Origin of the sequence: Microbacterium sp. IO18 (assembly GCF_049099505.1) — a bacterium.
GTDB classification, from domain to species: Bacteria; Actinomycetota; Actinomycetes; order Actinomycetales; family Microbacteriaceae; genus Microbacterium; species Microbacterium aurugineum.
This window is the reverse complement of sequence record NZ_JBMJAF010000001.1, coordinates 620495-678165: the sequence shown is the minus strand read 5'-3', so window position 1 is coordinate 678165 and position 57671 is coordinate 620495. Positions and strand designations below refer to the sequence as shown.

General features: G+C 68.2%; 49 protein-coding genes, 2 tRNA genes and 1 pseudogene (1 of these 52 cut by a window edge). 38 read left to right on the top strand and 14 right to left on the bottom strand.

The features are described 5' to 3' along the window. The 5 genes from ilvD to ACLF6J_RS03335 form a co-directional block, all read left to right on the top strand. Positions 1-1706: the 3' portion of a dihydroxy-acid dehydratase gene (ilvD, locus tag ACLF6J_RS03355; protein WP_134353604.1), read on the top strand. Its footprint begins 13 nt before the window's first position; 1706 of the gene's 1719 nt are visible here — the last part of the coding sequence; its start codon lies beyond the left edge, outside the window; its stop codon occupies positions 1704-1706. 51 nt (positions 1707-1757) lie between these two features. Continuing rightward, on the top strand, positions 1758-3560 hold the full coding sequence (locus ACLF6J_RS03350; protein WP_047519234.1) for an acetolactate synthase large subunit: 1803 nt from the start codon (positions 1758-1760) through the stop codon (positions 3558-3560). Between the two features lie 3 nt (positions 3561-3563). Next, positions 3564-4073, top strand: a complete 510-nt coding sequence (gene ilvN, locus ACLF6J_RS03345) for an acetolactate synthase small subunit (RefSeq protein WP_017830816.1) — start codon at positions 3564-3566, stop codon at positions 4071-4073. Between the two features lie 76 nt (positions 4074-4149). Further along, a complete protein-coding gene (gene ilvC, locus ACLF6J_RS03340) occupies positions 4150-5178 on the top strand; it encodes a ketol-acid reductoisomerase (RefSeq protein WP_134353605.1) in 1029 nt (342 codons plus the stop codon). A 94-nt stretch (positions 5179-5272) separates the two neighbouring features. Further along, positions 5273-6547 carry an alpha-L-fucosidase gene (locus ACLF6J_RS03335; protein WP_421076826.1) on the top strand — a complete coding sequence of 425 codons (1275 nt, stop codon included), beginning with the start codon at positions 5273-5275 and terminating at the stop codon, positions 6545-6547. Positions 6548-6566: 19 nt separating this feature from the next. Here ACLF6J_RS03335 and ACLF6J_RS03330 read toward each other — a convergent pair whose 3' ends face one another. After that, the gene (locus ACLF6J_RS03330; RefSeq protein WP_134353607.1) at positions 6567-7718 is read right to left on the bottom strand and encodes an ROK family transcriptional regulator; all 1152 of its coding nucleotides are present in this window, start codon (positions 7716-7718) and stop codon (positions 6567-6569) included. 202 nt (positions 7719-7920) lie between these two features. Between ACLF6J_RS03330 and ACLF6J_RS03325 the strand changes: the two genes are divergently transcribed. From ACLF6J_RS03325 to ACLF6J_RS03300, 6 genes are all read left to right on the top strand, one after another. Next, positions 7921-9180 (top strand): ABC transporter substrate-binding protein, encoded by a 1260-nt coding sequence (locus tag ACLF6J_RS03325; RefSeq protein WP_131490890.1) that lies wholly within the window; start codon positions 7921-7923, stop codon positions 9178-9180. 42 nt (positions 9181-9222) lie between these two features. Then, the gene (locus ACLF6J_RS03320; RefSeq protein WP_047519224.1) at positions 9223-10128 is read left to right on the top strand and encodes a carbohydrate ABC transporter permease; all 906 of its coding nucleotides are present in this window, start codon (positions 9223-9225) and stop codon (positions 10126-10128) included. Further along, a complete protein-coding gene (locus ACLF6J_RS03315; RefSeq protein ID WP_134353608.1) occupies positions 10118-11026 on the top strand; it encodes a carbohydrate ABC transporter permease in 909 nt (302 codons plus the stop codon). Before ACLF6J_RS03320 ends, ACLF6J_RS03315 begins: the two co-directional genes overlap by 11 nt. Before the next feature lie 29 nt (positions 11027-11055). Beyond that, entirely contained in the window at positions 11056-12003 is a 948-nt protein-coding gene (locus ACLF6J_RS03310) for an ROK family protein (RefSeq protein ID WP_244093652.1), read from the top strand. Positions 12004-12070: 67 nt separating this feature from the next. After that, positions 12071-13615 (top strand): M81 family metallopeptidase, encoded by a 1545-nt coding sequence (locus tag ACLF6J_RS03305; protein WP_347876905.1) that lies wholly within the window; start codon positions 12071-12073, stop codon positions 13613-13615. Further along, positions 13612-14952, top strand: a complete 1341-nt coding sequence (locus ACLF6J_RS03300) for an alpha-L-fucosidase (protein WP_134353611.1) — start codon at positions 13612-13614, stop codon at positions 14950-14952. The genes ACLF6J_RS03305 and ACLF6J_RS03300 overlap by 4 nt, the downstream gene beginning before the upstream one ends. A gap of 75 nt (positions 14953-15027) precedes the next feature. Here the strand turns inward: ACLF6J_RS03300 and ACLF6J_RS03295 are convergent, their stop codons facing one another. Then, positions 15028-17862: an FAD-binding and (Fe-S)-binding domain-containing protein gene (locus tag ACLF6J_RS03295; protein ID WP_134353612.1), complete on the bottom strand. Its 2835-nt coding sequence runs from the start codon at positions 17860-17862 to the stop codon at positions 15028-15030. A 74-nt stretch (positions 17863-17936) separates the two neighbouring features. Here ACLF6J_RS03295 and ACLF6J_RS03290 point away from each other — a divergent pair, with 74 nt between their 5' ends. Then, on the top strand, positions 17937-18599 hold the full coding sequence (locus tag ACLF6J_RS03290; protein ID WP_047523918.1) for a GntR family transcriptional regulator: 663 nt from the start codon (positions 17937-17939) through the stop codon (positions 18597-18599). A 14-nt stretch (positions 18600-18613) separates the two neighbouring features. Here the strand turns inward: ACLF6J_RS03290 and ACLF6J_RS03285 are convergent, their stop codons facing one another. After that, a complete protein-coding gene (locus ACLF6J_RS03285; RefSeq protein ID WP_134353613.1) occupies positions 18614-19552 on the bottom strand; it encodes a hypothetical protein in 939 nt (312 codons plus the stop codon). A gap of 85 nt (positions 19553-19637) precedes the next feature. Here ACLF6J_RS03285 and ACLF6J_RS03280 point away from each other — a divergent pair, with 85 nt between their 5' ends. The 3 genes from ACLF6J_RS03280 to serA all read left to right on the top strand — a co-directional run bounded on the left by ACLF6J_RS03280 (position 19638) and on the right by serA (position 22161). After that, the gene (locus ACLF6J_RS03280) at positions 19638-20102 is read left to right on the top strand and encodes a hypothetical protein (RefSeq protein ID WP_134353614.1); all 465 of its coding nucleotides are present in this window, start codon (positions 19638-19640) and stop codon (positions 20100-20102) included. After that, a complete protein-coding gene (locus tag ACLF6J_RS03275; RefSeq protein WP_047523921.1) occupies positions 20099-20434 on the top strand; it encodes a hypothetical protein in 336 nt (111 codons plus the stop codon). The genes ACLF6J_RS03280 and ACLF6J_RS03275 overlap by 4 nt, the downstream gene beginning before the upstream one ends. 122 nt (positions 20435-20556) lie before the next feature. Continuing rightward, a complete protein-coding gene (serA, locus tag ACLF6J_RS03270) occupies positions 20557-22161 on the top strand; it encodes a phosphoglycerate dehydrogenase (protein WP_131490899.1) in 1605 nt (534 codons plus the stop codon). Between the two features lie 68 nt (positions 22162-22229). Here the strand turns inward: serA and ACLF6J_RS03265 are convergent, their stop codons facing one another. Further along, on the bottom strand, positions 22230-22772 hold the full coding sequence (locus ACLF6J_RS03265; RefSeq protein ID WP_131490900.1) for a TetR/AcrR family transcriptional regulator: 543 nt from the start codon (positions 22770-22772) through the stop codon (positions 22230-22232). A 95-nt stretch (positions 22773-22867) separates the two neighbouring features. Between ACLF6J_RS03265 and ACLF6J_RS03260 the strand changes: the two genes are divergently transcribed. The 13 genes from ACLF6J_RS03260 to pepN all read left to right on the top strand — a co-directional run bounded on the left by ACLF6J_RS03260 (position 22868) and on the right by pepN (position 40380). Next, positions 22868-24403, top strand: a complete 1536-nt coding sequence (locus ACLF6J_RS03260; protein ID WP_047523924.1) for an MFS transporter — start codon at positions 22868-22870, stop codon at positions 24401-24403. A gap of 82 nt (positions 24404-24485) precedes the next feature. Then, positions 24486-25529 (top strand): 3-isopropylmalate dehydrogenase, encoded by a 1044-nt coding sequence (locus ACLF6J_RS03255; RefSeq protein ID WP_134353615.1) that lies wholly within the window; start codon positions 24486-24488, stop codon positions 25527-25529. A 60-nt stretch (positions 25530-25589) separates the two neighbouring features. Then, positions 25590-26690 carry a branched-chain amino acid aminotransferase gene (locus ACLF6J_RS03250; protein WP_134353616.1) on the top strand — a complete coding sequence of 367 codons (1101 nt, stop codon included), beginning with the start codon at positions 25590-25592 and terminating at the stop codon, positions 26688-26690. Positions 26691-26818: 128 nt separating this feature from the next. Beyond that, positions 26819-27595 (top strand): fumarylacetoacetate hydrolase family protein, encoded by a 777-nt coding sequence (locus tag ACLF6J_RS03245; protein ID WP_134353617.1) that lies wholly within the window; start codon positions 26819-26821, stop codon positions 27593-27595. Further along, positions 27592-28851: an MFS transporter gene (locus ACLF6J_RS03240; RefSeq protein ID WP_134353618.1), complete on the top strand. Its 1260-nt coding sequence runs from the start codon at positions 27592-27594 to the stop codon at positions 28849-28851. The genes ACLF6J_RS03245 and ACLF6J_RS03240 overlap by 4 nt, the downstream gene beginning before the upstream one ends. Before the next feature lie 131 nt (positions 28852-28982). Next, on the top strand, positions 28983-30488 hold the full coding sequence (gene gltX, locus ACLF6J_RS03235) for a glutamate--tRNA ligase (RefSeq protein WP_134353619.1): 1506 nt from the start codon (positions 28983-28985) through the stop codon (positions 30486-30488). 99 nt (positions 30489-30587) lie between these two features. Further along, a tRNA-Gln gene (locus ACLF6J_RS03230) sits at positions 30588-30659 on the top strand. 130 nt (positions 30660-30789) lie between these two features. Next, positions 30790-32253: a DUF3375 domain-containing protein gene (locus tag ACLF6J_RS03225; RefSeq protein ID WP_134353620.1), complete on the top strand. Its 1464-nt coding sequence runs from the start codon at positions 30790-30792 to the stop codon at positions 32251-32253. Continuing rightward, entirely contained in the window at positions 32246-32908 is a 663-nt protein-coding gene (locus ACLF6J_RS03220; protein ID WP_047523930.1) for a DUF4194 domain-containing protein, read from the top strand. Before ACLF6J_RS03225 ends, ACLF6J_RS03220 begins: the two co-directional genes overlap by 8 nt. After that, positions 32905-36276 (top strand): ATP-binding protein, encoded by a 3372-nt coding sequence (locus ACLF6J_RS03215; protein WP_134353621.1) that lies wholly within the window; start codon positions 32905-32907, stop codon positions 36274-36276. Before ACLF6J_RS03220 ends, ACLF6J_RS03215 begins: the two co-directional genes overlap by 4 nt. A 9-nt stretch (positions 36277-36285) precedes the next feature. After that, positions 36286-36780 (top strand): hypothetical protein, encoded by a 495-nt coding sequence (locus tag ACLF6J_RS03210; RefSeq protein ID WP_047523932.1) that lies wholly within the window; start codon positions 36286-36288, stop codon positions 36778-36780. 90 nt (positions 36781-36870) lie between these two features. Then, the gene (locus ACLF6J_RS03205; protein ID WP_134353622.1) at positions 36871-37869 is read left to right on the top strand and encodes a DNA topoisomerase IB; all 999 of its coding nucleotides are present in this window, start codon (positions 36871-36873) and stop codon (positions 37867-37869) included. Between the two features lie 12 nt (positions 37870-37881). Then, complete coding sequence (gene pepN, locus ACLF6J_RS03200; RefSeq protein WP_134353623.1) at positions 37882-40380, top strand: aminopeptidase N; 2499 nt, start codon at positions 37882-37884, stop codon at positions 40378-40380. Here pepN and ACLF6J_RS03195 read toward each other — a convergent pair. Next, positions 40377-40907, bottom strand: a complete 531-nt coding sequence (locus ACLF6J_RS03195; RefSeq protein WP_279586701.1) for a GNAT family N-acetyltransferase — start codon at positions 40905-40907, stop codon at positions 40377-40379. The genes pepN and ACLF6J_RS03195 overlap by 4 nt on opposite strands. Continuing rightward, positions 40904-41542 (bottom strand): MBL fold metallo-hydrolase, encoded by a 639-nt coding sequence (locus ACLF6J_RS03190; RefSeq protein ID WP_134353625.1) that lies wholly within the window; start codon positions 41540-41542, stop codon positions 40904-40906. Before ACLF6J_RS03190 ends, ACLF6J_RS03195 begins: the two co-directional genes overlap by 4 nt. Positions 41543-41692: 150 nt before the next feature. Here ACLF6J_RS03190 and ACLF6J_RS03185 point away from each other — a divergent pair. Continuing rightward, a tRNA-Glu gene (locus ACLF6J_RS03185) sits at positions 41693-41765 on the top strand. 55 nt (positions 41766-41820) lie between these two features. Here the strand turns inward: ACLF6J_RS03185 and ACLF6J_RS03180 are convergent. The 4 genes from ACLF6J_RS03180 to ACLF6J_RS03165 are packed head-to-tail and all read right to left on the bottom strand — an operon-like array spanning position 41821 to position 45364. Beyond that, the gene (locus ACLF6J_RS03180) at positions 41821-43068 is read right to left on the bottom strand and encodes an MFS transporter (protein WP_134353626.1); all 1248 of its coding nucleotides are present in this window, start codon (positions 43066-43068) and stop codon (positions 41821-41823) included. Then, the gene (locus ACLF6J_RS03175; RefSeq protein ID WP_134353627.1) at positions 43068-43616 is read right to left on the bottom strand and encodes a winged helix-turn-helix domain-containing protein; all 549 of its coding nucleotides are present in this window, start codon (positions 43614-43616) and stop codon (positions 43068-43070) included. Before ACLF6J_RS03175 ends, ACLF6J_RS03180 begins: the two co-directional genes overlap by 1 nt. 60 nt (positions 43617-43676) lie before the next feature. Next, positions 43677-44807 carry a DUF4349 domain-containing protein gene (locus ACLF6J_RS03170; protein ID WP_134353628.1) on the bottom strand — a complete coding sequence of 377 codons (1131 nt, stop codon included), beginning with the start codon at positions 44805-44807 and terminating at the stop codon, positions 43677-43679. Then, positions 44804-45364 carry an RNA polymerase sigma factor gene (locus tag ACLF6J_RS03165; protein ID WP_134353629.1) on the bottom strand — a complete coding sequence of 187 codons (561 nt, stop codon included), beginning with the start codon at positions 45362-45364 and terminating at the stop codon, positions 44804-44806. Before ACLF6J_RS03165 ends, ACLF6J_RS03170 begins: the two co-directional genes overlap by 4 nt. 267 nt (positions 45365-45631) lie before the next feature. On the opposite strand from ACLF6J_RS03165, the gene ACLF6J_RS03160 reads away from it, so the two are divergent. Further along, the gene (locus ACLF6J_RS03160) at positions 45632-46636 is read left to right on the top strand and encodes a TerC/Alx family metal homeostasis membrane protein (RefSeq protein WP_134353630.1); all 1005 of its coding nucleotides are present in this window, start codon (positions 45632-45634) and stop codon (positions 46634-46636) included. Between the two features lie 23 nt (positions 46637-46659). Here ACLF6J_RS03160 and ACLF6J_RS03155 read toward each other — a convergent pair whose 3' ends face one another. Beyond that, positions 46660-47256, bottom strand: coding sequence for an LON peptidase substrate-binding domain-containing protein (locus ACLF6J_RS03155; protein ID WP_134353631.1), 597 nt, complete (start codon positions 47254-47256; stop codon positions 46660-46662). 36 nt (positions 47257-47292) lie between these two features. Here ACLF6J_RS03155 and ACLF6J_RS03150 point away from each other — a divergent pair, with 36 nt between their 5' ends. After that, positions 47293-47790: a DUF427 domain-containing protein gene (locus ACLF6J_RS03150; protein ID WP_134353632.1), complete on the top strand. Its 498-nt coding sequence runs from the start codon at positions 47293-47295 to the stop codon at positions 47788-47790. An 18-nt stretch (positions 47791-47808) separates the two neighbouring features. Here ACLF6J_RS03150 and ACLF6J_RS03145 read toward each other — a convergent pair whose 3' ends face one another. Together ACLF6J_RS03145 and ACLF6J_RS03140 are read right to left on the bottom strand one after the other, a co-directional pair. After that, the gene (locus ACLF6J_RS03145; protein WP_134353633.1) at positions 47809-49122 is read right to left on the bottom strand and encodes an LLM class flavin-dependent oxidoreductase; all 1314 of its coding nucleotides are present in this window, start codon (positions 49120-49122) and stop codon (positions 47809-47811) included. Next, positions 49119-50414 carry an O-acetylhomoserine aminocarboxypropyltransferase/cysteine synthase family protein gene (locus tag ACLF6J_RS03140; protein WP_421076825.1) on the bottom strand — a complete coding sequence of 432 codons (1296 nt, stop codon included), beginning with the start codon at positions 50412-50414 and terminating at the stop codon, positions 49119-49121. The genes ACLF6J_RS03145 and ACLF6J_RS03140 overlap by 4 nt, the downstream gene beginning before the upstream one ends. 190 nt (positions 50415-50604) lie before the next feature. Here ACLF6J_RS03140 and leuC point away from each other — a divergent pair, with 190 nt between their 5' ends. The 6 genes from leuC (at position 50605) to ACLF6J_RS03110 (ending at position 56955) form a co-directional block, all read left to right on the top strand. Beyond that, entirely contained in the window at positions 50605-52050 is a 1446-nt protein-coding gene (gene leuC, locus ACLF6J_RS03135) for a 3-isopropylmalate dehydratase large subunit (RefSeq protein WP_047523945.1), read from the top strand. A gap of 3 nt (positions 52051-52053) precedes the next feature. Next, positions 52054-52650, top strand: coding sequence for a 3-isopropylmalate dehydratase small subunit (gene leuD / locus ACLF6J_RS03130; RefSeq protein ID WP_047523946.1), 597 nt, complete (start codon positions 52054-52056; stop codon positions 52648-52650). A gap of 65 nt (positions 52651-52715) precedes the next feature. After that, positions 52716-54083: a UDP-N-acetylglucosamine 1-carboxyvinyltransferase gene (gene murA, locus ACLF6J_RS03125; protein ID WP_131490919.1), complete on the top strand. Its 1368-nt coding sequence runs from the start codon at positions 52716-52718 to the stop codon at positions 54081-54083. After that, a complete protein-coding gene (locus ACLF6J_RS03120; protein WP_047523948.1) occupies positions 54080-54844 on the top strand; it encodes a lysophospholipid acyltransferase family protein in 765 nt (254 codons plus the stop codon). The genes murA and ACLF6J_RS03120 overlap by 4 nt, the downstream gene beginning before the upstream one ends. Further along, a complete protein-coding gene (locus ACLF6J_RS03115; RefSeq protein WP_047523949.1) occupies positions 54834-55967 on the top strand; it encodes an NAD(P)H-dependent glycerol-3-phosphate dehydrogenase in 1134 nt (377 codons plus the stop codon). Before ACLF6J_RS03120 ends, ACLF6J_RS03115 begins: the two co-directional genes overlap by 11 nt. Beyond that, the gene (locus ACLF6J_RS03110; protein ID WP_134353635.1) at positions 55873-56955 is read left to right on the top strand and encodes a D-alanine--D-alanine ligase family protein; all 1083 of its coding nucleotides are present in this window, start codon (positions 55873-55875) and stop codon (positions 56953-56955) included. The genes ACLF6J_RS03115 and ACLF6J_RS03110 overlap by 95 nt, the downstream gene beginning before the upstream one ends. 21 nt (positions 56956-56976) lie before the next feature. Here the strand turns inward: ACLF6J_RS03110 and ACLF6J_RS03105 are convergent, their stop codons facing one another. Beyond that, a complete protein-coding gene (locus tag ACLF6J_RS03105; protein ID WP_134353636.1) occupies positions 56977-57462 on the bottom strand; it encodes a DUF3515 family protein in 486 nt (161 codons plus the stop codon). Between the two features lie 23 nt (positions 57463-57485). On the opposite strand from ACLF6J_RS03105, the pseudogene ACLF6J_RS03100 reads away from it, so the two are divergent. Continuing rightward, positions 57486-57671 (top strand): annotated as a pseudogene (locus tag ACLF6J_RS03100) (thiamine-phosphate kinase); the annotation flags it as partial.

The following is a 57671-nucleotide window of genomic DNA, read 5'->3' as shown; positions in this document are numbered from 1 at the left end:
ATCCTGCCAGCAGCGCGCCCATCGACATCAAGCCCCGCAGCCGCGTCGTCACCGACGGCATCGAGGCCACGACCTCCCGCGGTATGCTCCGTGCCGTCGGCATGGGGGACGCGGACTGGGACAAGCCGCAGATCGGCATCGCCTCGAGCTGGAACGAGATCACGCCCTGCAACCTGAGCCTCGACAGGCTCGCTCAGGGAGCGAAGGAAGGCGTGCACTCCGGCGGCGGGTACCCGCTGCAGTTCGGCACGATCTCCGTCTCGGACGGCATCTCGATGGGCCACGAGGGCATGCACTTCTCGCTCGTGTCCCGCGAGGTCATCGCCGACTCGGTCGAGACGGTCATGATGGCCGAGCGTCTGGACGGCTCCGTCCTGCTCGCCGGCTGCGACAAGTCGATCCCGGGCATGCTCATGGCCAGTGCACGCCTCGACCTCTCCAGTGTCTTCCTCTACGCCGGTTCGATCGCCCCGGGGTGGGTCAAGCTCTCCGACGGCACCGAGAAGGACGTCACGATCATCGACTCGTTCGAAGCGGTCGGTGCGTGCCGCGCCGGTCTCATGAGCGAAGAGGACCTCAAGCGCATCGAGTGCGCGATCGCTCCCGGTGAAGGAGCCTGCGGTGGCATGTACACCGCGAACACGATGGCCTCGGTCGCCGAAGCCCTCGGTCTCAGCCTGCCCGGATCCGCCGCGCCGCCCGCCGCGGACCGTCGTCGTGACTACTTCGCGCACCGCTCGGGCGAGGCCGTCGTCAACCTGCTCCGCCAGGGCATCACGACCCGCGACATCCTGACCAAGGAGTCGTTCGAGAACGCGATCGCGCTGGCTATGGCTCTCGGCGGCTCCACCAACGTCGTGCTCCACCTGCTCGCGATCGCCCGCGAGGCCGAGGTCGAGCTGAGCCTGCACGACTTCAACCGCATCGGGGACAAGGTCCCGCACGTCGCCGACATGAAGCCGTTCGGCAAGTACGTCATGAACGACGTCGACCGTCACGGCGGCATTCCGGTGATCATGAAGGCGATGCTCGATGAGGGGCTGCTGCACGGCGACGCTCTCACCGTCACCGGCAAGACGCTGGCCGAGAACCTTGCGGACCTCGACCCCATGCCGATCGACGGCGAGGTCATCCACACGTTCGACAACCCGATCCACGCGACCGGCGGCCTGACGATCCTGCACGGCTCACTCGCACCGGAGGGCGCTGTCGTGAAGACCGCGGGCTTCGACGCCGCGGTGTTCGAGGGGCCCGCCCGCGTGTTCGAGCGCGAGCGCGCCGCCATGGATGCGGTCGCCGACGGGGAGATCGAGCCCGGCACCGTCATCGTCATCCGCTACGAAGGCCCCAAGGGTGGACCGGGTATGCGGGAGATGCTCGCCATCACCGCGGCCATCAAGGGCGCGGGGCTCGGAAAAGATGTACTACTCTTGACGGACGGACGATTCTCAGGCGGCACAACCGGCCTGTGCATCGGCCACATAGCACCCGAAGCGGTGGACGCAGGTCCTATCGCCTTCGTGCGCGATGGTGATCTGATACGGGTCGATATCGCAGCTCGCACTCTCGATCTACTCGTCGATGACGCAGAGCTCGCCTCCCGCCGTTCCGGCTGGGAGCCGCTTCCCCCGCGCTACACCCGAGGCGTTCTTGCCAAGTACTCGCGCCTCGTGCGGTCCGCCGCCGAGGGAGCGACCACCGGCTGACCCGGACGCTCCGGCATCCGGCGTCCTCCAGAGATCATCAGAAGGAAACTCATGACTGCTGATTCCGCCCCGGCCGTGCCGAGGCCGCCCGCTCGTCCGACGTCTGCGCCGGAGATCACCGGCGCCGAGGCCGTGGTGCGCTCGCTCGAGCTGCTCGGTGTCACCGACGTGTTCGGGCTTCCGGGAGGAGCGATCCTGCCGGTGTACGACCCGCTCATGGACGCCTCCGAGCTCCGCCACATCCTGGTGCGGCACGAGCAGGGCGCCGGTCACGCCGCCGAGGGCTATGCCTCGGCCTCCGGGAAGGTGGGCGTGTGCATCGCGACGTCCGGTCCCGGAGCGACGAACCTGGTCACGGCGATCGCCGACGCCTACATGGACTCGGTGCCGCTGCTGGCCATCACCGGTCAGGTGTTCTCGACGTTGATGGGAACCGACGCGTTCCAGGAGGCCGACATCGTGGGCATCACGATGCCGATCACGAAGCACTCCTTCCTGGTGAAGGACGCCGCCGACATCCCGGGTGCGATCGCCGCGGCCTACGAGATCGCGGGCACCGGTCGTCCCGGACCCGTCCTCGTCGACATCACGAAGGATGCGCAGCAGGCCACGGCACCGTTCGTGTGGCCGCCCAAGATCGACCTCCCCGGCTATCGCCCGGTCACCAAGGCGCACGGGAAGCAGATCCAAGCGGCTGCGAGCCTCCTCGCCGAGGCCAAGAAGCCCGTCCTGTACGTCGGCGGCGGCGTGATCCGCGGCCGGGCGGCAGCCGAGCTGCTCGAACTCGCGGAGTCCACGGGCGCTCCGGTCGTCACCACGCTGATGGCGCGCGGTGCGTTCCCCGACTCGCACCCGCAGCACCTCGGGATGCCGGGCATGCACGGCACGGTTCCCGCTGTGCTGGCGCTGCAGGAGGCCGATCTCCTGGTGTCCCTCGGTGCACGGTTCGACGATCGCGTGACGGGCAAGGCTGCGCTCTTCGCCCCCAACGCCAAGGTCGTGCACGTCGACATCGATCCCGCGGAGATCTCCAAGATCCGAACCGCCGACGTGCCGATCGTCGGTGATGTGCGCGATGTGCTCACCGATCTCGACACGGCTTTCCGCGGAGCGACCGCGGGTGTGAAACCTGACATCGCGGAGTGGTGGTCATACCTCGACGGCCTGCGCACCGAGTTCCCGCTCGGCTACGCTCCGACGACCGACGGGCTCCTGGCCCCGCAGCACATCATCCAGCGGATCGGTGAGCTCACGGGACCTGAGGGCATCTACGCGTCCGGCGTCGGACAGCACCAGATGTGGGCCGCGCAGTTCATCAAGTACGAGCGCCCGAACGCCTGGCTGAATTCCGGCGGTGCCGGGACGATGGGCTACTCGGTCCCCGCGGCGATGGGCGCGAAGGTCGCCGAACCCGACCGCGCCGTCTGGGCGATCGACGGTGACGGCTGCTTCCAGATGACCAACCAGGAACTCGCGACCTGCGCGATCAACAACATCCCGATCAAGGTCGCGATCATCAACAACTCCTCGCTGGGCATGGTCCGCCAGTGGCAGACGCTGTTCTACGACGGTCGCCACTCCAACACCGACCTCAACACCGGGCACGGCACGATCCGCATCCCCGACTTCGTGAAGCTCGCCGAGGCCTACGGCTGCCTCGCGATCCGCGTGGAGAAGGAAGAAGAGGTGGATGCCGCCATCCAGCTCGCACTCGAGACGAACGACCGCCCCGTGGTGATCGACTTCGTCGTGAGCGCCGACTCGATGGTGTGGCCGATGGTCCCCCAGGGAGTCAGCAACAGCTATGTCCAGTACGCCCGCGAGCACGCGCCCGCATTCGACGAGGAGGACTGAGCCATGTCGACCCACGTGCTGAGCCTGCTGGTGGAGAACACCCCCGGTCTTCTCACCCGTGTCGCGGGGCTCTTCGCCCGCCGCGGCTTCAACATCGACTCCCTCGCCGTCGGCGTGACCGAGGTCCCCGGGATCTCGCGCATCACGGTGGTCGTCGACGTCGATGAGCTCCCGCTCGAACAGGTCACGAAGCAGCTCAACAAGCTGATCAACGTGATCAAGATCGTCGAGCTCGACTTCGCCACGTCGGTGCAGCGCGAGCACATGCTCGTGAAGGTGCGCACCGACAACGCCACCCGGTCGAACGTGATCGAGGTCGTGAACCTCTTCCGTGCGTCCGTCGTCGACTACGCTTCCGATGCCCTCGTGATCGAGGTCACCGGCGACAAGGGCAAGGTCGACGCGATGCTTCGCGCGCTCGAGCCCTTCGGGATCAAGGAGATCGCCCAGTCCGGTCTTCTCGCCATCGGCCGAGGCGGCAAGAGCATCACCGAACGCGTCCTGCGCGGCTGACCTTCCAGACCATCACACCTACCTGCCCCGCCGTCCTCGGACGTGCACCACTGTCACGAACAAGGAGAAACACAAAGTGAGCACCGAGATCTTCTACGACGCCGACGCCGACCTGTCCCTGATCCAGGGCAAGAAGGTCGCCATCGTCGGCTATGGCTCGCAGGGCCACGCGCATGCGCAGAACCTGCGCGACTCGGGCGTCGAGGTCGCCATCGCTCTCAAGGAGGGCTCCAAGTCCGCTGCGAAGGCTGAAGAGGCGGGCTTCCCGGTCAAGACCGTCGCGGAGGCCACCGACTGGGCCGACGTCATCATGATCCTCGCGCCGGACCAGCACCAGCGCATCATCTACAGCGAGTCGATCGCGCCGAACCTCACCGCCGGCAAGACGCTCGCCTTCGCCCACGGCTTCAACATCCGCTTCGGCTACATCGACGCGCCCGAGGGCGTCGACGTGATCCTCGTGGCGCCGAAGGCTCCGGGCCACACGGTTCGTCGCGAGTTCGTCGCCGGCCGGGGCATCCCGGACATCATCGCGGTCGAGCGCGACGCATCGGGTCACGCCTGGGACCTCGCCCTCTCCTACGCGAAGGCCATCGGCGGCACCCGCGCCGGCGTCATCAAGACGACCTTCACCGAAGAGACCGAGACCGACCTGTTCGGCGAGCAGGCCGTGCTCTGCGGTGGCGTGAGCCACCTCGTGCAGGCGGGCTTCGAAACGCTCACCGAGGCGGGCTACCAGCCGCAGATCGCGTACTTCGAGGTGCTGCACGAGCTCAAGCTCATCGTGGACCTGATGTGGGAGGGCGGCATCGCCAAGCAGCGCTGGTCGATCTCCGACACCGCCGAGTTCGGCGACTACGTCTCGGGTCCGCGTGTGATCGACGAGCGCGTCAAGGAGAGCATGAAGGGCGTCCTCGCGGACATCCAGTCCGGCGCCTTCGCGAAGCGCTTCATCGATGACCAGGACAACGGGGCGGAGGAGTTCCTGGCACTGCGTGCCAAGGAGGAGCAGCACCCGATCGAGGTCACCGGCAAGGAACTGCGTTCGCTCTTCGCCTGGAAGCAGCAGGACGAGGACTACGTCGACGGCAGCGCGGCACGCTGATTCGATTCTCGAAAGAACGGGCGTCCCTCCGGGGGCGCCCGTTCTTCGTGTGGTCTGCGCCAAATCACGCCAGACATCGGATGTCTGTGTCAGGATGGGAGCCATGCGACAGGAATGGTTTGACCGGGCCCGGTTCGGGATGTTCGTCCACTTCGGCCTCTACAGCGGGGCTGCCCGTCATGAATGGGTGCAGAACTACGAGCGTCTGACGGATGAGGACTACCGTCCGTACTTCGAGCACTTCAATCCGGATCTCTTCGACGCCGCAGCCCTCGCACGCACCGCGAAGGAGACGGGCATGGGCTATGTCGTCCTCACGACGAAACACCATGACGGCTTCTGCCTGTGGGATTCGAAGCTCACCGACTTCACTTCCGTGGCGAACGTCGGACGCGACCTCGTGCGCGAGTACGTCGAGGCGTTGCGCGCGGAGGGGATCAAGGTCGGCCTGTACCACTCGGTCATCGACTGGCATCACCCCGACTTCACCGTCGACTGGAACCACCCGCGCCGCGACGACGAGAACGCCCACGAGCTCAACGTCGGGCGCGACATGGCCCGATACCGCGCGTACCTCCACGGTCAGGTGCGGGAGCTCCTGACGGAGTACGGGGAGATCGATTACCTCTTCTTCGACTTCACCTACCCCGAGAGCAAGGAGGGGTGGGCGGGCAAGGGGCCCGAGGACTGGGATGCGACCACCCTGCTCGCGCTGTGCCGTGAGCTCCAGCCCGACATGCTGGTCAACGATCGGCTCGGGATCCCCGCCGACTTCGTCACGCCGGAGCAGTATCAGCCCACCGCACCGATCGTGCGCGACGGCGTACCGCTGACCTGGGAGGCATGCCAGACGCTCAACGGCTCCTGGGGTTATCACCGGGACAACATGGACCAGAAGTCCGCCACGCTGCTCGTGCAGATGCTCGTCGACTCGGTGTCGATGGGCGGGAACATGCTGCTCAACATCGGCCCTGACGGTCGTGGTGCGATCGCGCCCCGGGATGCCCGCACCCTGACGGAGATCGGCGAGTGGATGCGTCTGCACCGTGATGCCGTGATCGGGGCCGGGCATGCGCCGCTCACCCCGCCACGCGAGGGCGTCTACACCCGGCGCGGGAACAAGCTCTACCTGAGCCTGTTCAGCTGGCCGATGGGCTTCGTGCACCTTCCGGAGCTCGCCGGAAAGGTCTCCTACGCGCGGCTGCTGAACGATGGATCCTGGCTGCAGACCAGTGTGTCCGACCCGGACCGTCAGGCTGATCTGATGACGCCCGCTGCGGAGGCGGAGGGGACGCTCACCGTGCATCTGCCGGTGCGTCGTCCCGAGGTGCTGGTGCCGGTCGTCGAGCTGACGCTCATCGACGAATGATCCACACGGTGGCGACGGCTCAGGCCGTCGTCACCGGTATCTCCATGCCTTCGAGCGCAAGGCGTGCGGCGCCGTGGAGGATCGCGTCGGCGCCGGTCGTCGCCGCTTCGATGCGCAGTCGCTGGGTCGCGAGGGGGTGGCATGCCTCGTAGACGCGGCTGCGGACGGCGGCGATGAACGGTTCCGAGGCGCTCATGCTGCCGGTCAGGAACACCGCGTGCGGGTTGAAGAAGTTCACCACGCCTGACAGCGCCTGGCCGAGATGGGTTCCCGCCGTGCGGACCAGGGTGGTCGCGAGGGGATCGGCGTCGCGCGCCAGGCTCAGCACGTCGGTCGTGGTGCGGACGACCTCGTTGCCGCGCTCGCGCATCTGGCGCACGAGGCTCGCGCCACTGGCCACTGTCTCGAGGCAGCCGGTGTTGCCGCAGGAGCACGGGATGTCACCGCTGCCGTCGATCCGCGTGTGGGTGATGTCTCCTGCCGCGGCCGTCGCCCCGCGGTGCACGTGTCCATCGACGATGATGCCGCTTCCGATGGCGGTGCCGGCCTTCACCGTGATGCTGTGCCCGGTGTGCCCGAAGCGCTCGCGATGCTCGCCGAGCGCGGCGAGGTTGGCGTCGTTGTCGACCGCGACCGGCACGCCGTAGCGCGTCGCGAGATGGGTGCCGACACGGAAGCCCGGCCATCCCGGCATGCGCGACGGCTGGTCGACCGTGCCGGTGGCGATGTCGACGGGACCGGGCAGGCTGATGCCGATCGCGTGGACCCGCGACTCGGAGGCGAGTCGGTCGAAGACCTCGCCGATGCGGTCGAGCGTGGCTTCCGGCCCCTCGGTCACATCGACTGTGATCGAGCGACTGTCCAGGAGAGCACCGCTGAGGGAGTGCCTGCCGATACGCGCGTGGCCGCCGCCGAGGTCGGCGGTGAGCACGACACCGTCCGCGGAGATCTGCAGCACGCGCGGGCGGCGTCCACCACGTGACGTGCCGTCGCCGGCCTCGCGCAGCACGCCGGCGTCGAGCAGGGACTGCACGCGGAGGCCCACGGTCGAGGCGGCCACGCCGAGTGCGGCGGCGAGCTCGGTGCGGGAGCGGGCCTCGCCGCGGGCGACGAGGTCGAGGATGCGGCGGGTGTGCGGGTCGTCGACGGCGGTGTCAGCGGGGTTTGGCATGGGAGCACTTTCCTGGTCGGAGCATTCGTCAGCGTAGTAGGGGATGGTCATGTTTCCCGGGAGTTACGAATTATCAAGCTCCGATAAACATCGGATGTTCAGCTTGCGGCCTCTTGCGAAGTGTGAAACGGTAACTTCATACGAAATCCTACTAGGTTGTTTCGACCCGCGAAGCAACTAGTTCCCTTCCAGGAGGCATTCAATGAAGAAGTTGCGTGTAGGGGCTGTCGTCGCCGTCACCGGCGTCGCAGTCGCGATGACCGGCTGCGCGAGCAGCAGCGGCAACGGTGGTTCCGCCGACGGCGACACGATCGTCGTCGATATGTGGGCAGGCAGCGAGTCCGACGTGGATGCCCTCGAGGCGCAGGTCGCATTCGCCCAGGAGCAGAACCCCGACATCAAGATCAAGCTGCAGACGTCGCCGTGGAGCGACTTCTTCACGAAGCTGACCACGAACATGGCCAGCGGCAACATGGCCTGCGTCACCGGTATGAGCGGCGCGCAGCTCGGTGGTTACACCGGTGCCTTCCGTGAGCTGAGCGACGCGGACCTCAAGACGGCCGGCATCGATTGGGCGGACTTCAACCCGAGCGCCGACGGCATCCTCAGCTTCGAAGGCAAGGTCTACGGCGTGCCGTTCGACGTGGCCACGATGCTCGTCTACTACAACCAGGACATGCTCACCGCTGCCGGCGCAGCGACGCCGGAGATCGGGTGGACGTTCGACGACTTCGACGCCATCGCCGCCGACGCGACGAAGGACGGCAAGTACGGCTTCGGCATGGGCATGGGCGGATACCAGTGGATGTCGATGCCGATCGCATACTCCGCGACGCAGCCGGCCTCCGAGGACGGCACCCTGCACATCGACGACGAGGCGTTCGTCGACGCGTCCACGTGGTACGCCGAGCTCGTGACGGAGAAGAAGGTCGCCGCCCCCGTGGCATCCGCCTCCGACACCGGCTGGGGCGAGAACCAGTACACGGGTGGCAACGCCGCCATGGCGGTCGACGGCACGTGGAACGCCGTCAGCTACCTGAACAACGAGTCCGGCTTCGCGGCCGGTATGGTCCCGCTGCCCGCTGGTGTCGACGGCAACCCCGGCCCGATCCTCGGCTCCGGCTACGGCATCTCGGCGAACTGCGAGAACCCGGAGGCGGCGCTCAAGGTCATGGGCTCGCTGCTCGGCGAGGACGCTCAGGACTACATCGCATCGTCCGGCCGCTCGTACCCGGCACGCACGTCGTCGCAGCCGCTGTACTTCGAGTCCATCGATGAGGAGTACCGCGAGCAGGTGCAGTCGGTCTTCGAGGCGGCCTTCGGTGACACCGTCCCGCTGTACATGACCAAGAACTGGCAGAAGCTCGACAGCTACATCCAGCCCAACCTCGTCAGCGTCTACAACGGCCAGATGACGATGGACGAGCTGCTGTCGAACGCCCAGGCCCAGTTCGGCGAGTGATTCGGCTTCGGCCGTCAGTGGTGACAAAGAAAGAAATATGAGATGACGATCACGACGAGACGTCGACGATCGCTCGCCAAGGTCGAGGCCGGTCAGGCGCTGGGGTTCGCAAGCCCCGCCCTGATCGGGCTCGCCCTGTTCACGATCGTGCCCGTGGGCCTTTCGATCGTGATGAGCGTCTTCGACTGGCCGACCTTCGGCGAGCGGAACTTCAACGGGGTGGACAACTACGTCAAGCTGTTCACCAGCAGCCCGGACTTCTGGCCTGCGCTGCGCAACTCGGCGGTGTACACGCTGCTGTACGTGCCGTTGAGTGTCGCTCTCTCGCTCGTGCTCGCTCTCGGCCTCGGGTCGCGGATCCGCGGGCGAGGTGCCCTGCGCGTCCTCTTCTTCATCCCGGTCGTGACCCCGATGGTCGCGAACGTGCTGGTGTGGAAGATGATGCTGCAGCCACAGGGGCTCTTCAACGGCCTCTCGCAGACGTGGTTCGGCATCGAGCTGCCGAACTTCCTGGCCGACCCGTCGTGGGCGATGATCATGGTCGTCGTGATGAGCGTCTGGCAGGGGCTCGGCTACAACATGCTGATCTTCTCGGCCGCACTCGAGCAGCTCCCCGAGAGCGTGCTGGAGGCGGCGAGCATCGACGGCGCCCGAGGACTCCGACGGGTGTGGAGCATCATCATCCCGATGATCTCGCCCTCGATCTTCTTCGCCACCATCATGACGATGATCACGTCCCTGCAGGTGTTCGTACAGCCGCAGATGCTCACCGGCGGCGGCCCCGGCAACGCCACCAAGCCGCTCGTCATGTACATCTGGGAGCAGGGATTCACCTTCGGCGACCTCGGCCTCGCCGCCGCGGCAGCCTGGATCCTCTTCGCGATCATCATCGCGATCACCGGTCTCCAGTTCGCCGCGCAGAAGAAGTGGGTGCACTATGAGCACTGAGACCCTCGTCCGCCCGACAGGCCGCGCCGGCCGCTCGGACCGCGAGCGCGCACGGGGTGCCGCGACCACACCGGCGTCGCGTGTGCGGCTGATCCTTGCGCACGTCGCGATCTACGTCGCCGCGCTGATCTTCATCTCCCCGCTCGTCTACGCGTTCTTCTCGGCGCTCAAGCCGAATTCGGAGATGTTCTCCATGCCGCCGACCCTGGTCGGGTCGGAGCTTCGCTGGAGCAACTTCGTCGACGTCTTCGCTTACGGCCCGTTCCTCACCTACATCATGAACTCGTTCATCGTCGCGATCCTCGGCACGCTCGTCGTGCTGATCGTGTCGACCACGGCCGGGTACGCCTTCGGGCGGTTGCGCTGGAAGGGACGGGACGCCGTCTTCGTGCTGTTCCTCGCGACGCTCATGGTGCCCGCCGAGGTGCTGGTGATCCCGATGTTCCAGGTGATGCAGTGGTTCAACTGGGTCGACACCTATCAGGCGCTCGTGCTCCCGTTCGCGTTCGGTGCGTTCGGCACGTTCCTGATGCGGCAGTTCTTCCGTGGCATCCCGTATGAGCTGGAGGAGGCCGCGCGCGTCGACGGCGCCGGGCCCGTGCGCTCGTTCCTGCAGATCATCCTGCCGCTGTCGAAGTCGGCGGTCGCGGTGCTCGCCGTGTTCACCTTCCTGTCCTTCTGGAACAGCTACCTGTGGCCGCTCATCGTGACGGTCGACTACAACGCGCACGGCACCCTCCCCGTGGGTCTCGCGAGCTTCGCCGGACTCACCGGGACGCGCTGGGACCTGCAGATGGCTGCGGCGATCATCTCGATGGTGCCGACGACGATTCTCGTGATCGTGCTGCAGAAGCACCTGGTCAAGGGCATCGCGATGGCAGGACTGGGCGGCCGCTGAGCATGATCGGTCAGGAACAGGGGACCACCATGCCCGTCACGCGTTCGAGCCCATCCGGATCGGGAGTCGTCGGTATCGACATCGGAGGCACCAAGATCGCTGCGCTCCTCGTGAGCAGCGAGGGGACGGTGCTGGCACGGGGGAGCGTCGGCGCCCCCGCAGCGCAGGGCGGTGCGGCGATGGCCGATGCAGCCGCGGGTCTCGCCGCCTCTCTCGCCGCCGAGGCCGGTGTCTCGCTCGCTGCAGCCGGTGTCGGCGCTGCCGGCGTGATCGACCACGAGAGCGGCACGATCCGCGCAGCCTCGGCGACCTTCGTCGGGTGGGCGGGCTTCCCGCTCGCCGAGGAGCTGGAAGCGCGACTGGGGGTGCCGGTGCGTGTGGAGAACGACGTCAACGCGTTCCTCCTGGGCGAAGCCGCCGCCGCCGGCCGCGAGGACCGCGACGTGCTGGGCGTGATGCTCGGCACCGGGGTCGGAGGCGCGCTACTCATCGACGGTGAGCTCCACCACGGGCCGCACGGCGCCGCGGGAGAGATCGGGCACACACCCGGCTACAGCGAGCTGGTCTGCACCTGCGGGCAGGTCGGACACCTCGAGACGCTGGCATCCGGTACGTCGATCGCGATGCGGTACCAGGAGCGCACCGGCGACATCGTCCGCGACGCGAGAGTCGTCGCGGATCGTGCACGAGCGGGTGATGTGCAGGCGATCGCGGTGTTCGACGCCGCCGGCCGCGCACTCGCCCTCGCCTGCGCCAGCGCAGCGACGATCCTCGACCTGCCGTGCGCCATCGTCGGAGGAGGCGTGACGTCGGCCTGGGATCTTCTGGAGCCCGCGATCACGCGTACTCTGCACACGGATTCCCCGGTGTCCGGGATCCCACTGCGCATCGTCCCCGCCGTCCTCGGTTCCGATGCCGTCGCTCTCGGCGCCATCGAGACCGCCCGCCGGGCTCTGGTCCCGGCGGGAGCACACTGAGCCCGACCTCCCGCACCGACAAGGAGCACATCACGTGACCGTACGTCCCGAAGCCCACGAGATCTGGATGGGTCCGCTTCCGACCGTCGCCGACGGGGGGCTCGCGCAGCCCCGGATCGGTATCGCCGGGATCTCCATCGAGTCGAGCACGTTCTCCCCGCACATCTCCGGCGACGAAGCCTTCACGGTTCGCACCGGTGACGCTCTGCGCAGCTACTACCCGTTCCTCGACGACGGGCGTGAGCTCGCTGCGGCCGCCGAGTGGGTGCCCCTCACCCATGGTCGCTCGCTGCCCGGTGGTGCCGTCGCGCCCGAGACCTACCGTCGGATGAAGGACGCCATCGTCGAGGGCATCCGCGAGCAGGGCCCCTTCGACGGCTTCTTCTTCGACATCCACGGAGCGATGAGCGTCGTCGGGCTCGACGACGCCGAAGGCGACCTCGCGCTCGCGGTGCGGGCGGCACTGGGTCCGGACACGCTGGTCTCGACATCGATGGATCTGCACGGCAACGTCTCCGAGGTGCTGCGCGACGCGGTCGACCTGCTCACGTGCTACCGGATGGCACCGCACGAGGACTGGATGAACACCAAGGAACGGGCGGTGTGGAACCTCCTCGCCCGGCTGCGGGGGCCGCACGGTGCCGACCCGCTGGGCCGTCGGCCGTCGGTGGCGTGGGTGCCGGTCCCGGTCCTGCTCCCCGGCGAGAAGACCAGCACCCGGCTCGAGCCCGCACGCAGCATCTATGCCGAGCTGCCCGAGATCGAGGCGCTACCGGGCGTCGTCGATGCCTCGGTCTGGATCGGCTACGCCTGGGCCGACGAACCCCGTTGCCAGGCGTACGTCGTGGTCACCGGCGACGATCGGGAGCGGATCGCGCGTGAGGCCGAGCGGGTGGCCCGCATGTTCTGGGAGGCTCGCGAGGACTTCGTGTTCGTCGCTGAGACGGGCACGCTCGATGAGGCGCTCGAGAAGGCGCTCGCGCCGGGGGCGCCCCACCCCTACCTGATCTCGGACTCGGGTGACAATCCGACGGCGGGCGGGGCGGGGGATGTGACGTGGACCCTTGCACACCTGCTCGCGCATTCCGAACTCACCGAATCCGACCGCACGACCCTGGTGGCGTCGATCTTCGATCCCGAGGCGGTCGCGCAGGCGGTCGAAGCGGGCGTCGGGGCGACGATCACGATCGTGGCGGGCGCCCGGGTCGACGATGGCCCGCACGGCCCCGTGACGATCACCGGGACCGTCTTCTCGATCACCGACGGAGATGCGGACGCAGGCACGCAGGTCGTGATCGCGGCGGGTGGACTCCACGCCATCATCACGGAGCGTCGCAAGCCGTTCCATCACCTCTCCGACTTCCGGATGCTGGGCCTCGAGCCGACGACCGCGGACATCGTGGTGGTGAAGATCGGCTATCTCGAACCCGAGCTGTACGAGCTCGCCGCGGGCTGGACTCTCGCGTTGACCCCCGGGGGTGTCGACCAGGACCTCCTCCGTCTCGGTCATCACCGTCTTCGACCCGGTGTCTACCCCTTCGACCCCGAGGGAAACCCCGACCTGAAAGCCGTGGTCGTCCGCCGCGGCGTCGCAGAGGAGCCGACCGCATGATGAACTTCGAGAGGCGCACCGGGCCGGACCTCGGCGCGGATGCTCCGACGTACCCGACGCAGAGCGTGCCCGACTGGTACCGCGACGCGAAGCTCGGCTTCTTCGTGCACTGGGGGCTCTACTCGGTGCCGGCGTGGGCCGTGCAGCACGGCGAGGGCGTGAACATCCCGACCGAGGACGCGTACGCCTGGCATCAGTATGCCGAGTGGTACGGCAACACCGTGCGGATCGCGGGGAGCCCGACCTGGGAGCGTCATCAGCAGCTGTTCGGGCCGGGGACCTCCTACGAGGACCTCGCCGATCGGTGGGACGCCGAGGCGTTCGACGCGGATGCCTTCGTCGGCGAGCTTGTCGGCGCAGGGGCCAGGTACATCATCCCGACCACGAAGCACCACGAGGGCTTCTGTCTGTGGGGCACCGAGACCACCGGCTTCAACGCGGTCGCGCGCGGGCCGCGCCGTGACCTGATCTCCGAGTTCCACGATGCCACCCGGCGCGCGGGCGCGAAGTTCGGCGTGTACTACTCGGGCGCGCTCGACTGGCATGTGAGCGACTTCCCGCCGATCGAGTCCGACACCGATCTGTTCCGTTTCCGCCGCAACGACGCCCATTTCGCGCGGTACTCGGCAGCTCAGCTCGACGAGTTGGTCACGCGCTTCTCGCCCGACGTGCTGTGGAACGACATCGAGTGGCCCGACGGCGGCAAGGGGCGCGACGAGTATGCGGTCGCCGCGCTGCTGGAGCGGTACTTCGAGGCCGTCCCGGACGGCGTCGTCAACGACCGGTGGGGCGTGCCGTATCACGGCTTCCTCACGCGGGAGTACACGGACATCCCGGAGATCATCCCGGAGCCGTGGGAGTCGACTCGAGGCCTGGGCTACTCCTTCGGGTTCAACCAGGCCGAGGATGAGAGTCATTCGCTGTCGGGAGCCGCCTTGATCCGGCTGCTCGTCGACGTCGTCGCCAAGAACGGCAACCTGCTGATCAACGTGGGTCCCGCGGCCGACGGGTCGATCCCGGAACTTCAGCGGCGCGCGATGCGCGAGCTGGGCGCGTGGCTCGAGACGAACGGCGAGGCGATCTACGCCACCCGTCCGTGGGTTCGAATGGGCGAGCGGACCGGAGCGCCGCGGCGGTACACGACCACGGGCTCGACCGTGCATGTGCATGCGCTCGACCCGAGCGTCGGCACGCTGGAGCTGCCCGCGGAGCTCCTGGGCTCCGACTTGCGTTGGGCCGACGGTTCCGTCGCCGAGCGATCCACGGACGACCGCACGGTCGCTGTGATCCCGGCCGGTCTGCGCGAGGAAGCTGTCGCCGTCCTGTCCGCTGGCTGAGACGGACCGGATCGCGACCACGCGAGGGCCCTTCCGATGTCGATTCGGGAGGGCCCTCGCCGTGTGCACCGGGTGTCAGGGCCGAGTGAGTTCCTCGAGGACTTCGATCACGTGGCGGTACGGCCGGCCGGTGGCGCGCGTCATCCCGATCTCGCAGGTGCGGTTCGCCGACACGAACGCGTCGAAGTCGCCGCGCGTGCTCTCGGCTTCGGCGATCTCTGCGGACTCCTGGGCGGTCGCGCTGGCCGTGAGTTCCGGGTGCAGCATGCCTCGGTCGCCCGCGAAGGCGCAGCAGCCCCATCCCTCGGGGACGAACACGTCGTCAGCGACGGCCGCGGCGATCGCGGTCAGTGCTCCGGTCGCGCCGAGCGCGGTCGTGGAACAAGTCGGATGCACGGCCACCGTGGGGAGCTTGGCCGACACGGAGACCTTCGGCAGCACCTCGCGTGCCACGAACGTCGTGGCGTCCTCGATCCGCAGGCCTGCGTAGCGCGGGTTCTTCGCGACCGACTGCGCGAGCATCACGTCCAGGCCCTCTGTGCACGACGCCGCGTCGCACACCACCGGAAGCTCCCCGTGCCTGCTGGCTTCCCACAGCGACTCCAGCACCCGGTCCGACATCAGGGCGTAACCGTCCAGGTGCCCCTTCGACTTCCACGGTGTGCCGCAGCACAGGCCTCCGTTCTCCTCGGGGATCACGACGGCGATGCCCGCACGGTCCAGCAGGGCGCGGAGTGCGTCTCGAGAGCCCTCGCCGTCGCCTTCCGCGCCGAACATCGTCCCGATGCAGGCACCGAAGAAGACGGCCTGCGCGTCGGCCGGGGACTCCGGGCGCGGCGGCTTCGAACCGCCGTGCGGGAGCCCGCCGTCGTACAGAGGCACGGTGTCGGCACCGAGGACGGCGCGACCGAGATGCGTCACCCCGCGCACGAGCGGCGCAGGGAGGGCATCGGCGACGGTGAGCGCGACTCCACCGGCGCGCGTGACCGTGCCCCAGTGCTTGGCTGCGGTGCCCCATGCCGCGCCTTCGATGGAGTTCGACTGCTCCGCTCGAAGCCGACGTACGAGATCACCGGTGTTGATGTCGACCGGGCAGGCCACACCGCACATGCCGTCGACCGCGCAGGTCTGGACGCCGTCGTAGTCGTAGTCCTTCTGCAGGTCGCGCAGCAGCTCGGTGTCGCCCTGCTCCTCGGCCCACGCCATGTCGCGGCGGATCACGATGCGCTGGCGTGGAGTGAGCGTGATGCTCTTGCTCGGGCAGGTCGGTTCGCAGTAGCCGCACTCGACGCAGCGGTCGACCTCGTTCTCGACCGTCGGCACCCGCTTGAGGTCGTGCAGGTACGAGTCAGGGTCATCGGAGAGGACTACTCCGGGATTCAGGATGCCGTCGGGGTCGAACAGCGCCTTGATCTCCCACATCATGTCGGTGAGCTCATCGCCGTATTGGCGACGCACGAACGGCGCCATGATGCGACCGGTGCCGTGTTCGGCCTTGAGTGATCCCTGCTGCGCCAGGACGAGTTCGACCAGGTCGTCCGTGAACCGCCGATAGCGCGCGACGCTGTCGGGGTCGTCGAACCGTTCGTTGAGGAGGAAGTGGACGTTGCCGTCCTTGGCGTGCCCGAAGATGACCGAGCCTTCGTAGCCGTGCTCGGCGAACAGCTCGATCAGGCGTTCGCAGGTGGCGAGGAGCCGGGGGACGGGCACCACGATGTCTTCCAGCAGCGCCGTCGTACCGGACGGGCGCGCACCGGCGACCGCGGTGTAGAGCCCCTTGCGCACATGCCACAGAGCGGCGCGCTCACTCGCATCCGTGGTGAGGCGCGGGGGCGCGGCCAGCGGGAGCTGCTCGAAGTGCGACTGCGCCTTCGTGCTCGCCGCGGTGAGAGCGTCCGCGTCGGCGGCATGGACCTCGACCAGGAGAGCGGCGTGACCCTGGACCTCGATCTCGGCGATCGCAGAGGGCACATCGCTCAGTCCCTGAGCGACCCGCAGGGAGGCGGCGTCCAGGAGCTCGATGGTGGCCAGACCGAGCCGGGTCAGGTCTGGGAGCGCCGTCATCGCCGCCGAGAGCGTCTCGAACACGAGAAGTCCCGTCGCGATCGACGGTCGCACTTCGATCGTGCGGAATCGAGCCTCCGCGACGAACGCAAGCGTGCCCTCGGACCCGATGATGAGATGCTCCAGGATGCGCACCGGGTCGTCGAAGTCCAGCAGCGCGTTGAGCCCGTAGCCCATGGTGTTCTTCATCGAGAACTGCTGGCGGAGGAAGGCGACGTGCTCGGGGGCGGCGAGCAGGCGTGCTCTCAGGTCGAGCAGGCCCCTGACGATCTCGGGCTCCGCCGCGCGCAGCACCTCGCCGGCATCCGGGCGGCCGGTGTTGAGGATCGTCCCGCTCGGGAGCACGACGGTCATCGACTCGATCGTCTGATACGAGTTCTCGGTGATCCCGCAGGCCATTCCGCTGGAGTTGTTCGCGACGACGCCACCGATCGTGCACGCGATCTCGCTCGCGGGGTCGGGGCCGAGCTTGCGGCGGTAGCGCGACAGGCGTGTGTTGACCTGACGTACGGTGGCACCCGGGCCCACCCGCACCGAGGCCCCGTCGTCCTCCACCCGGATGTCTCGGAAGCTGCTGCGCGTGTCGACGAGGATGTCGCCGCTCACGCTCTGCCCCGAGAGGCTGGTGCCTCCGGACCGGAACGTCATCGTGCGCCCGGCGGCGCGGACTGCTCCGAAGGCGCGTGCCACGCCCTCGGCGTCTGCAGGGGAGAGGACGGCATCCGGGATGAGCAGATAGTGAGACGCGTCGTGGGCCCGTGCGAAGCGGTCGATGGAGCGGGAATGGACCTGCGTCCGGGAACCCAGCAGTGCGGTGTCCAGGGGTTCGGCGAGGGTGGTCGGCACGGTGCTCCTCTGCTCCGTCGAAAGATTGTCAGACAAGTGTACCGATACGTGGACGCTTCGATAGGCTGACCCGCATGACCACCGCTTCGGACGCAACGCTGGGGATCGTCGGCGTCGTGGATGCCGTCACCGCTCAGTTGCGCGGCCGTATCCTCCGTGCCGAGATCCGTTCCGGGGATCCGATCACGGAAGCGGCTGTGTCGCAGTCCTTCGGAGTGGCCCGTCCCAGCGCGAAGGCGGCGATCGAGCAGCTCGTCGCGAGCGGACTCCTGGTGCGCACGGCGCATCGCAGCGCGCGCGTCGTCGGGATCGATTCTGCGACGGTGCGGGATGTCTATCGCACCAGGACGCGGCTCGAGAGCGCCGCCCTTCGCGACCTCGCGGTGACGCGGACGGTGCCACGCGCGGCTGTCGAGGCGAACGCGGAGCTCCTCGCGATGCCGCCGGGGCCGGACCCGGCGACCGTCGCGCCCGACCTGCGATTCCACACCGCTCTCATCGAGGCGCTCGACAGTGAACGCACCGCTCGGATGTACCGCAGCGTCCTCGACGAAGTGCGCTTGTGCATGGCGCAGGTGCAGGGTCGACGATTGCTCGACGCGGCGGCGATCGCGGCGCAGCACAGCGACATCCTGGCTGCGGTCGCCTCGGGAGACGGGGAGCGAGCAGCAGTCCTCCTCGACGCTCACCTGTCATCGGCCGAGGAGCGGCTGGTGGAGGCGCTCGACGCGGACTAGCGTCGCGCCCGTCGTCACTCCGCCGGCGCTTCCTCCACGACGATCGGTGCCTCGGAGGGATCGGTCCATTCCGGGGCGGGGAGCACGGTGTCGGTCTGGCCGGCCTGGATCGCGCGCAGTGCCTCGGTGATCTCCTCGTCGTTCTCGGGAACGGGGAGCCCGCACGCTCGCAGCTCGGACGTGAACTGGAGCGTCAGCCGGATCTTCCCCGCTTCGACCGCCTGCGCCGTCGTGCCTGTGCGGATCTCGCTCCCGGTCTGGATCGCCGACACCTCATCGCACACGTGGTACACCTTGCCGCCATCGACCCAGACGACCTCGTCCTTGCCGAGGAGCAGGATCACGGCGGACTGGTCGGCCGTGTACTGCTCGACGGACGGCGGATCGAAGTCGACGCCGATGAACACGGCCAGGGCCGCGAGAGCCACGCCGACGATGCCGGCCGTGGTCTTCTGTCCCTTGTCCATGTCCTTGTTCAGGAAGATCAGGATGACCAAGGGCAGGAACGCCACCACCGCGATGATCGCGCCGAGCTGGTTCTGCACGAAGAAACGCGTCTTGTCGGACTTGCGTGCGGGGTCGAGGCGGTTCGCCTTCTTCCACAGCACCGATCCGGTGATGGACAGCGCCGCGATGACGACCAGCAGCACCAGCAGGGCGATGAACGCCCACTGCGGGAACGTCGCGGTGACGCCCTGTTCCTCCAACAGGCCGGTGTCGGGATCGCGGAGCAGAGTGCCGTCCTCGCCGACGAACTCGCGCTGGCGGAGGAGCCAGAAGATGCCGACGCCCTCGCCGATGATCGCGACCGCCCAGAGGACCGCGGCGATCCACCGGAAGCGTGTGGCCCTGGCCTTTGCTTCCGCAGTGGGAGTCCAGCCGGAGGGCGGCTCCGGAGTCGCGTTCGTCGCGGACGGTTCGATCCGCGCGTCGGTGTCGTCACTCTCGGCCACGGTGCTCCCTTTCCCCTCCGATGCCCGCCGTTCCGGCTCAAGGCAACCCTGAGCATAGTGGACCGGGTGTCCTACGCTAGAGGGCATGACTTCCGACTCCGACGACGCCCTCACCTGGGATGGCGACGAGGCTTCCGCGCCGAAGGATCCCGCGTTGCCCCCTGGGTGGAACGCCGTCGGGAAAGGCAGTCGCGACGTCGGCACGATCGAGGGGGACGGAACGATCACTCCCGCCCGGTCGGATGAACAGGCCGGCCTGAGCACGCCGATGCTGCTGATCCTCGGCGTCGTCGGCGGCGTGTATCTCCTCTACACGGTCGGATGGATCGTCGGCGGGCTGCGTCTGCGGCCACTGGCGTCGTTCCTGGTCGCCGATGCGATGTTCCTGCCCTGGTTCGTCCTGGCGATCGCTGCGCCGGCGCTCTGGTTCCTCGCGAGCTGGGTCCTGACCAGGGGGAGGGCTTCGTGGATCCGCGTCGCCGTGCTGCTCGCAGGAGTCGTCCTGCTGGTTCCCTGGCCCTTCGTCACCGTGGGGGTGGTCGGATCATGAGCGCATCCCCGACCACGGAGCCGGTGTCCGCCGGTTCGCCGCGCTGGCTCGTCGGCCTGGTCGTCGGCCTGGCCGGACTGTTCTACGCATACGCGGTGTGGAACGCCGTCGCGCATCTGATCACGATGGCGCAGACGGGACTGACCGCCGGCGGGTGGGCGACCTTGCTCTTCGGCGTCGCGTTCCCCGCGATCGTCTTCGTCTTCGCGTACCTGATCGGCCGTCGTCGGCGGGTGGGGGAGCTCCTCCTCGTCTTCCTGGCCGGACTCGGTGTCGTCGCGGTGTTCTGGATGAGCCTGATCGCGCTCAGCCTGACGATGCCGAGCGCCTGAGTCGCGGGCGTCACACGGCACGGAGCGCCCCGAGCCCTCGGGTAGAGTTGACGCGATCGCGCCCCCATGGTGTGCGGCGCATCGGCCCCTCCCGCCTGCCGCGCTGCCCCGAAGGATCCACTGTGCCGAAGCCCGTCGTGCTCATCGCCGAAGTTCTCTCTCCCGCCACGATCGAGGCCCTCGGCCCCGACTTCGACGTCCGCGACGTCGACGGTACCGATCGCGAGGCGCTCTTCGCGGCACTCGCCGACGCTGACGCCGTGCTGGTGCGTTCGGCGACGCGCATCGACGAGGAGGCGCTGGCGCACGCGCCGAAGCTCAAGGTCGTGGCCCGTGCGGGCGTCGGTCTCGACAACGTCGACATCAAGGCAGCCACCGCAGCGGGCGTCATGGTCGTGAACGCGCCGACGTCCAACATCGTCTCCGCGGCGGAACTCACGGTCGGCCACATCCTGAGCCTCGCCCGCCGTATCCCCGCCGCACATGCCTCGCTCTCCGGCGGCGCGTGGAAGCGCAGCTCCTTCACCGGAGCCGAGCTGTTCGAGAAGACGGTCGGCATCGTCGGCCTCGGCCGGATCGGCGCCCTCGTCGCCGCGCGCCTCGCGGCCTTCGACATGCGTGTCGTCGCCTACGACCCCTACGTCACGTCCGCCCGCGCGCAGCAGCTCGGCGTGCAGCTCCTCTCCCTCGACGAGCTCGTGGCCGAGTCGGACTTCCTGACGATCCACATGCCGAAGACGCCGGAGACCACCGGCATGATCGGTGCCGCGCAGTTCCAGGCCATGAAGCCGACGGCGTTCGTGGTCAACGTCGCCCGCGGCGGACTGATCGATGAGGAAGCGCTCCACGCGGCGCTCGTCGCAGGCGAGATCGCCGGTGCCGGGCTCGATGTCTTCACAACCGAGCCTCCCGTGGAGGGCGGGACCGCGCGTCCGCTGCTCGACCTGCCCAACGTGGTCGTCACGCCGCACCTCGGCGCGAGCACCGAGGAGGCGCAGGAGAAGGCAGGCGTCTCGGTCGCCCGCTCGGTGCGTCTCGCCCTCGGCGGAGACCTGGTGCCGGACGCGGTGAACGTCGCGGGTGGCGTGATCGACCCGTACGTGCGCCCCGGCATCTCCTTGGTCGAGAAGCTCGGCCAGATCTTCGCCTCGCTGGCAACCTCGCCTCTCACGAGCCTCGACGTCGAGGTGCACGGCGAGCTCAACGACTACGACGTGAGCGTTCTCAAGCTCGCCGCGCTCAAGGGCGTGTTCACGAACATCGTGAGTGAGACCGTCTCGTACGTGAACGCCCCGCTCCTCGCCGAGCAGCGCGGGATCGCCGTGCGTCTGATCAAGGACGACGTGAGCGACGAGTACCGCAACGTCATCACGCTCACGGGCGCACTGTCCGACGGGACCCAGCTGTCGGTCTCGGGAACGCTGACGGGGCCGAAGCAGACGGAGAAGCTGGTCGGGATCAACGATCACGCGCTCGAACTGCCGATCGAGCAGCACCACGTCGTGATGCTCTACACCGACCGCCCTGGCATCGTCGCGGTGTACGGGCAGAAGTTCGGCGAAGCAGGCATCAACATCGCCGGCATGCAGATCGCGCGTCAGGCGGCGGGCGCGCAGGCGCTCAGCGTGCTGACGCTCGACTCGCCGGTGTCGGAGGAGCTGCTCGAAGACGTGAGCGCCGCGATCGACGCCGACCTCTTCCGGCAGATCGAGATCACCGAGGTCTGAGCACTCGACGCGACAGACGGGAGAGGGCGGGAGCGAGATGCTCCCGCCCTCTCCCGTCTCTCTGACCGTCAGGCCGTGGCTCGGAGCACCAGCGCGATCAGGTCCTTGAGCTCGTCGCTTCGGGGAACCAGGCGTTCGGGGCCGTGCACGTCGAGGGAGTTGTTGAAGTACAGGCCGTCGCTGACGAGCATCACGAGGTCGAGGCTCGCGTTGTCGCGCACGTGCGGACGGATCGTCTCAGCCCAACGTCGCCGTGTTTCGCGCAGCATGTCGGCCGCAGCGATCGAGCCGCCCTGTGCGAGCCTCGTCGTCGCGATCAGGACACGGTCGAGGGCGTCGTCTTCCATCACCGAGGTGCGCACGTAGTAAGCGACGGGCCCTTCCTCGGCCGCCGTCATCCGCTCGAGGTCCGCTGTCGTGAGGTGGTCGAGGCGCTCGACCAGGCCGATCTCCAACTCTTCCTTCGAGCCGAAGTGGTACAGCAGACCGCCCTTGGAGACCCCTGCCGCCTTGGCGGTCGCGTCGAGGGTCGCGGCACGCTCGCCGTCTTCGATGAGGATCGCTTCGAAGGCGTCGAGCACCTTCTCGCGAGCGAGGGGAGGTCGGGGCATCGTGGGTCCTCTGCACAGGGGGAGCGGTCGGAATTCTGTTACTATACCATCCGGACGGTTCACTAACCGTCGATCACGATCCTGAGAGGTGTTCCATGACCCGTACTGCGTCGATCCCGACGACAGAGACGGATGCTCCCCGCGTCGGAGCCCGTGGCTGGGCGGCGCTCGTCGTCCTCATGCTGCCGGTGCTTCTGGTGTCGGTGGACAACACGGTGCTGAGCTTCGCGCTCCCCGAGATCTCCATCGCGCTCGCGCCCACCGGTGCGGAGCAGCTGTGGATCATCGATGTGTACCCGCTGGTGCTCGCGGGACTCCTCGTCACGATGGGTACCCTGGGTGACCGGTTCGGACGTCGGAAGATGCTGCTGATCGGGGCGACCGGCTTCGCCGCCGTATCCGCACTCGCCGCCTTCGCGCCCACGGCCGGCTTGCTGATCGCCGCCCGTGCGCTCCTGGGTCTCTTCGGCGCCATGCTGATGCCGTCGACGCTCTCCCTCCTCCGCTCGATCTTCCGCAACCGTGATCAGCGCCGCATGGCGATCGCGGTCTGGGCATCGGCGTTCTCCGCCGGGTCGGCGTTGGGTCCGATCGTGGGCGGCATCCTGCTCGAGCATTTCGCCTGGGGATCGGTCTTCCTGATCGCCGTTCCGGTGCTCATCCCCCTGCTCATCGCCGCACCGCTGCTGGTGCCGGAGAGTCGCGATCCGAACCCGGGTCGCATCGACCTGATCAGCATCGCGCTGTCGATGGCGACCATGATCCCGGTGGTCTACGCGATCAAGTCCCTCGCGGTGGACGGCCCGAGCCTCACCGCCGGCGCCTGGGCTCTGCTCGGCTTCGGCATGGGCTACCTGTTCGTCCGTCGTCAGCTGCGGGTCAAGAGCCCGATGCTCGACATGGCGCTGTTCCGGCGCGGTTCCTTCTCCGGGGCGATCCTGGTGAATCTGCTCAGCGTGGTCGCACTGGTGGGCTTCCTGTACTTCGTGTCGCAGCACCTGCAGCTGGTCCTCGGCCTGTCGCCGATGATGGCCGGCATCGCACTGGTCCCCGGCATGCTCGCGATGATCGTGGCGGGGCTCTCCGTCGTGCCGGTCTCGCGCCGCGTGCCGCCGCACATCGTGGTCCCCGCCGGGCTCGCGTTCTCGGTGGCCGGCTACCTCATCGTGGCGTTCACGACGCATGAGCACGGCGTCCTTCCGCTCGTGGTGGCGTTCGTGGTGCTGGGCATCGGCATCGGCGCGGCGGAGACGATCTCCAACGAGCTGATCCTCTCGAGCGCTCCCGCGGCCAAGGCAGGCGCGGCGAGTGCGGTCTCGGAGACGGCGTACGAGCTCGGGGCGGTGCTCGGCACCGCGGTGCTCGGTGGCATCATCACGGCGTTCTATCGCGGCGCTCTCGTGCTTCCGGCAGGTCTGCCCGCCGATGTCGCCCACGCGGCGGAGGAGACTCTCGCCGGCGCCTACACCGCAGCGCAGGAGCTCCCGGCGCAGCTGGGGACGGCCCTGTGGGACGCGGCGGCCGACGCATTCGGTTCCGGTGTGACGGTGACGTCGCTGATCGGAGCCGGGCTCGTCGTGGTCGCCGGTGTGATCGCCGCCGTCACACTGCGCAAAGCCCCCTCGCACTGACCAGTACGCTGGGAGGATCGGCCCGCCCCGCCCTGCGGCAGGTCTGGGCCGGTCCATCCCCGTGCAGTGCGCAAGGAGTGTCATGTCGCGTGTCGTGAAGCTGGCCGTCATCCCCGGTGACGGCATCGGTCCCGAGGTCATCGCCGAGGCGGAGAAGGTGCTCGACGCCGTGACCGCGGCGAGCGACGTCGTGTTCGAGAAGACCCGCTTCTCGCTCGGCGCCGGCCGCTTCCTGGAGACCGGCGACACGCTCACCGATGACGACCTCGCCGCCATCGCCGCCCACGACGCGATCCTGCTCGGCGCCGTCGGCGGAACGCCGGGGGACCCGCGACTGAAAGACGCGAACATCGAGCGGGGACTCCTGCTCCGGTTGCGCTTCTCGCTCGACCACTACGTGAACCTGCGTCCCTCCAAGCTCTTCGTCGGGGCTCCCGGACCGCTGGCCGCGCCGGGGGAGATCGACTTCGTCGTGGTCCGCGAGGGGACCGAGGGGCCGTACGTCGGCAACGGCGGGGCGATCCGCAAGGGCACCCCGCAGGAGGTCGCGAACGAGACCTCCGTGAACACCGCATTCGGTGTCGAGCGGGTCGTGCGCTACGCCTTCGAGCTCGCGGAGCGTCGCCGCAAGAAGCTCACGCTCGTCCACAAGACCAATGTGCTCGTCCACGCCGGAGCCATCTGGCAGCGCATCGTGAACGAGATCGCGGCCGAGCACCCCGAGGTCACGGTCGACTACCTGCACGTCGATGCGGCCACGATCTTCCTGGTGACCGACCCCTCGCGCTTCGACGTCATCGTCACCGACAACCTTTTCGGCGACATCCTGACCGACCTCGCCGGAGCGGTCACGGGCGGCATCGGTCTCGCTGCCTCGGGCAACATCAATCCCGATGGCGCTTTCCCCTCGATGTTCGAGCCCGTGCACGGCTCCGCCCCCGACATCGCCGGTCAGCAGAAGGCCGACCCGACGGCGGCGATCCTCTCGATCGCGCTGCTGCTCGACCACCTCGGCCTCTCCACCGAATCTGCGCGGGTGAGCGCAGCGGTGGAAGCCGACATCGCCGCCCGTAGCGGGGCGCGCACGACCGCGGAGATCGGCTCTGCGATCACCGCACGACTCTGACCGCAGGCGTAGGCTGAACGGGCGCGAGGATGCGCCCACCCACGAGGAATGGATGATGAGATGACGACCATCGATGCCGAGGCGACCGTGGCTCCCCTGGAGTTCGCCGTCACGAAGAACCTGACCGCCGCGTCGCCCGCACGGCTGGCCGAGGTGCTGGAGAACCCGGGCTTCGGCGTGGTCTTCACCGACCACATGGTCGACATCTGCTGGTCGGTCAAGGGCGGCTGGCACCGGCCCCGCGTGCAGCCGTACGGACCGATCCCGCTCGACCCCGCGGCGTCCGTCCTGCACTACGCACAGGAGATCTTCGAGGGCATCAAGGCCTACCGCCACGCCGACGGCTCGATCCACACGTTCCGCCCCGACCGCAATGCTGCGCGCCTGCAGGCCAGCGCCCGCCGCCTCGCGCTGCCCGAGCTTCCGACCGAGTACTTCATCCAGTCGCTGCGCGAGCTGATCGCGGTCGACGGTCGCTGGGTACCCAGCGGAGCCGACCAGAGCCTCTACCTGCGTCCGTTCATGTTCGCCAAGGAGGCCTTCCTCGGCGTCCGCGCCGCGCAGAAGGTCGCCTACTACGTCATCGCCAGCCCTGCGGGCGCCTATTTCTCCGGCGGTGTGAAGCCGGTGCGCATCTGGCTCTCCGAGGAATACGCCCGTGCGGGCAAGGGCGGCACCGGCAAGGCCAAGACCGGCGGCAACTACGCGTCGAGCCTGCTCGCACAGAGCGAGGCGAGTGCTCAGGGCTGCGACCAGGTCGTGTTCCTGAACGAGAAGCGTGACGTCGAAGAGCTCGGTGGCATGAACGTGGTCTTCGTGTTCAAGGACGGCCGCGTCGTCACCCCCGAGTCGGACAGCATCCTCGAGGGCATCACCCGTGACTCGCTGCTGCAGCTCGCGGAGGACCGCGGATACACGGTCGAGAAGCGTCCGATCTCGATCGACGAGTGGCGTGAAGGCGTGGCATCGGGTGACATCGTCGAGGTGTTCGCGTGCGGCACGGCCGCCGTCGTCACCCCGATCGGCGCGCTCGTGGGCGACGGCTTCGACGAGCCGCAGCCCCTGGGAGAACTCGCTCTCTCATTGCGCGAAGAACTGACCGACATCCAGTACGGACGCCGTGAGGACAAGCACGGCTGGCTCCTGCGCCTCGACGCCTGACGCCGGACACCCGACGCCGAGACCCCGCCCTCTCGCCGAGACCCCGTCGTCTCGGCGCACGCAGGACGGGGTCTCGGCGGCGTTGGGGGGTCTCGGTGCAGGGTGCCGCGCTCGCTAGGCTGGACACCATGAAGATCGCCCGGTTCAGCCACGACGAAGCCATCATGTACGGGATCATCGACGAGCGCGAGCTCGTCGTCCTCGCGGGGGATCCGATGTTCACCGGGTACGAGACGACCGGCGCTCGTGTGCCCCTCGCCGACGCCGCGCTGCTCGCTCCGGTGATCCCGCGGTCGAAGGTCGTCTGCGTCGGGAAGAACTATCACGATCACGCCGCCGAGATGGGGGGAGTGGCCCCGGAGGAGCCGCTGCTCTTCCTGAAGCCGAACACATCCGTGATCGGACCGGGTGATGCGATCGTGCGTCCTTCGCTCTCGGAGCGCACCGAGTACGAGGGTGAGCTCGTCGTGGTGATCGGGAAGATCGCGAAGAATGTGAAGGCCGAGAACGCGCTCGACTATGTGCTCGGCTACACGATCGGCAATGACGTGACCGCGCGGGACCTGCAGCGCAAGGACGGCCAGTGGTCGCGGGCCAAGGGATTCGACACCTTCTGCCCGCTGGGACCGGTGATCGAGACGGACTTCGATCCCGCCAACGCGACGATCGAGACGCGGGTGAACGGCGAGGTGCGCCAGCACGCTCCACTCACCGACATGATCCACTCGGTGCCGGCGATCATCGAGTACGCCTCCGCCGTCTTCACCCTGCTCCCCGGCGATGTGATCATGACGGGCACGCCGGCCGGGGTCGGCACGTTCGAGGCGGGTGACGTCGTCGAGGTCGAGATCTCCGGACTCGGCATCCTTCGCAACACCGCGCGCGACGCCGTTCCCGTGCCATGACGACCGTCGCCCTGACGGCGGCGCAGCAGACGGCTGTCCAGCGGCGAACCGTCCTGGTGCTGTCGCTCGGACAGGTCCTCGGTGGCATCGCATTCGGTGCGACGGTCTCCCTCGGCGCGCTCCTCGCCGCGGACATCTCGGGCAACGATGCGCTCTCCGGGCTGGCCACGGCTTCCGTGACGCTCGGAGCGGCCGCGTGCGCGATTCCGCTCGCCCGCCTCGCCGCGCACGTCGGACGGCGTCGCGCGCTCACCCTCGGCAACCTCTTCGCGCTCGTCGGTATCGCGGTCGTCATCCTCGCCGCCTCCCTGCGCGTCTTCCCGCTGCTCCTCGCCGGGATCCTGCTGATCGGGGCGGGCAACGCGGGGAACCTGCAGTCGCGGTTCGCCGCCACCGATCTCGCCGCACCGCAGCATCGTGGTCGTGACCTGTCGATCGTCGTCTGGTCGACGACCATCGGCGGTGTCGCCGGCCCGCTGTTGCTCGGACCGGGCGAGATCGTCGGGCAAGCGGTCGGGATGCCTCCGCAGACGGGCTCCTATCTGTTCTCGTTCGTCGCGCAGTGCGCGGCGCTCGTGCTCTACATCGTCGCGCTGCGGCCCGATCCTCTGCTGGCCGCTCAGCGTCTCGCGAAGGCGTCTGCCGCCGTCACGGGAACCGTGGTCGCGGACCGGCCTCGGGTCGCGCGCTATGCGATCTTCGCGATCGCGGGGTCTCATGTGGTCATGGCATCGGTCATGGCGATGACCCCCGTCCACCTGTCCCACATGGCGCATGGCGCCGGCGGGATGGCGCCGAGCCCGGCGGATGTCTCCGCCCTGGTCGGTATCACGATCGCGCTCCATGTCGGCGGTATGTACGCGCTGTCGCCCGTCTTCGGGGTGCTCGCCGACCGCTGGGGCCGGCTCCAGGTCGTCCTCCTCGGTCAGGCGCTCCTCGCCGGGGCGCTGGCTTTCGCGGTCTTCACGGGCACCGAGGCCTGGGGCGTGATGGTCGCCCTCATCCTGCTCGGTCTCGGGTGGAGTGCCGCGACGGTGGCCGGTGCCGCGCTCCTCACCGAGGCGTCCGCGCCTGAGCTCCGCACGCGCAGGCAGGGCCGCAGCGACTCGTTGATGAGCCTCTCCGCTGCGGCGGGCTCGGTGCTCGCGGGAGTGGTGCTGGCGAACTTCCAGTACGCGGGGCTCGGGGTCGCCGCCTTCGTGCTGGTCATCGCGATCGTGGTGCTGGCTCCGCTGGCGCGTTCCGGAGCACGGTGAAGGACTGGTCCGGCGTCGGCGACGCCTACTCGGCTTCCTACGCCGCGCTCTGCGATCGCGGTGAGCGCCGGTCGCTGAGCGCCGCGACCCGCCGACGGCGCCCAGCCCTGTCCCCGTAGAATCGAAGGGCTATGGCTACCCCTCATCCCCTCACCACGACTGTCAGTGGTGCCGACGTCCGCGTCCGCTTCTGCCCCTCGCCGACCGGTCTGCCGCATGTCGGCATGGTCCGCACGGCTCTCTACAACTGGGCCTATGCCCGTCACAACGGCGGGAAAATGGTGTTCCGCATCGAGGACACCGACGCCGCGCGTGACAGCGAGGAGAGCTTCCGCCAGCTGGTCGACGCGCTGACCTGGCTCAAGATCGACTGGGATGAGGGCGTCGAGGTCGGCGGTCCGCATGCGCCCTACCGGCAGTCGGAGCGTCACGACATCTATCGTGAGGTGATCGACAAGCTCATCGCCACGGGAGCCCTCTACGAGAGCTACTCCACGGCGGAGGAGATCGATGCGCGCAACGAGGCCGCCGGTCGCGCCAAGCAGCTCGGCTACGACAACTTCGACCGCGACCTCACCGAAGCGCAGAAGGAGGCGTTCCGCGCCGAGGGCCGTCAGCCCGCTCTGCGCCTGCGTGTTCCGGATGAGGACCTCACGTACGTCGACCTGATCCGCGGCGAGGTCACCTTCCCCGCTGGTTCGTTCCCCGACTTCGTGGTGGTGCGTCCGAACGGCGTGCCGCTGTACACGTTCGTGAACCCGGTCGACGATGCGCTGATGGGCATCACCCACGTGCTGCGTGGCGAAGACCTCATGCCCTCGACCGCGCGCCAGCTCTCGCTGTACGCGGCACTGATCGATGCGGGTGTGACGACCTTCGTGCCGCGCTTCGCGCACATGCCGCTGGTGCTGGGGGAGACCGGCAACAAGAAGCTCTCCAAGCGCGACCCGCAGGCGGACCTGTTCCTGCACCGGGAGCGCGGGTTCATCCCCGAGGGGCTGCTCAACTATCTGGCTCTGCTCGGCTGGTCGATCGGTCCCGACCGCGACGTCTTCTCGCTCGATGAGTTCACCGCCGCGTTCGACATCACCGACGTGAACCCCAACCCGGCGCGCTTCGATCAGAAGAAGGCCGAGTCGATCAACGGCGATCACATCCGGATGCTGGGGGAGAAGGACTTCGCCGAGCGGACCGTGCCGTACCTCGCCGCCGCGGGTCTGTTCGATGAGCCCACGCATGAGCAGCTGGTGATGGCGTTCCGCGTCGCGCCCCTCGTGCAGGAGCGTGTGCAGCTGCTGGGTGAGGTGCCGGGGATGGTCGGCTTCCTCTTCACGGATGAGGTCTCGTATGCCGAGGACGCGCTCAAGGGCCTTCCGGCGAATGCGGCCGAGGTGCTCGACGCCTGCGTCACCGCGCTCGAACCGGTGACGGATTTCACGCCGGAGAAGATCCAAGAGGCCCTCGCCGCCGAGCTCGTCGAGAAGCTCGAGCTCAAGCCGCGCATCGCCTACGGCCCGCCGCGGGTGGCCATCACCGGCCGCCGGGTCTCGCCACCGCTGTTCGAGTCGATGGAGCTGCTGGGCAAGGAGGAGTCCCTGCGTCGCCTGCGGTCGCTCTCCACGTTCCTCGCGGGCTGAACCGCGACGCGCCCGGGCGGCGGCACAGGGCACCGGTTTTGGTGTTCCGCCGCCGCTCGGGTAGGCTTGATTCTCGGTGCGAGGCCCTGGTTTCGCCCTTGGGGTATGGTGTAATTGGCAACACGACGGTTTCTGGTTCCGTTATTCTTGGTTCGAGTCCAGGTACCCCAGCAAGATCAAAACCCCCGCTCAGGCGGGGGTTTCTTCGTGTTCGGGTGATCGTGCTCACCTGGCCGCTCGTCGCGAGGCATCCTCCCGCGTCGCGTCCGAGGAAGACCGACGTCGCGACTAATGTGAATGTGTGACAGGAACACGAGCGGAATCGGCATACTCCCGCGCTGTCACCGCCTTCCGCACTCCGACCCTCGATCTGCTCCACGGTCGGTTCGCTCCCTTCGTCGTCGCGTCGCTCTCCCTCCTGTTCACGGCTGACCGGCCGTCGATCCCGATCGCGGATGCCCATGCCGAGCTCTCCGAGATCCTCGAGGAGCTGAGGGGCGCGGACGACGATGACGATGAGCGACGGACACCGGCGGGGACCGGACGCGATGTCTCGAGGAACTGGGTGCGCCTGGGCTGGCTGGTCCAGCAGATCGATGACGACGTCGAGGTGTATCGGCTCTCCGCGCATGCGGTGGAGGCGCTGGAGATCGCGGGCCGGACGGGCGGTGGACGCACACGCGTCTCGAACTCCCGTGTGCGTACGCTCCTCGAGGCCGTGGAGCACTTGGCGGACAGCGCGGAGGCCGATCCGGAGCGACGACTCACGCGCCTTCGCGAGGAGCGGACGGCACTCGACGCGGAGATCGCCCGGATCGAGGAATCCGGCAAGGCGGATCCCCTCGATGATGAAGAGCTCTTCGAAGAGGCGGAGAACGTGCTGCATCTGGCTCGCGAGCTCCCGGCGGACTTCACGCGCGTCGCCGAGTCTCTGAAGCTCATGCAGCGCGATGTCGTCGCCCACCTGCGTCGCGACGAGCGTCCGACGGGCGAGGTCCTCCGTGAGTATCTGCAGCGCGCGCAGGACGTCATGAACTCCACCCCCGAAGGGCGCGCGTTCGCCGGGGCGCTGCGGTTGATCGGTGACCCGGAGCGCATCGACGCGCTGTCCGAGCAACTCCACGGCCTGCTCCGGCAGCCGTTCGCACGCAAGCTCGACAGCAACCAGCGCGCCGATCTCGATGCCATCGGACGCCGGGTCGAACTCGGCGTCGAGGAGGTCTTGGCCGCGCAGCGCCGCGCATCGCACGTCATCACCGGGCAGGTGAAGACGCACGATCCGCTGCGGGACCGTCAGATCGACGACCTGCTCCGCGATGTGATCGCCGCCCTCCACGTCTGGGACGGCACGGGCGCGAGCGCAGCGCCGGTGCGCAGCCTCCCGCTCGTCGACCTCGGACACCTCCGCCAAACGGTGAGCAGTATCCGCCCTCCCGCCGCCCCCGCTCCCCTCGCGGACGCCGACGACGTCGAGTTCCTCGACGTCGACAGTCGCGCCTGGGGAGGCCCGAGATACACCGAACTCGAAGAACACGTCTCCGCTCTCGGTGAGGAGTTCGACCTCGCCGCGGCGTTCACGACAGCCGCGGACGACACGCGCCGCCCCGTCGACCTTCTCGGTCTGCTCGAGATCGCACACCGCAACGGCATGACCGAGAGCGACGAGGTGTCGGTGGTCGAAGCCCTGCGTCCGGACGGCTCGACACGACGTTTCGCGTTCGGTGCCGTCACGGCGCGCAACCCGAAGGAGGATGCACATGCCTGAACAGAGCCTCGCGACCGAGGCACCGCTCGATGAGCCGTTCATCGCGCCGGTTCCGATGGAAGACGACATCGAGGAGCACTTCGCCGGTGATCGGGGAACGCTCGATCCGGAGATCCGACGTGTTCTGGTGCACATCCTTCAGCGCCGGTTCATCGCTGCGGAGCGCAACCGTCGGGAGTGGACCCTGCTGCTGGACCATCAGCAGGTGATCGAGTCGCGCTTGAACGACCTGTACCTCCGCCTGGTCATCGATCACGGCCGGGGGTTCGCGTACAAGCAGCAACTCCGCTCCGACGAGATCGACATGCCCGTTCTCCTCAAGGATGCGCCGTACACACGTGCGGAGACCCTGGTGCTCGTGCACCTGCGCACCGTCTACCAGCGGGAGTCCGCCGCCGGTGAGGCCTCCGTCCGTATCGACATCGAAGATCTCGAGCAGACGGTGCTGAGCTACTTCACGGATGTCGACGGAGGGACCGCGCGACAGCAGAAGGCGATTCGCAACGCGATGGACCGCCTCGACCGTGAGGGCATCATCCAGGAGGAGACGAGTGGTCGCTATCGGATCACGGCGCTCGTCGAAGTGGTGCTGAGCGCGGAGACGCTCAAGGAGCTCCGGGATTGGCTGCGGTCGCAGGAAGTGGTGCAACGATGACGATGGTCGACACGCTGTTCGGACTCATTCCCTCGGGGTCCCGAGGACAGCAGTGGGTGGCGGAGGAGCTGCAGCTGATCAACTGGGGCGGCTATGACGGCGGCCCTCACCGCGTGCGTTTCTCCCCGGATGCGACCCTGCTCTGCGGCGGTTCGGGGTCGGGGAAGTCCACGCTGATGGACGCGTACATCGCGCTCATGATGCCGCACACGACACCGTTCAACGGCGCGTCCAACGGTGGCGTGACCGGGCGCCCCCGGGGCGAGGAGCAGCGGAACATCCTCTCCTACGGGCGGGGGAAGATCGACGAGTCCCGAACCGAGGACGGCACCAAACTGCGCGTGCTGCGTGGTGACGGTGAGGACACCTGGAGCGCGATCGCCACGACGTGGCTGGATCACGACGGGTCACGGTTCACCGCGGTGCGTGCGTGGTACATCCCGGCGGACGCGCGCACTCTGGAAGACACGACCCGGGTGCGGGCGACGGTCGGCGGCGCCTTCGACCTGGGACTGTTGGAGCAAGCAGCCGCGCAGCGCCTGTCCGATGCGGCGGTGCGTGGGACCGGGCTGGAGACGCTCGCCACCGACCGTGAGTTCTCGGCGCGGCTGCAGGCCGTGCTCGGGATCGGTGCCGCGGGCTCCGGCTCGAAGGCCATCAGCCTGTTGGCACGTATCCAGGCAGGACAGCAGATCACGACGGTCGACGATCTCTACAAGAAGCTCGTCCTGGAAGAGCCCGAGACCATGGCCACCGCAGACGCCGTCGTCGCGCACTTCGACGAGCTCGAGAGCACGCGCACCCGGATGCTGACCGCCAAGCAGCAGGTGAGCGCTCTCGAGCCGATCCGGGCGATCAAGGAGCGGATCGCCGCGGCTGCCGAGCGCGTCAGGGTGATCGACGAGGTCGGGGTCTTCACGGATCCGTCCTCGCTCGCCGCTCTGTGGAATGCGCAGCGACGTCTGGATCTGCTCCGCGAGGTGGAGGTCGAACTGGGCGACCGTGCACGTGCCCTGAGCCTCGCCGTCCGCGAGAAGCGTGCGCTCGTCGACGCGGCCGACCTCGAGCGCGAAGGACTCCTCGATGTCCTCCGTCAGTCCGGCGGCGATCGCCTCGAGACCGCACAGCGCGAGCTCCGCGTCGCGGAACGCCGGCTCGAGGACGTCCGCCGGGAACGGGCGAAGTTCGACGCCATCGTCCGCGAGTTCGGCGCAGAGGTCGAGACCGCGGCGCAGTTCGACACGTTCGTCTCCCAGGCTCGCGGTGCGTCGGCGAAGTCCGACAACCGCGGGGCACGGGCTGCGTTCGCCGACGCGGAGACGACTCGGAGAGCCGCGGAGACGGAGATGCGCGGTGTTCGGGAGGAACGCGAGCGGACGAGCCGCGTGCGGGGCAGCATCCCGGCGCGTCTCGACGAGTCGCGGGCTCTGCTCGCCGAAGCGGTGGGTCTCTCCCCGTCGGAGCTCCCCTTCGTCGCCGAGCTCATCGAGCTGCGGACCGAGTTCGAGCCCTGGCGTGAGGCCTTCAACCTCGCTCTCGGCGGTTTCGCCCGGACGCTGTTGATCGATGCCGAGCACCTGGCGACGTTCCGCTCCGCCATCAACGCCGTCCGCACTCCCGAGCGCCTGAACTACGAAGGCGTGCACGTCGGACTGCCCGAGATGCGCCCGGCCGACCCGAAGTCGCTTCCCGCCCGGCTCGACTACCTGCCATCGCCCTTCACCGGCTGGTTGCAGCAGAGACTGCAGGAGCGTTACGGGTACGTCTGCGTGGATTCTTCTTCGCAGCTGAGCGAACACCAGAAGGCGCTCACGATCAGCGGTCAGGTATCTCAGGGAAGCCGCGGCGGTCACGGCGGTCAGGGCCGTGCCAATGTGCTCGGCTTCACCAACGAACGCCGGTTGCGGGAACTCGACGAGCAACTCCGCCGACTTGCCGAGCGATACGAGGACGCCGCCGCGGCGGCGCAGGAGGCCGAGGCCGCGCTCGACCGGATCGAGACGACGTCCACCGCGCTCGCGAAGATCGAGGACCTCACCTGGGAGCAGATCGATGTCGTCGCCGTGGAAGCGGAGAAGGAGCGCTGGCTTGCGGTCGAAGCCGAGGTGACGACGGCCAGCCCCGAGATCGCGCAGCTGAAGAGCCAGGCCGAGGAGTTGAGGGCCCGTGCGGGTCGCCTCCGCGACGACGAGGCGCGGCTGGGCAATGAGCTCGCCCAGACGCAGGAGCGGTGGGGGCAGGTGACCGACGACGTTGACACCTGCCAGACCGTGATCGATGCCGCAGCGTCGTCGGGGACCGTCTTGGAGGAGGGGCACGCGGCCTTCCTCGACGGGCGATTCCTGCATGCGGAGACCGGGGACACACTGACGGCGGCCCAGAGACTGTCGCATCTCGACACAGCGCTCCGGACCGCCGCGCAGCGCCTCCTCGAGGAGCGCCGCGATGCCGCCGACGCCCACGAGCAGCAGCGGGAGAGCATGCGTCGACTCATGACCGGGTTCCTCGAACGCTGGGACAGTCTGACGATCCTCCCCGATCCGGATGCCTCGGTCGGCGAGTTCGAGAGCATCCTCGAAGCGCTCCAGACCAACGGGCTGCATGAGCTCGAGACCGAGTGGCGCGACAGTCTCCTCAAGCTGTCCGGAAACGATCTGACGAGCCTCGACTCGACGCTCAGCCGCTCCCTCCGAGAGATCAAGGATCGGATCGATCCCATCAACAGGATCATGGAGGAGCTCCCGTTCTACGACGATGACCATCGGCTGCAGATCACCCCGCGGGAGAACCAGACGGAGGCGCGCAAGCGGTTCCGCAGGGAGCTCCGTGAGGTCCGCGGACTCATCGATGCGGCGTCGACGGATGCGGAGCGTGAGACCGTCTACCGCAAGATGAGCCGGCTGATCGCACGCATGCGTCGCACGGCCCCCGATTTCGCGGAGCTGATCGACGTGAGGAACCATGTGCGGGTGAGTGCGGAAAGGGTGGACGCCGCCACGCGTTGGCATGTCGCGCTCTACGACCACATCGGCGAGAAGTCCGGAGGGGAGTCGCAGGAGCTCGTCGCGTTCATCGTCGGCGCCGCTCTTCGGTACCAGCTCGGAGACGCGGGCGCGGCTCGACCGCGCTACGCCCCGGTCTTCATGGACGAGGCTCTGATCAAGGCGGATGCGCATTTCACGAAGCGCGCGATCGGTGCGTGGAGAGGTCTCGGGTTCCAGCTGGTGATCGGCGCCCCGAACGACAAGTACAGCGCGATCGAGCCCCACGTCGATGTCGAGTACGACATCCTCAAGGACACGCACGGGCGGTCGTGGGCGAAGGCGAAGGTGGGCCTGCCGGACGACACCGCGATTCGGAACGCCTAGGCTCCAGAAATGGCTTTGGAACCCCTCTTCCTCCGTCTCGATCGGATCGCGGGCGGCCGCCACGCCGGCGTCGCCATCAGCGAGGCCGACCGCACCCACCCCCGGACGGTGCGCGCCTTCGCGTGGATCCTCTGGCTTCTCGTCGTCGAGCTCGTGATCGGTGTCGGGGCGGTCGTCGTGGCGCTGGTGCTCGCGGTCGACGGAGAGCCCGTCTCGTTCGCGGTGTGGATGCGGACGCTCGTGGTCCTCGCGATGACCGTCACGCTGTTCTACTTCGCGTGGCGGGCCCGGCGCGGGTGGCGCTGGGCGTATCAGCGCCTGCGCCTGTTCGCGCAGATCTTCCCGATCATCACGCTCGTGATGGCCGCCATCCCCGGACTGTATCCGCTGTGGATGGTCTCCGAGCAGATCATCTTCAGCCTCATCATGATCGGTATCGCCGACTTCCTGACGAGCGACCACATGCGTCGTGCGTTCGCCGCACCTCCCTCCGACGACGAATAGCACGCACAGGGCCGCGACGCCACTCCCTATCGCCGGCCGTGACGAGGCGGCATCCTCGTCCGAGGCGAGAGGGTCGAGGAGGGAGAGCGGATGGCGAGACTGAACCGCGTGGTTCCGGGGGAGGACCCCGGGTTCCGCAGGCGGCGATCCGGATCGGGGTTCCGGTATGCGGGTCCCGGGGGAGAGACCGCCCCGGAAGCTGATCGGCAACGCATCGACGATCTGGTGATTCCGCCGGCCTGGCGCGACGTCTGGATCGCTGCGGATCCGTTGGCGCACATCCAAGCGGTCGGGGTCGACGAGGCGGGCCGCAAACAGTACCTCTACCACCCGCTGTGGCGCGTCAGCCGCGACCGCAAGAAGTTCGTCCGCGCTCTCGAACTCGCCGCTGCGCTTCCCGGTGCCAGAGCACGCGTGACACGGGCTCTCCGCGAGGATGGACAGACGAAGGAGCGCGCGCTGGCGATCGCCTTCCGCCTGCTCGACGATGCGGCACTCCGGATCGGCTCGGAGCGGTACCTGGTGCGTCACGGCAGCCGTGGTCTCACGACCCTGCGACGTCGTGACGTGCGCGTGTCCGGGAGCGAGGTGGCGTTGTCGTTCCCCGCCAAGAGCGGGCGCACCGCATCGATAGAGATCACCGATGAGGCGCTCGCGGACGCCCTGACCGATTTCGCCGCGGGGAAGTCCGGAGCCTTCCTGCTGGCCTATCGGCGCGGCCGCCGCCGTGTGCGCATCAGCCCGGCCGAAGTGAACGCGTATCTGCGCGAGGTCACCGGCTCCTCCTTCTCGGCGAAGGACTTCCGGACTCTGCACGGGACGATCATCGCCGCCGACGCCCTGGCCCGGATCGGCGAACTCGATCGTCGCAGCGAGCGCAAGCAGGCCGAGCGGCTCGCAGTGCAGGCCGCGGCGACCGCACTCGGCAACACCACCGCCGTCGCACGCGGCAGCTACATCGATCCGAGGGTGTTCACGCAGTATGCGCGGGGGCGCACCCTCGACCTCTCCGTGTCGCCCGAGACGGCCATCCGCCGACTGCTGGGCGGACCGGCGACGTCGCGGAAGATGACGCGGCGATCCGGATGACAGGATGGATACATGGATACAGCCAACCTCACCCGCGAGGAGACCGCAGCGCGATCCGCAGCGGTCACCGTGCACCGCATTCGCGTCGAGCTCGACCTGACCGGCGCCCCCGAGCGGGCTCGCACCGGGTTCCCGACGGTGACGACGCTCGAATTCGACGCGTCCACCGAGGCGACCTGGCTCGACTTCATCGGTGAGGCCGTCACCCGCGTCGTCCTGAACGGTGTCGAGCAGGAGGTCGTGTACGACGGCGCACGGATCTCCCTCGTCGGGCTGGGCCCGTCCAACGTCGTCCGGGTCGAAGCGGTCGGCGCCTACAGTCGTTCGGGCGAAGGACTGCACCGTTTCCACGATCCCGCCGACGACGAGACGTATCTGTACACGCAATACGAGCCCGCCGACTCGCGCCGGGTCATGGCGTGCTTCGAGCAGCCGGATATGAAGGCGTCCTACATCTTCGTGGTCGACGCGCCGTCCGGGTGGGAGGTGCTCTCGAACCAGTCACCGACGCACACGGACCTCGGCGTCGGCGTGCAGCGCGTCGAGTTCGCGCCGACTCTCCCGATCTCGAGCTACATCACCTCGGTCGCCGCCGGCCCCTATACCCGGGTGGACGGCGAGTGGCAGCGCGGCGAGGAACAGGTCGCCCTCGGCGTCTTCGCCCGCCGCTCCCTGGCCCCGTATCTGGAATCCGAGGAGATCCTCGAGGTGACCCGGCAGGGACTGGACTTCTTCGCGGATGCGTTCGCCTACCCGTATCCCTGGGGCAAGTACGACCAGATCTTCGTCCCCGAGTACAACCTCGGAGCGATGGAGAACCCGGGGCTCGTCACCTTCACCGAGGCATACCTGTCCCGAGGGGCGGCCACCGAGGCGCAGCGAGCCGCGCGTGCCAACACGATCCTCCACGAGATGGCCCACATGTGGTTCGGCGACCTCGTGACCATGACCTGGTGGGACGATCTGTGGCTCAAGGAGTCCTTCGCCGACTACATGGGCGCACACGCGTCCGCCGTCGCGACGCGTTTCCATGACGCGTGGGTCAAGTTCGCCGCGAGTCGCAAGGCGTGGGCTTACCAGCAGGATCAGTTGCCGACGACGCACCCGATCGTGGCGGATATCACCGATCTCGAAGCCGCGAAACTCAACTTCGACGGCATCACCTATGCCAAGGGCGCTGCGGTGCTGAAGCAGCTCGTCGCGTTCGTCGGGGACGAGGCGTTCTTCGAGGGCGCCCGTCGCTACTTCGCGGCGAACGCCTTCGGGAACACGACTCTGGACGACTTCCTCGTGCAACTCAGTGCCGTGTCCGGACGGGACATGAGCGACTGGTCGGCGTCATGGCTGCAGACCTCCGGGGTGTCGACGATCCGGCTGGAGAGCGACGACGACGGGCACCGTTTCCTCGTGCAGACGGATCCCCGCCCGCACCGGCTCCGCATCGGGCTCTACGGGCGCGAGGACGGCCGCATCGTCCGGAAGGACCAGCAGGAACTCGATCTGCTCGGTGAACGGACCGAGGTGGAGCTCGCTGACGCCGATCTGGTGCTGCTCAACGACGACGATCTCACCTATGCGAAGGCGCGACTGGACGAGGCCTCCCTGCGCACCGTCGAGGAGTCCCTCTCGTCGATCGAAGACCCGCTGGCCCGCGCCCTGGTGTGGTCGTCGCTGTGGAACGCCACCCGCGACGGCGAGCTCAGCGCGACGCGCTACCTCGCGATCGTGCGCACGCATGCTCCGGCGGAGTCGAACAGCGGACTCCTGTCCAGCGTCCTCGCCAATGCGGTCCACACGATCCGGCACTTCGTCGCACCCGCCCGGCGCGACGACGAGCAGCGCACCTGGACCGACGCCGTGTGGAATGCGCTTCAGGCCGCGGACGCCGGGAGCGACGCGCAGCTCTCGTGGGCGCGGGCTCTGGCGACGGCCTCCGCGTTCGACGATGTGCACAGCGAACGGGTGCGCGCCCTGCTCGACGGGGACGTTCCCGAGGGTCTCGTCGTCGATCCTGACCTGCGCTGGCAGCTCCTCACGGCACTCGTCGCGACGGGGCATGCCGACCTCGCAGACATCGCGGCCGAGGAGGAACGCGACGACACGGGGAGTGGACGCACGGCGGCGCGGCGCGCACGTGCCTCGCGCCCGGAAACCGCCGTGCGACGCGGCGCGTGGGAGTCGGCGTGGAATGACGAATCGCTCAGCAACGACCACTTGGATGCCGAGATCGACGGCTTCCGCGCCGGGGGACGCCGAGACCTCATCGCGAGCTTCGATGAGGAGTACTTCCGCCATATCGGTGCGGCATGGAGCGGACGCAGCATCGAGATCGCTCGAAGGCTGGTCCTCGGGTTCTTCCCTGCGGGCGACACCCTCGGCCCCGTCGACGCCTGGCTTGCGGACAACGAGGCCGCGCCGGCCGCACTTCGTCGCCTGGTCGTCGAGCAGCGGGATCATCTGCAACGCGACCTCCGGGTACGCGCCGCACAGGACGCGTCTGCTGAGGGCTAAGCCGGGGCGACCTGCATGCCCATGACCGTGCGTACGATCCACGGGTGGGCGCGGTCGTCGTCGATGTGCGTCATGCCGAGGTTCTCGGCGACCCCGCGCGACGCGGCGTTGGCGGGGTGGATGATCGCCGTCAGCAGGGTGGGGGCGAGTTCGCGGGCGACGAGTTCGACGCATGCCCTCGCGGCTTCCGTCGCGTAGCCCCGGCCCTGACTCGCGCGACGGACGTGATAGCCGACCTCCAGCACCGGAGCGTCGTTCGCGGACTGCCAGGTCAGACCGCAGTCCCCGATGAACTCACCGTCGTGCGTCTCGATCACCCATAGCCCGTGCCCGTGCTCGCGGTAGCGCTCCTGCATCCGCGCGATCCATTCGGCGCTCTCCGCGCGCGTCTTCACGGCCGGATAGAAGGCCATGACCTCCGGATCGCCGAGCATTTCGGCGATCTGATCGAGGTCGTCTTCCCTCATCTCGCGGAAGCGGAGGCGGGCGGTCGGCGAGGGGAGGAGGCGGCGTGCTGCGCCGGTCACAGGTCGAGGGTGTCGCCGGGCTCCAGCACGAAGAACTCGCCGCCGCCCTGCTCGGTGGCCCATTGCAGGCGCTGCCGGTGCATGTTCTTGCCGATGACCGACAGCGTCATGTCGTGGGTGCCGAAGGCGCGGCGTGGCGCGACGGCGAGCACGTAGTCCATCGCTTCGCCGATCTTCAACCAGGGCGCGCCGAGCGGCGCGGCGAGAGTGCCCACCGAGATGCCTTCGGGGACGGCGTAGGAGTCGCCGGGGTAGTAGAGCTCGTCGTTGACGAGGACGCCGACGTTTTCCACGGTGGGGAGAGATGAGTGGATGACCTCGTGCGTGCCGCCGAAGAAACGCAGAGTGAAACCGCCGACCTCGACGGTGTCACCGGGGGAGACCACGGTGATGTCGTAGCCCTCTGCCGCGCGCGCGACGCCGGCGGGCGCGAAGATCGGGGTGCCGGGCGCCGTGCGCAGCAGACGGTCGAAGTGCTCAGGGGTCCAGTGGTCGGGATGTTCGTGCGTGATCACGATCCCGACGAGATCGTTGAGATCGTTCACGGGTGCCGTGAAGGACCCCGGATCGATCAGGAGGGTCCTGTCGTTCGCATCGAGACGGAGAGCAGCATGTTCGAACTTGGTGACGCGCATGAGATGAGTCAACTCCTTCGTCTGCTCCACGGCAAACGGATTCCGCGCGCCACGCCCGGGGGTCACGAGGAGGCGGCCTCGATTTTGCGGACGGAGAAACGCCGTGGCATACTTGAACGGTTGTCGCGCGACGGAAACGTTTCGCCAGACGGCCCCATCGTATAGCGGCCTAGTACGCTGCCCTCTCACGGCGGTAACGCGGGTTCGAATCCCGCTGGGGTCACACAACACGAGAAAGCCTCCGGTTCGCCGGAGGCTTTCTTGCTTTTCAGAGGCCGTTATTCCGCCGGGCCCGAGCGAAGCGCCATCGTGCGGAAGGTCCTGTTGCTCAACGGCAGGATCATCAGCGCCATCATCGCGCCGCCGAACAGGGTGAACGGCACCCAGAGGCTCGTGAGTGAGGCGAGCGCGCCGAAGCCCGCCATCGCCAACGGCATCAGGCAGTCGTCTCCCAACCGGGTCAGCGACCCCATCCGGCCGAGATAGGCGGTGTCGACGGTGGCTGAGAAGGTCGCGCTCAGCAAGACCGAGGCGTATCCGGCTGTCGCTCCGATCACGAAGGCGGCCGTCGCCACGGTCCACGCCGGCCCGAACCCGAGCGCGATGATCCCTGCCCCTTGGACCACCAGGGCCCAGAAGCCACCGCGCGCTTCGTGGCGGGGTCGCCACTTCGCGACCGAGACGGCCCCGATCGCCGCGCCCAGACCGAGGAGGGCTTCGAAGAGGCCGACCGCCTGCGCGCCCCAGCCCTCGGCGTGTGCGCGCAACGCGAGGCCGATCCCGACGGCGGGCCCCACGGCGAGGTTCAGACCCGACAGCGCGATCACGAGGGTGCGCGTGGTCGGATTCGCGGAGAGGTGCGCGAATCCTCGCGCGATGCCGCGCAGCGCCGACTCCTTCTCGGCCCGGGCGAGTCGGAACCGCGGTCGCAACCAGATCGCGATGAAGGCGGCGACGAGCGCGAACGTCAGCGCATTCAGTGAAGCACTGCCGACGAGGCCGGCGTGCGCCACGATGATCCCGCCGATCGCCGCGCCACCCATGGTGCCGAGTCGTGACGCGGTCTGCGCGGCCGCCCCGTACGACGGTAGATCCGTCGGTCGGACCAGCTGTCGCGCGATGGTGCCCGCCGACGGCTCGTAGAACGCGTCGCACACCCCGAACGCGATCGCGGCGAACAGCAGGATCGCCACGGAAGGGGGCGTTGTGAGGACCCACACGGCCACGGTGACGAGCACGCCCACGCGGAGGACGGTGAAGAAGAGCATGATCCGCCGCGCATCGGCACGGTCGGCGATGACGCCGCCGAACAGCAGGATCGCCGCCCGGGGGATGGTCCCGGCTGCGACGATCAGGCCGGCGACGGCCGGCGACGCGATCTGCACGGCTGTCCAGGCGAGAGCGATCGTCCAGAGTGCATCCCCCGCGTCGGAGAGGGCCTTGACGCCGATCCATGCGTGCACGCGGTGATCGCGGCGGAATTCCGGGGGAGTGAGGAGCATGGTCGGCTCGCTGAGGGTGGCCATCACGGCACCGTCGGGAAGGCGTGGGCGAACACGAAGATGGGCGTGCGCGACTGGTCGTCCGCGAGATCGATGCCGTCCTGCCACTCGCGGATCGTCGCCAGGAGTCGAGCGGAAAGATCTCGCAACTCATCGGGAGAAGCCCAGGTCGTGGTCTCGGTGTTGGAGCCGTCATACCCGACGTAGGCAGGATCGTGTCGGTGCCTGTGCCACTGCTGGAGTCGCTCGATCTGCATCCGGATGCCCTGGCGTTGCGCCTCTCGGGCGAGAAGGGCGTCTGAGGGGGAGTCCGCGTAGTCGTCGGTCGACCAGGTCAACCCTCTCCGTGCGACAGCCCACCAGCTGGTGCGCTTGTCACCGTCCGGGTCGGGAACGCGCTCGACGACCTCCGCTCGCTCGAGCATGCGCAGGTGGTGGCTGATGCTGCCGACCTGGCTCTCGAGTGCGCGGGCGAGCGTCGTCACCTGAGACGTCCCGTACAGGAGGAGGTAGTCGTAGATGCGGCGGCGCAACGGATGGTGCACGGCGGTGATCACGGAGATGTCTTCCACGGGAGAAGACGCTAATCCCGCCCGTGCAGACGCACAAGCCTTCTTGTATACCCCGGAAAATCAGGCTTCTTCGGCGTCCGTACGGTCTCCGGTTGTCGCGTGCGAGGCGCGACGGGCCCGGCGTGACCGGCGGACCAGCCACACGATCAGGATGACGACTCCGGCGATCGCCAGCCACGGGAGGATGAATCCGACCGCGACCACGAGCGCGTTCAGCGAGACCACGAGGCCGTTCCATCCGGCGAGGAGGCCGTCGCTGAATCCGGCGGGGTCAGCAGTGGTGGGAGAGTTCTCCCGGGTCAGCTGCACCTGCAGGGATGACATCGCCACCTGGTCCTGCAGTGCCTCGAGCTGCTGCTCGTACGACTCGAGCTGCGCTTGCCGATCGGTCAGCGCGACTTCCGCCTCGATCAACTCGGACACGCTGCCCGACTGCGACATCAACTCGGTGAGACGATCGACCGATGCTCTGGTCGAGTCGATCCGCGCCTGCAGATCGATGGAGATCGAGGTCACATCCTGCTTCGACGTCGACGAGGAGAGGACGTCCCCGACGTCGCCGAGCGCGGCGATCACCTCCGGCAGGTCATCGGACGGCACTCGGACGCTGATCCACCCGTACGCGGAGTCGGCCGGCGCCGGCTCGGAGGTGCCGTCCATCACGGCCGCCTTGCCGATCTCCGTGCTCTCCACGTATCCGCCGTGGTCGGCGGCGAGTGCGGCGATGGTCGTCGCGGCTTCGGGAATGCTCGGTACCTGAACCGTGGCCTGTGCGGTGGCGATGGTCTCCCGATCGCCGTCGACAGCGCCATCGACGGCACCTTCGACGGCGCCGCCCGCATCAGTGGTCCCTTCGGCGAGCATCTCCGGAACACTCTCGGCCATGCGGTCGGGCGAGGAGGAGGAAGCGTCGGTGGCGGCATCCCCGGACATGCTCCACCCACCCGCGGTGACCGAAGTGGAGCCGCCGACCGCGCCGAGGATCGGGGGAGTCACGAGCACGCCGATGACGAAGGCTGCGGCGATGCCGCCGCCTGTCAGCCAGCGCCGTCGTCGCGTGCGTGCGCGGGCCGAAGCCAGGTTCACCGGCGCACGCTCGGCGGCGATCTCGGCGAACACGGACTCCTCGATGCGGGCGATGGTCTCGTCCGACACGACCGGCAGCTCGCCGTGGGGGTTCTGATCGTTCATGCGTCTCTCGCTTCCTGGACGGTACCGCGCAGTCGGGTGCGCACTCGGGAGAGACGGTTTCGGACGACGGCGTGGGTGATGCCCAACTCTTCGGCGGCCGCCTGGTAGGCGTAGCCCTCAGACGCGCAGAGTCGGAAGATCTCCCGGTCGAGCTCGTTCAGGGTGCCCACCTCGGCGGCGATCCGTGCGGCGAGCTCAGCCGTGATGACCTGCTCCTCCACGCTGATCGTGTCCGGCAACAGCGTCGCATCCACGGCTTCGGCGGTGTGCGCCTGATCACGTCGCTGCTGGCGGAGCCGGTTCGCGGCCTGGAACCGGCAGATCGTCGCCAACCACGGCAGGATCGATTCGCCCTGGAGGTCGAGGGCGGGGAGCTTCCGCCAGGCGACGACGAACGTCTCCTGCGTGACATCCTCCGCATCGGCGGCCGATGCGAGTATCCCTCGGGCGATCCAGTAGACCGGCCGGACATGCGCGCGGTACAGCTCGCGGAAGGCGCTCTCGTCGCCTGCCGCGGCCTGGGCCGCCCATTTCTGATCACTCGTCTGCACGGGCATCCTGATTCCGTTCGGTGTCTCTCACCCGGGAAGTGTCGACGGAGTCCTCATCGTCTCAGATCCTGTTCCGTCGATGTCCGCCGCGTGGGCGGTTCCCCACGCTCCCAGCACTCCGGTAGCATTGCCCGAGCGAGAGGGAGTATCCCGGATCCGCGCGTAACGTCATCACGAGCACCGTCATCGTTGCTCCGGGCGCGCGACGCACCACCGTGCGGGGGAGAGACTTTCGAGTCATTCCCGACCCTTCGCGAAAGGTGCAGTGCGCCGTTGGAAATCCCCGTCTGGTTCGAGATCACGTCGATGGTCGTCCTCACGATCATCCTGATCGCCGATCTGCTGCTCATCCGGCTGCGGCCGCACATCCCTTCCACGAAGGAGTCCACCCTCTGGGTGGTGTTCTACGTCGGCCTCGCGCTCCTCTTCGCCGTGCTCCTCGGCAACGTCGGCGGCTGGCAGAATGCGGGTGACTTCATCACCGGCTGGGCCCTGGAATACAGCCTGTCGATCGACAACCTGTTCGTGTTCGTGCTGATCATGGCCCAGTTCGCGGTGCCGCGACGCCTCCAGCAGCAGGTGCTGATGGTCGGCATCATCATCGCCCTCATCCTGCGTGGCCTGTTCATCCTCGCGGGCGTCGCGATCGTCGAGAACTTCTCGCCGATCTTCTACATCTTCGGGGCGTTCCTCATCTGGACGGCGATCCGTCAGGCCATGCCGGACGGAGACCACGAGGGCGAGGTGCAGCGCGAGAATTTCGTCGTCCGTCTGCTGCGGCGTCGGATCGACATCAGCGAGACGTACGACGGGTCCAAGATCCGCACCACGGTGGACGGCAAGCGCATGTGGACCCCGATGGTCATCGTCTTCATCACCATCGGAGTGACGGACCTGATCTTCGCGATCGACTCCATCCCCGCGATCTTCGAGATCACGACCAACGGATTCCTCGTCTTTGCGGCCAACATCTTCGCGCTCATGGGGCTTCGTCAGCTCTACTTCCTGCTCGGCGACCTGCTCGACCGTCTCCGCTACCTGCACTACGGCATCGCCGTCATCCTGGGCTTCATCGGTGTCAAGCTGATCCTCCACGCCCTGCACGTCAACGAGTTGCCGTTCATCAACGGCGGTGAGCACGTCGAATGGGTGCCCGACATCAGCAACATGGTCTCGCTCGGGGTGATCCTGGCGTCGATGACCATCGCGACGGTCGCGAGCCTGATCGCCTCCTCGCGGGAGAAGCGAGCGGCGAGGGTCACGACGCCGGCGGAGTGAGCTCCGTCAGCGTCCGCGGCGTCTCACTCGTCTGACCACAGAAGCTCGGCCTCGAGCGTGAGGTCGATGATCTGACGCAGCAGCGCCCCGACCGTGGCGGACTGCAAGAGGGCGTATCTGTCGTACTCGCCGAGAGGTGCGATCGCCGCGAGCTGCCATGCCGCGGCGATCGGATCGTCCGAGAGCTCCGTGCCGGAATCCCACGGGGCCTCGGGCGCGCGCGCGAGGGTGCGCCGCACGATGGCCTCGGCCTCCGTGCGCATCGGGGTGAGCTGGTCGTTCCAGTCGAGCTCCGGCAGCGGCGTGACCTCGGCTCGGGGATACGGCTCGTCAGCCAGCCACTCGTCGACCGAGAACCGTTCGGTGCCGACGGCGACGGCGACCAGCGCGTCAGCGCCGGTGGAGATGCTGACCAGCCGCGCGGTCGTCCCGATGCGACGGCGCTGGTCGCCCCCACCGACCTCCTGGCCGCGTTCGATGAGAACGACACCGAATCGCGGGTCGTCCTCGTCCAGAAGCCGCCCGATCAAGGTGAGATAGCGCGGCTCGAACACGCGGAGCGGAAGCGGGGTGTATGGGAACAGCACCGAGCCGAGCGGGAACATCGGGAGGGCGGTCATGGCACCAGTCAACACCGAGAGACGTACAGTGAACAGATGCGCAGACCTCGCCCCGAAATCCCCGCCGCCGGTCAGGAGTCCGTCTGGGACTACCCGAGGCCGCCGCGCGTCGAGCCCGTCGGCGAGCGCATCACCATCCGCCTTGCGGGGAACCTGATCGCTGACACCCGCGATGCCGTGCGTGTGCTGGAGACGAGTCACCCTCCGGTGTATTACCTTCCGATGGCCGACTTCGTCCCTGGCGCACTGGTCGAGGCCTCGGGCTCGTCGTTCTGCGAGTTCAAGGGGGCCGCTCGCTACTTCGACGTACACAGCGGAGACACCCTGCGCCAGGGGGCGGCCTGGAACTACCCGCATCCCTCTCCGGGCTTCGAGATGCTGACCGATCGGGTCGCCGTCTACGCCGCACCGATGGACGAGTGCACGGTCGGCGGCGAGGTCGTGGTACCGCAACCCGGCGGGTTCTACGGCGGGTGGGTCACCTCGTCCGTCGTCGGTCCTTTCAAAGGCGGGCCGGGCTCGCTGGGCTGGTGACGGTCGCCTGACGGCCGGTCAGAACGCGTGCAGGTTCGCCTGCAGGCCCCCGTGCGCGTACTCCCGGCGGAGGATGCCGCGACGGCGCAGGATCGGCACGAGCTCGTCGAGCGTGCGATGCAGCGTGACCGGATGGAAGTCTCCCCACAGCAGCACGCCATCGTTGCCCCATTCGCCGAGCTCTTCGATCAGGTCGGCGAACTCGTCCGCGGTTCCGACGAAGCCCGTCCGATCACTGATCCGTCCGGTCCGGGCGAGCGCCGTCAGGTGCGCGCGCAATGGGGCGTCCTCTCCACGGTCGCCGATCAGACGCTGAATGCTGCCGCGCGAGACGTGGGAGCCGAAGATCGAGGGAGGCAGGGGTTCGTCGAGATCGAGGGAGGTCAGATCGGTCTCGAGATCGCTGGACTGCTTGCGGGCGATCTGCAGGAGTGCTCCGTCGTCGGGGTGCGCGGAGGCCGCCACGACGCGATCCGCCTCTTCGCGCGACGGCGTGATCACGGGTTGGATGGCGAACAGGACCTTGACGTCCTCGGGGCGTCGTCCTTCGGCGACGGCAGCCGCGTGCACCCGGGAGCGGTAGTCGCGCACCGACTTCTCGTTCAGCGGTGCGAGGGCGAGTTGCACATCGGAGTTCGCGCCCGCGAACCCGAGCCCGCGACCGGAACCTCCGGGGGAGACGATCGCAGGGTCGCCGTCGGTGAAGGGGAGGGCGTTGAGCGGGCCGTCGAAGGCGAAGTGCTCGCCACGGTGCTCGACAGCGCGCAGCCGCGAGCCGTCGGCGAACACGTCGGTCGCGCGATCGGCGATGAGGGCGCCGTCCTCCCAGCTGTGCCACAGGGCACGGATCCCGGCGAGCCATTCCTCGGCGCGGTCGTACGCCTCGTCGTGGCCGAGCTGCGGGGCGTCGGAGAAGTGACGCGCGCTGCCGGTGTCGGTGACCACGTTGAGTCCCAGCCGATGTCCGCTCGCGTGCTGCAGGGTCGCGAACTGGCGCGCCGCTGTATAGGGGAGGTACGCCGCAGGGTTCACGGTCGGCACCACACCGAGATGCCTCGTCGCCTGGAAGAGGTAGGGGGCCAACAGCAGCGGATCGTGCTTCGGCCCGCCGAACGCGTGGCGCACGCGCAGGTCGATCGTCGAGGGCGAACCCAGCGACGGCGCGTCCTCGATGATGACCAGGTCGAACCCCGCCTGCTCGAGCGTCCGTGCCGCCTCCTGATAGACCTCGGGACGCGTCCAGTCGTAATCCCAGTCGAGGGACGGGTACCCCCAGCCCTGCGGCCCGAAGCCGCGGGCGAGGAACCAGCCGAAGTGCTGAAGGCGGCTCATGCCACCGTCTCCCGCGCGCCCTCGAGCACCTGTGCCAGATCGGCGAGGAGGTCGTCGATGTCCTCGATGCCCACTGAGAGTCGGAGCGTGCCCGGACGCACGCCGAGCCCCTCGCGCTCCTGCTCGGTGCGCTGAGCATGGCTCGTCGTCCCGGGGTGCAGGACCAGGGATCGCACATCGCCGAGGTGCGTCATGTGCGTGAACACCTGCACCTGCTCGACGAATCGTCGTGCTGCCGGGAGGCCGCCCCGCAGCGTGAACGTGAAGACCGAGCCGAATCCGCCTTCCAGGTACCGGTTCGCGGTTGCGTGGTCAGGGTGCGACGGCAGGCCGACGTAGTCGACGTTCTCCACCTCCGGATGCTCTTCGAGCCAGCGGGCGATCTGCAGGGCGCTGCGGGATTGCCGCTCCACGCGCAGTCCGAGTGTTTCCACGCCCTGGCCGATCAGGAACGCATTGAACGGGGAGGGCGAGGCGCCGAATCGCGGAGCCACCGACTCCCGGGCATAGGCGATGCGAGCGCGGCCTCCGTGGCGCGCGAAGACGCTGGGCGTGTCGCCGCGGCCCGGGAGCACGAGATGGGGCGCGTTGTGGCCTGCGCCTTCGGCGTCGAAGCGTCCGTCGTCGACGATCACGCCACCCAGCACGGAACCATGCCCGGCGAGGAACTTCGACGCCGAGTGGACCACGATCGCGGCGCCGTGTTCCAGAGGACGCAGAATCGCCGGTGTCGCGAGGGTGTTGTCGACGATCAGCGGGATCGCGAACTCTTCCCCGACGGCGCTGACGGCGCGGGTGTCGAGCACGTCGTTGCGGGCGTTCGCGATCGATTCGGCGAACAGCGCGCGGGTGTTCGGGCGGATCGCGCTCCGCCAGGCGTCCGGGTCGGCGATGTCGTCGATGAACGTCGTCTCGATGTCGAGCCGCGCGAGGTTGTCGAGGAGCAGGCCCCGGGTGCCCTCGTAGATGTGCGTGGACGACACGATGTGGTCGCCGGCGGCCGCGACGGTGAGCAGGGCTGTGGCGACCGCCGCCTGGCCGCTGGCGACGAGCACGGCGTCCGCGCCCGACTCCAGCGCGGCGAGCTGGCGTTCCACGGCGCGGACGGTCGGGTTCCCGGTGCGGGTGTAGCCGAAGCCCGCTCCGGTGCGGAAGTGGTCGGCCGCGTGATCGAAGTCGTCGAACTCGAAGCCCGCCGTCAGGTAGATCGGTGTCGCGCGCGATGCGGCGGTGTCCCGGTCGCGCGCCGCATGGACCGCGCGGGTGGCGAAGCGGGGGTGTGCGACGGTCATGCGGTGCCTCTCGGTCGTTCGGTGCTCAACAGAGTGTCATGGCGGATCGGAGCACGGCCGAGCGGTGGTAATCTGACGTCATGCGGACCGTGCTCCTTCTTCTTATGGGCCGCGACGAGACCTCGATCTAGAGCCCCTCCTCGTCGCGGAGTCCATCGTGGGCCGAACCGTCAGCCACAGGAGACACGCAATGACCACCCCCGCACACAGTGCTGATCCGTCACGCCGCAGGACACTCGCCGAGAAGGTCTGGGACGACCACTTGGTCGTCAAAGGCGACAACGGCGAGCCCGACCTGATCTACATCGACCTGCACCTCGTGCACGAGGTGACGAGCCCCCAGGCCTTCGATGGGCTGCGCACCGAAGGACGACCGCTGCGCCGGCTCGACCTCACGATCGCGACCGAGGACCACAACACGCCGACCTGGGAGATCGACAAGCCGATCGCCGACCTCACCAGCCGCACGCAGATCGAGACCCTGCGACGCAACGCGGCGGAGTTCGGTGTGCGTCTGCATTCGCTCGGTGACGCGGAGCAGGGCATCGTGCATGTCGTCGGGCCGCAGCTCGGTCTGACCATGCCGGGAATCACGGTGGTCTGCGGAGATTCGCACACCTCGACCCACGGGGCGTTCGGTGCGATGGCGTTCGGCATCGGCACGAGCGAGGTCGAGCACGTCATGGCCACGCAGACGCTTCCGCTCAAGCCGTTCAAGACGATGGCGATCAACGTCGACGGGACACTGCGTCCCGGGGTCACGGCGAAGGACATCATCCTTGCGGTGATCGCGAAGATCGGCACGGGCGGCGGACAGGGCTACGTGCTCGAGTACCGCGGCAGCGCGATCCGCGCCCTTTCGATGGAGGGGCGCATGACGATCTGCAACATGTCGATCGAGGCCGGTGCGCGCGCAGGCATGGTCGCTCCCGACGAGACGACCTTCGCGTACCTCGAGGGGCGCCCGCACGCGCCCAAGGGCCAGGATTGGGAGGACGCGGTCGCCTACTGGCGCACGCTGCCGACCGACGAGGGCGCAACGTTCGACGCCGAGGTGTTCATCGATGCCGACGAGCTCGAACCGTTCGTGACCTGGGGGACCAACCCCGGTCAGGGAAGCTCGCTGTCCGCCTCCGTGCCGGACCCGGCACAGATCGTCGATCCCAACGAACGCGCCGCGGCGGAGCGTGCGCTGGAGTACATGGACCTGACCCCCGGCACGCCGCTCAAGGAAGTACCGGTGGATGCGGTCTTCATGGGGTCGTGCACGAACAGTCGTATCGAGGACCTGCGCGCCTTCGCCTCGGTCATCGAAGGCAAGAAGAAGGCCGACGGCGTCCGCGTGATGGTGGTTCCCGGATCCGCGCGGGTGCGCCTGGAGGCCGAGGCGGAGGGCTTGGACAAGGTCATCAAGGACTTCGGAGCGGAGTGGCGCTTCGCCGGCTGCTCGATGTGCTTGGGCATGAACCCCGACCAGCTCGCGCCGGGGGAGCGGTGCGCCTCCACATCCAACCGCAACTTCGAGGGCCGTCAGGGCAAGGGAGGGCGCACGCATCTCGTGTCGCCGCTCGTCGCCGCCGCCACCGCGATCCGTGGCACGCTGTCCAGCCCGAGCGATCTGACCGAAGGGTTCTGAATCATGGAGAAGTTCACCACTCACACCGGCATCGCGGCGCCGTTGAAGCGCTCGAACGTGGACACCGACCAGATCATCCCCGCCGTCTTCCTCAAGCGGGTCACCAAGACCGGTTTTGAGGATGCGCTGTTCCACGGATGGCGCCAGGACCCGGAGTTCGTCCTCAACCAGCCGGCGTTCCAGGGGGCGTCCGTGCTTCTCGCCGGACCCGACTTCGGCACCGGCTCCAGCCGTGAGCACGCGGTCTGGGCCCTGCGCGACTTCGGCTTCAAGGTCGTGCTCAGCCCTCGTTTCGCCGACATCTTCCGCGGTAATTCCGGCAAGCAGGGCCTCCTCGCGGCGACCATCTCCGAAGAGGATCTCGAGCGTTTCTGGGCCGAGATCGACCGGAATCCCGGGGTGTCGATGACCGTCGACCTCGAGGCGCGGACGGCGTCCATCGGCGACGTCCAGGCCGACATCGGGATCGACGATTACACTAGATGGCGGCTCCTCGAAGGGCTCGATGACATCGGGCTCACGCTGCGCAACGAAGACAAGATCGCGCAGTTCGAGGCCCGTCGCGAGTCGTGGCGGCCACGGACCCTTCCCGTTCAGTAGACGGTGGGGGCGGGGGAGCCAGGGGCAACCCGCCCCCGAAATCCGTAAATGAAGTGAGGCTCCGAATGACGACACCTGTGCGCGACGCTCTTCCGGACGGAGTCCCTGCACTCACCGGAGACGTCCTCGCCATTCGAGGCGGACGTCCACTCCGCGGCCGTGTCGACGTCAAGGGTGCGAAGAACCTGGCCACGAAGGCCATGGTCGCGTCCCTCCTCGGCGAGACCGTCAGCACGCTACGAGACGTCCCCGCCATCAGCGATGTCGCCGTCGTGCGTTCGCTGCTCGAGGTGCACGGCGTCCGGGTCTCCGAGGGCGACGAGCCCGGTTCGCTCGTGTTCGACCCCAGCGACGTGGAGTCCGCACACTTCGAGGAGATCGACGCGCACGCGGGGGCCTCCCGTATCCCGATCCTGTTCTGCGGCCCGTTGCTGCACCGTCTCGGACAGGCGTTCATCCCCGACCTCGGCGGGTGCCGCATCGGCGACCGCCCCATCGACTTCCACCTGGACGCACTGCGCAAGTTCGGCGCGATCGTCGAGAAGCTCCCCAGCGGCATCCGCCTCTCGACCGGGGGAACGCGTCTGCACGGCGCCAACATCCACCTCCCGTACCCGAGCGTCGGTGCGACCGAGCAGGTTCTGCTCACGGCCGTCCGCGCCGAGGGCGTCACGGAGCTGCGCAACGCAGCCATCGAGCCCGAGATCATGGACCTGATCGCCGTGCTGCAGAAGATGGGCGCGATCATCTCCTACGAGCCGAACCGCGTCATCGTGATCGAGGGCGTCGAGAAGCTCCGCGGCTACGACCACCGGTCGATCTTCGACCGCAACGAGGCGGCATCCTGGGCCTCTGCCGCGCTGGCCACCGACGGCGAGATCTTCGTCGGCGGCGCCAAGCAGCAGGAGATGCTGACGTTCCTCAACGTCTTCCGCAAGGCGGGCGGCTGGTTCGACATCCAGGAAGACGGCATCCTGTTCCGTCGCGACGGCGAGATCAAGCCCGTCGTGATCGAGACCGATGTGCACCCCGGCTTCATGACCGACTGGCAGCAGCCGCTGGTCGTCGCGCTCACCCAGGCACACGGTCGCTCCGTCGTGCACGAGACCGTGTACGAGAACCGGATGGGCTTCACCGATGCGCTGGTCAAGATGGGCGCCGACATCGTCGTCCACCCCCGGGGTCTCCAGGACGGCCCGCGTCGGGTCCCCCGTCGCGACCTCGAGCAGGCCGCCGTCGTCACCGGCCCCACGCCGCTGCACGGCGCTGACATCGTGGTCCCCGACCTTCGCGGCGGCTACAGCCACGTCATCGCGGCGCTGACCGCCACCGGGGAGTCGAAGGTGTCCGGCGTCGACATCCTCAGCCGCGGCTACGAGAAGTTCCTCGCCAAGCTCGACGCGCTCGGCGCCGACTTCGACGTCATCCGGTGACCGAAGTGGCGTCCCGATCATCGGAGACGAAGCGCCCGAGCATCTTCTGGCCGCTCGCGGCGCTGGTGATCCCTCCGGTCTCCCTGATCGCGAAGATCCGCGTCCGCGGGGCGGAGAAGCTGCCGCGTGAGGGCTCGTTCGTGCTGGCCCCGAACCACTACTCGGAGTTCGATCCGCTCATCGTCGCCGTCGCCGTCTGGCGTGCCGGTCGTGCGCCGCGCTTCATGGCCAAGGAAAGTCTCTTCAGGGTGCCGGTGCTCGGCTGGTTCCTGCGCCGCACGGGGATGATCCCGGTCGCTCGTACCTCCTCGGCCGCGTCCGCTCGACAGACGATGAAGCAGTCGGAAGAGCTCGTCGAGCACGGTCGGGGTGTGATCGTGTACCCCGAGGGCACGCTCACACGTGATCCCGAGCTGTGGCCGATGCGCGGCAAGTCGGGCGCGGTGCGTCTGGCACTCGCCGACGGCATACCGTTGATCCCGATGGCCCAGTGGGGGACCCAGGCGATCATGGGGCGCTATCAGAAGGGTCTCAGCCTCTGGCCGCTGCGCAAGCCGGTCCGCGTGCTCATCGGAGATCCGGTCGATGTCGCGGATCTGCGTGAACGTGCGGGCGAGCCTGCTGCCCTCAATGAAGCCACCGATCGACTCATGAACGCCATCACCGCTCTGCTCGAGGAGCTTCGAGACGAGAAGGCTCCGGCGGAGCGATGGAACCCCGCGAACCACGGCCAGAAGGAGACCGGGCGCCTTGACTCCTAAGAGAACCGTTCCGAGCGGACCGCGCGTCACGGTGATCGGCGCCGGCAGCTGGGGGACGACCTTCGGCAAGATCCTCGCCGACGGCGGCGCACACGTCACGATGTGGGCCCGGCGTGCAGAACTCGCGCAGGAGATCAACGAGGCCAAGCGCAATTCACGCTACCTCCCGGGCATCAACCTCCCGCGGACGATGGCGGCCACCCACGAACTCGCGACATCGCTCGACGGCGTGGAACAGGTGTACCTGTCGGTGCCGAGCCAGTCGCTCCGCGAGAACCTGAAGGCGCTGCGCCCGTTGCTCGCCGACAGCGACACCAAGGTCATCAGCCTCATGAAGGGCGTCGAACGTGGCACGGGTCTGCGCATGAGCCAGGTGATCCAGCAGGAACTCCGCTGCGATCCCGACCGCATCGCCGTGGCATCGGGGCCGAACCTCGCACTGGAGATCGCGCGGGAGCAGCCCACCGCAGCCGTGATCTCCTCCCGTAGCCAGGAGACGGCCGATGTCGTCGCGCGCGCGGCTCGCAACCAGTATTTCCGCACCTTCGTGAACACCGACGTGATCGGCACGGAGTTCGGCGGCGTCCTCAAGAACCTGATCGCGGTCGCGATCGGCATCGTCGACGGCGTCGGGTACGGGGAGAACACGAAGGCATCGATCATCACGCGCGGACTCGTCGAGATGACGGACTTCGCGGTGGCCAACGGTGCGCATCCGGAGACGCTCCAGGGCCTGGCCGGTCTCGGCGACCTGATCGCCACGTGCCAGTCGCCGCTGAGCAGGAACAACACGGCGGGACGCCTGCTCGGCCAGGGGTACAGCTTCCAGGACGTCGTGAAGCAGATGCAACAGACCGCGGAAGGTCTCGCCTCCGTCGCTCCGATCCTGCAGCTCGCACGCGAAGCCGAGGTCGACATGCCCATCGTCGAGCAGGTGAAGATGGTGCTCGACGGCAAGATGGATCCGCGGGACATCGCACCCCACCTGACGACGGACGACGACACCCCGCAGGGTGAGAGGACCAACCATGGACAAGCAGACGGTGGTGGTGCTCTTCGGCGGGCGCTCCAGCGAGCATTCGATCAGTTCCGCAACGGCGGGGGGCGTGCTGGGAGCGATTGATCGCGACCGGTATGCCGTGATCCCGGTGGGCATCACCCGCGAGGGTGCATTCGTGCTGGAAGACGACGATCCCGCGAAGTTCCCGCTGGATGCGGCGCATCTCCCGGAGGTCGTCGACAACGGCACTCGTGTGCTGTGGCCGGAGCCGGGTGGCGACCGCACACTGCGCGTCGTGCAGGTGGACGGCTCGGTCGAAGGTTTCGGCGAGATCGATGTGGTGCTGCCCATCCTGCACGGACCGCACGGCGAGGACGGCACGATCCAGGGCTACTTCGACACCCTCGAGGTCCCGTATGCGGGCGGCGGCGTGCTCGACTCCGCGCTCTGCATGGACAAGCACTTCATGAAGATCGCCCTCCAGGCCGCGGGCATCGCCGTCGCTCCGTGGGTGACCGTGCGCCGCCGGGATTGGGACGGTGACGCCGCAGACGTGCGCCGCCGTGCCTCCGCGCTCGGTCTGCCGCTGTTCGTGAAGCCGGCGCGCGCCGGTTCGAGCGTGGGCGTGTCGAAGGTCGACACCGCGGACGAGCTCGACGCCGCGCTGGCCGTGGCCTTCGCGGAAGACGACAAGGTGCTGATCGAGACCGGCGTGAGCGGTCGCGAGATCGAAGTCGCCGTCCTCGAGGGCGCCGACGGCGTCCGGGCATCTCTGCCGGGCGAGATCGTGCTGACGTCCCGCGGCTTCTACGACTTCGAGGGCAAGTACCTCGGCGGCGACGGCGTCGATGTCGTGTGCCCGGCGGAGCTGACCGATGCCGAGACCGCAGCGATCCAGCAGGCGGGTATCCGCGCGTTCGACGCGGTGGACGGCCGGGGACTCGCCCGGGTCGACATGTTCCTCACCCCGACGGGCGAGTTGGTCGTCAACGAGCTGAACACGATGCCCGGCTTCACGCCGATCTCGATGTTCCCGAAATGCTGGGTCGCCTCGGGGCTGAGCTACGGCGAACTGATCACCGAGCTGGTCGAAGCGGGCCTCCGCCGCTGAACATCGAGTTCCCCGTGGCGATCAGCTCGCGGGGAACTCGACCCGATCGGTGCACTTCGCTGTGGCCGGGGCGAGCCCGGACTGGATGCTCTGCGAGATCGAGTCCACGATCGACTGGAAGTCGATCTGCTCGCCGCGCCGGATGTTCAGCTCGACCGCGGGATCCCGGCCGTAGGTGACGAGGCGCTGACGTTCCTCCTCCTGCTCGAGGACCAGCCAATCGACGCCCCCCAGCGTGGTGCACACGAGGGCGGAGGGAGCCGGCGGCTCGACGCCGCAGCGCAGCGCGACCGCGGTGGGCTCGCCCCACGCACCCGTGGCCTGGGCATCCGTCCACACGCGGTCGAGACCGGCGACGTTGTCGGGCAGCAGGACCGACACCGAGGCGCATGCGGGATTGTTCGCATCGTCGGCCGGTTCGAGGTGCACGGTCGTCGCGCAACCGGAGAGGGCGGCGGAGAGGGTCACCGCGCCTGCGAGGGCAGCGAGGCGACGGGAACGAGGCATGCTTCCAGGCTACCGTTGACAGCATGCCCTCCCGACCCGACGCCGACGATCCACGCCTCGGCGATGTCTCCGAAGGACGCATCCTCCACGCGATCCTGAGCCGAACGTCTTCCGCCTCGCACGCCCTCATCGGCCCGGGGGACGATGCCGCGGTCGTCGCGACCCCCTCGGGCAGTGTGGTCGCGACGACCGACACCCTGGTGCACGGA

Coding starts and splice junctions, on each gene's coding strand:
- ACLF6J_RS03240 (WP_134353618.1), top strand. CDS start 27,592: ATGACGACCGTCGCCCTGACGGCGGCGCAGCAGACGGCTGTCCAGCGG.
- ACLF6J_RS03165 (WP_134353629.1), bottom strand. CDS start 45,364: ATGCCCGTGCAGACGAGTGATCAGAAATGGGCGGCCCAGGCCGCGGCA.
- ACLF6J_RS03335 (WP_421076826.1), top strand. CDS start 5,273: ATGGGAGCCATGCGACAGGAATGGTTTGACCGGGCCCGGTTCGGGATG.
- ACLF6J_RS03290 (WP_047523918.1), top strand. CDS start 17,937: ATGACCACCGCTTCGGACGCAACGCTGGGGATCGTCGGCGTCGTGGAT.
- ACLF6J_RS03330 (WP_134353607.1), bottom strand. CDS start 7,718: ATGCCAAACCCCGCTGACACCGCCGTCGACGACCCGCACACCCGCCGC.
- ACLF6J_RS03350 (WP_047519234.1), top strand. CDS start 1,758: ATGACTGCTGATTCCGCCCCGGCCGTGCCGAGGCCGCCCGCTCGTCCG.
- ACLF6J_RS03310 (WP_244093652.1), top strand. CDS start 11,056: ATGCCCGTCACGCGTTCGAGCCCATCCGGATCGGGAGTCGTCGGTATC.
- murA (WP_131490919.1), top strand. CDS start 52,716: ATGACGACACCTGTGCGCGACGCTCTTCCGGACGGAGTCCCTGCACTC.
- ACLF6J_RS03265 (WP_131490900.1), bottom strand. CDS start 22,772: ATGCCCCGACCTCCCCTCGCTCGCGAGAAGGTGCTCGACGCCTTCGAA.
- ACLF6J_RS03155 (WP_134353631.1), bottom strand. CDS start 47,256: ATGACCGCCCTCCCGATGTTCCCGCTCGGCTCGGTGCTGTTCCCATAC.
- leuC (WP_047523945.1), top strand. CDS start 50,605: ATGACCACCCCCGCACACAGTGCTGATCCGTCACGCCGCAGGACACTC.
- pepN (WP_134353623.1), top strand. CDS start 37,882: ATGGATACAGCCAACCTCACCCGCGAGGAGACCGCAGCGCGATCCGCA.
- ACLF6J_RS03275 (WP_047523921.1), top strand. CDS start 20,099: ATGAGCGCATCCCCGACCACGGAGCCGGTGTCCGCCGGTTCGCCGCGC.
- ACLF6J_RS03220 (WP_047523930.1), top strand. CDS start 32,246: ATGCCTGAACAGAGCCTCGCGACCGAGGCACCGCTCGATGAGCCGTTC.
- ACLF6J_RS03305 (WP_347876905.1), top strand. CDS start 12,071: ATGGGTCCGCTTCCGACCGTCGCCGACGGGGGGCTCGCGCAGCCCCGG.
- ACLF6J_RS03300 (WP_134353611.1), top strand. CDS start 13,612: ATGATGAACTTCGAGAGGCGCACCGGGCCGGACCTCGGCGCGGATGCT.
- ACLF6J_RS03260 (WP_047523924.1), top strand. CDS start 22,868: ATGACCCGTACTGCGTCGATCCCGACGACAGAGACGGATGCTCCCCGC.
- ACLF6J_RS03215 (WP_134353621.1), top strand. CDS start 32,905: ATGACGATGGTCGACACGCTGTTCGGACTCATTCCCTCGGGGTCCCGA.
- ACLF6J_RS03320 (WP_047519224.1), top strand. CDS start 9,223: ATGACGATCACGACGAGACGTCGACGATCGCTCGCCAAGGTCGAGGCC.
- ACLF6J_RS03325 (WP_131490890.1), top strand. CDS start 7,921: ATGAAGAAGTTGCGTGTAGGGGCTGTCGTCGCCGTCACCGGCGTCGCA.
- ACLF6J_RS03255 (WP_134353615.1), top strand. CDS start 24,486: ATGTCGCGTGTCGTGAAGCTGGCCGTCATCCCCGGTGACGGCATCGGT.
- ilvN (WP_017830816.1), top strand. CDS start 3,564: ATGTCGACCCACGTGCTGAGCCTGCTGGTGGAGAACACCCCCGGTCTT.
- ACLF6J_RS03145 (WP_134353633.1), bottom strand. CDS start 49,122: ATGAGCCGCCTTCAGCACTTCGGCTGGTTCCTCGCCCGCGGCTTCGGG.
- ACLF6J_RS03210 (WP_047523932.1), top strand. CDS start 36,286: ATGGCTTTGGAACCCCTCTTCCTCCGTCTCGATCGGATCGCGGGCGGC.
- ACLF6J_RS03315 (WP_134353608.1), top strand. CDS start 10,118: ATGAGCACTGAGACCCTCGTCCGCCCGACAGGCCGCGCCGGCCGCTCG.
- ACLF6J_RS03140 (WP_421076825.1), bottom strand. CDS start 50,414: ATGACCGTCGCACACCCCCGCTTCGCCACCCGCGCGGTCCATGCGGCG.
- ACLF6J_RS03150 (WP_134353632.1), top strand. CDS start 47,293: ATGCGCAGACCTCGCCCCGAAATCCCCGCCGCCGGTCAGGAGTCCGTC.
- ACLF6J_RS03105 (WP_134353636.1), bottom strand. CDS start 57,462: ATGCCTCGTTCCCGTCGCCTCGCTGCCCTCGCAGGCGCGGTGACCCTC.
- ACLF6J_RS03190 (WP_134353625.1), bottom strand. CDS start 41,542: ATGCGCGTCACCAAGTTCGAACATGCTGCTCTCCGTCTCGATGCGAAC.
- leuD (WP_047523946.1), top strand. CDS start 52,054: ATGGAGAAGTTCACCACTCACACCGGCATCGCGGCGCCGTTGAAGCGC.
- ACLF6J_RS03110 (WP_134353635.1), top strand. CDS start 55,873: ATGGACAAGCAGACGGTGGTGGTGCTCTTCGGCGGGCGCTCCAGCGAG.
- ACLF6J_RS03245 (WP_134353617.1), top strand. CDS start 26,819: ATGAAGATCGCCCGGTTCAGCCACGACGAAGCCATCATGTACGGGATC.
- ACLF6J_RS03250 (WP_134353616.1), top strand. CDS start 25,590: ATGACGACCATCGATGCCGAGGCGACCGTGGCTCCCCTGGAGTTCGCC.
- ACLF6J_RS03205 (WP_134353622.1), top strand. CDS start 36,871: ATGGCGAGACTGAACCGCGTGGTTCCGGGGGAGGACCCCGGGTTCCGC.
- gltX (WP_134353619.1), top strand. CDS start 28,983: ATGGCTACCCCTCATCCCCTCACCACGACTGTCAGTGGTGCCGACGTC.
- ACLF6J_RS03170 (WP_134353628.1), bottom strand. CDS start 44,807: ATGAACGATCAGAACCCCCACGGCGAGCTGCCGGTCGTGTCGGACGAG.
- ACLF6J_RS03280 (WP_134353614.1), top strand. CDS start 19,638: ATGACTTCCGACTCCGACGACGCCCTCACCTGGGATGGCGACGAGGCT.
- ACLF6J_RS03180 (WP_134353626.1), bottom strand. CDS start 43,068: ATGGCCACCCTCAGCGAGCCGACCATGCTCCTCACTCCCCCGGAATTC.